51 protein-coding genes and 4 pseudogenes (2 of these 55 only partly in view) are annotated in these 57,671 nt (G+C 64.0%); 18 read left to right on the top strand and 37 right to left on the bottom strand.

The window, feature by feature from the left end:
* A protein-coding gene (locus B586_RS22360; protein ID WP_054879071.1) for a secretion protein EspK crosses the window boundary here: on the top strand, positions 1-1,930 show its 3' portion. Its footprint begins 446 nt before the window's first position; 1,930 of the gene's 2,376 nt are visible here — the last part of the coding sequence; its start codon lies off the left edge, out of view; its stop codon occupies positions 1,928-1,930.
* A gap of 173 nt (positions 1,931-2,103) precedes the next feature.
* Here B586_RS22360 and B586_RS19495 read toward each other — a convergent pair whose 3' ends face one another.
* The 16 genes and pseudogenes from B586_RS19495 to espM form a co-directional block, all read right to left on the bottom strand.
* Positions 2,104-3,054, bottom strand: a complete 951-nt coding sequence (locus tag B586_RS19495; protein ID WP_054879072.1) for a hypothetical protein — start codon at positions 3,052-3,054, stop codon at positions 2,104-2,106.
* A gap of 100 nt (positions 3,055-3,154) precedes the next feature.
* Positions 3,155-4,693: a type VII secretion integral membrane protein EccD gene (gene eccD, locus B586_RS19490; RefSeq protein ID WP_054879073.1), complete on the bottom strand. Its 1,539-nt coding sequence runs from the start codon at positions 4,691-4,693 to the stop codon at positions 3,155-3,157.
* Positions 4,690-6,582, bottom strand: a complete 1,893-nt coding sequence (locus B586_RS19485; protein ID WP_054879074.1) for an ESX-1 associated ATP-binding protein EpsI N-terminal domain-containing protein — start codon at positions 6,580-6,582, stop codon at positions 4,690-4,692. The genes eccD and B586_RS19485 overlap by 4 nt, the downstream gene beginning before the upstream one ends.
* Positions 6,583-6,672: 90 nt before the next feature.
* On the bottom strand, positions 6,673-6,960 hold the full coding sequence (locus B586_RS19480; RefSeq protein WP_054879075.1) for a WXG100 family type VII secretion target: 288 nt from the start codon (positions 6,958-6,960) through the stop codon (positions 6,673-6,675).
* 31 nt (positions 6,961-6,991) lie between these two features.
* Positions 6,992-7,294, bottom strand: a complete 303-nt coding sequence (locus tag B586_RS19475) for a WXG100 family type VII secretion target (protein WP_054879076.1) — start codon at positions 7,292-7,294, stop codon at positions 6,992-6,994.
* A gap of 88 nt (positions 7,295-7,382) precedes the next feature.
* The gene (locus B586_RS19470) at positions 7,383-8,516 is read right to left on the bottom strand and encodes a PPE family protein (protein ID WP_054880801.1); all 1,134 of its coding nucleotides are present in this window, start codon (positions 8,514-8,516) and stop codon (positions 7,383-7,385) included.
* A 202-nt stretch (positions 8,517-8,718) separates the two neighbouring features.
* Entirely contained in the window at positions 8,719-10,497 is a 1,779-nt protein-coding gene (gene eccCb, locus B586_RS19465; RefSeq protein WP_047316823.1) for a type VII secretion protein EccCb, read from the bottom strand.
* A 13-nt stretch (positions 10,498-10,510) separates the two neighbouring features.
* Positions 10,511-10,584 (bottom strand): annotated as a pseudogene (locus B586_RS22875) (hypothetical protein); the annotation flags it as partial.
* Positions 10,585-10,599: 15 nt separating this feature from the next.
* A complete protein-coding gene (gene eccCa, locus B586_RS19460) occupies positions 10,600-12,837 on the bottom strand; it encodes a type VII secretion protein EccCa (protein ID WP_054879077.1) in 2,238 nt (745 codons plus the stop codon).
* The gene (eccB, locus tag B586_RS19455) at positions 12,834-14,279 is read right to left on the bottom strand and encodes a type VII secretion protein EccB (RefSeq protein ID WP_047316821.1); all 1,446 of its coding nucleotides are present in this window, start codon (positions 14,277-14,279) and stop codon (positions 12,834-12,836) included. Before eccB ends, eccCa begins: the two co-directional genes overlap by 4 nt.
* 3 nt (positions 14,280-14,282) lie before the next feature.
* Entirely contained in the window at positions 14,283-16,004 is a 1,722-nt protein-coding gene (gene eccA / locus B586_RS19450) for a type VII secretion AAA-ATPase EccA (protein ID WP_047316820.1), read from the bottom strand.
* Positions 15,997-16,518, bottom strand: coding sequence for a hypothetical protein (locus B586_RS19445; protein ID WP_054879078.1), 522 nt, complete (start codon positions 16,516-16,518; stop codon positions 15,997-15,999). Before B586_RS19445 ends, eccA begins: the two co-directional genes overlap by 8 nt.
* A gap of 46 nt (positions 16,519-16,564) precedes the next feature.
* Positions 16,565-17,404: an ESX secretion-associated protein EspG gene (locus tag B586_RS19440; protein ID WP_054879079.1), complete on the bottom strand. Its 840-nt coding sequence runs from the start codon at positions 17,402-17,404 to the stop codon at positions 16,565-16,567.
* A gap of 2 nt (positions 17,405-17,406) precedes the next feature.
* Complete coding sequence (locus B586_RS19435; protein WP_047316817.1) at positions 17,407-17,721, bottom strand: ESX-1 secretion-associated protein; 315 nt, start codon at positions 17,719-17,721, stop codon at positions 17,407-17,409.
* Between the two features lie 91 nt (positions 17,722-17,812).
* A complete protein-coding gene (locus B586_RS19430; RefSeq protein WP_054879080.1) occupies positions 17,813-19,123 on the bottom strand; it encodes an EspA/EspE family type VII secretion system effector in 1,311 nt (436 codons plus the stop codon).
* Between the two features lie 232 nt (positions 19,124-19,355).
* Positions 19,356-20,525, bottom strand: a complete 1,170-nt coding sequence (espM, locus tag B586_RS22645; protein WP_156166613.1) for an ESX-1 type VII secretion system transcriptional regulator EspM — start codon at positions 20,523-20,525, stop codon at positions 19,356-19,358.
* A gap of 403 nt (positions 20,526-20,928) precedes the next feature.
* Between espM and B586_RS20570 the strand changes: the two genes are divergently transcribed.
* On the top strand, positions 20,929-21,210 hold the full coding sequence (locus B586_RS20570; RefSeq protein WP_082129660.1) for a WhiB family transcriptional regulator: 282 nt from the start codon (positions 20,929-20,931) through the stop codon (positions 21,208-21,210).
* A gap of 146 nt (positions 21,211-21,356) precedes the next feature.
* Here B586_RS20570 and B586_RS20565 read toward each other — a convergent pair whose 3' ends face one another.
* Both B586_RS20565 and B586_RS19420 read right to left on the bottom strand, forming a co-directional pair.
* Complete coding sequence (locus tag B586_RS20565) at positions 21,357-21,797, bottom strand: PNPOx family protein (protein ID WP_047316828.1); 441 nt, start codon at positions 21,795-21,797, stop codon at positions 21,357-21,359.
* A 30-nt stretch (positions 21,798-21,827) separates the two neighbouring features.
* Positions 21,828-22,667, bottom strand: a pseudogene (locus tag B586_RS19420) (NmrA family NAD(P)-binding protein); the annotation flags it as partial.
* Between the two features lie 108 nt (positions 22,668-22,775).
* Here B586_RS19420 and sigI point away from each other — a divergent pair.
* The 4 genes from sigI to B586_RS19400 all read left to right on the top strand — a co-directional run bounded on the left by sigI (position 22,776) and on the right by B586_RS19400 (position 30,778).
* Complete coding sequence (sigI, locus tag B586_RS19415; RefSeq protein WP_054879081.1) at positions 22,776-23,741, top strand: RNA polymerase sigma factor SigI; 966 nt, start codon at positions 22,776-22,778, stop codon at positions 23,739-23,741.
* A 31-nt stretch (positions 23,742-23,772) separates the two neighbouring features.
* The gene (locus B586_RS19410; protein WP_236971335.1) at positions 23,773-24,024 is read left to right on the top strand and encodes an SRPBCC family protein; all 252 of its coding nucleotides are present in this window, start codon (positions 23,773-23,775) and stop codon (positions 24,022-24,024) included.
* A 693-nt stretch (positions 24,025-24,717) separates the two neighbouring features.
* Positions 24,718-29,310, top strand: a complete 4,593-nt coding sequence (gene gltB, locus B586_RS19405) for a glutamate synthase large subunit (RefSeq protein WP_054879082.1) — start codon at positions 24,718-24,720, stop codon at positions 29,308-29,310.
* Positions 29,303-30,778 (top strand): glutamate synthase subunit beta, encoded by a 1,476-nt coding sequence (locus tag B586_RS19400; RefSeq protein ID WP_054879083.1) that lies wholly within the window; start codon positions 29,303-29,305, stop codon positions 30,776-30,778. Before gltB ends, B586_RS19400 begins: the two co-directional genes overlap by 8 nt.
* Before the next feature lie 394 nt (positions 30,779-31,172).
* Here the strand turns inward: B586_RS19400 and B586_RS19395 are convergent, their stop codons facing one another.
* A complete protein-coding gene (locus tag B586_RS19395; protein WP_054879084.1) occupies positions 31,173-32,030 on the bottom strand; it encodes an LLM class F420-dependent oxidoreductase in 858 nt (285 codons plus the stop codon).
* Positions 32,031-32,080: 50 nt separating this feature from the next.
* Here B586_RS19395 and B586_RS19390 point away from each other — a divergent pair, with 50 nt between their 5' ends.
* Entirely contained in the window at positions 32,081-33,091 is a 1,011-nt protein-coding gene (locus B586_RS19390; protein WP_054879085.1) for a PHP domain-containing protein, read from the top strand.
* Positions 33,092-33,152: 61 nt separating this feature from the next.
* Here B586_RS19390 and B586_RS19385 read toward each other — a convergent pair whose 3' ends face one another.
* On the bottom strand, positions 33,153-33,797 hold the full coding sequence (locus B586_RS19385; RefSeq protein WP_047316837.1) for a TetR/AcrR family transcriptional regulator: 645 nt from the start codon (positions 33,795-33,797) through the stop codon (positions 33,153-33,155).
* 77 nt (positions 33,798-33,874) lie between these two features.
* On the opposite strand from B586_RS19385, the gene B586_RS19380 reads away from it, so the two are divergent.
* On the top strand, positions 33,875-35,350 hold the full coding sequence (locus B586_RS19380) for a flavin-containing monooxygenase (protein WP_054879086.1): 1,476 nt from the start codon (positions 33,875-33,877) through the stop codon (positions 35,348-35,350).
* A 135-nt stretch (positions 35,351-35,485) separates the two neighbouring features.
* On the opposite strand, the gene rraA is transcribed toward B586_RS19380, so the two are convergent.
* The 8 genes from rraA to B586_RS19340 form a co-directional block, all read right to left on the bottom strand.
* The gene (rraA, locus tag B586_RS19375) at positions 35,486-35,959 is read right to left on the bottom strand and encodes a ribonuclease E activity regulator RraA (protein ID WP_054880802.1); all 474 of its coding nucleotides are present in this window, start codon (positions 35,957-35,959) and stop codon (positions 35,486-35,488) included.
* Positions 35,960-35,986: 27 nt separating this feature from the next.
* Positions 35,987-36,397: an Rv3852 family protein gene (locus tag B586_RS22495; protein ID WP_047316835.1), complete on the bottom strand. Its 411-nt coding sequence runs from the start codon at positions 36,395-36,397 to the stop codon at positions 35,987-35,989.
* Between the two features lie 101 nt (positions 36,398-36,498).
* On the bottom strand, positions 36,499-36,894 hold the full coding sequence (locus B586_RS22345; protein WP_052915754.1) for a hypothetical protein: 396 nt from the start codon (positions 36,892-36,894) through the stop codon (positions 36,499-36,501).
* A gap of 60 nt (positions 36,895-36,954) precedes the next feature.
* The gene (locus B586_RS19360; protein WP_047316834.1) at positions 36,955-37,611 is read right to left on the bottom strand and encodes a DUF6474 family protein; all 657 of its coding nucleotides are present in this window, start codon (positions 37,609-37,611) and stop codon (positions 36,955-36,957) included.
* 183 nt (positions 37,612-37,794) lie between these two features.
* The gene (locus B586_RS19355) at positions 37,795-38,193 is read right to left on the bottom strand and encodes a secretion protein EspR (RefSeq protein WP_047316842.1); all 399 of its coding nucleotides are present in this window, start codon (positions 38,191-38,193) and stop codon (positions 37,795-37,797) included.
* A gap of 412 nt (positions 38,194-38,605) precedes the next feature.
* Positions 38,606-39,361, bottom strand: a complete 756-nt coding sequence (locus B586_RS19350; RefSeq protein ID WP_054879087.1) for a TMEM165/GDT1 family protein — start codon at positions 39,359-39,361, stop codon at positions 38,606-38,608.
* Between the two features lie 251 nt (positions 39,362-39,612).
* Positions 39,613-40,146: a hypothetical protein gene (locus tag B586_RS19345; RefSeq protein WP_047316832.1), complete on the bottom strand. Its 534-nt coding sequence runs from the start codon at positions 40,144-40,146 to the stop codon at positions 39,613-39,615.
* A gap of 210 nt (positions 40,147-40,356) precedes the next feature.
* Positions 40,357-40,980: a superoxide dismutase gene (locus B586_RS19340; RefSeq protein WP_047314768.1), complete on the bottom strand. Its 624-nt coding sequence runs from the start codon at positions 40,978-40,980 to the stop codon at positions 40,357-40,359.
* A gap of 802 nt (positions 40,981-41,782) precedes the next feature.
* On the opposite strand from B586_RS19340, the gene B586_RS19335 reads away from it, so the two are divergent.
* Positions 41,783-42,829: a DUF4328 domain-containing protein gene (locus B586_RS19335; protein ID WP_054879088.1), complete on the top strand. Its 1,047-nt coding sequence runs from the start codon at positions 41,783-41,785 to the stop codon at positions 42,827-42,829.
* A 5-nt stretch (positions 42,830-42,834) separates the two neighbouring features.
* Positions 42,835-43,647, top strand: coding sequence for a glycerophosphodiester phosphodiesterase (locus tag B586_RS19330; protein WP_047314863.1), 813 nt, complete (start codon positions 42,835-42,837; stop codon positions 43,645-43,647).
* Here the strand turns inward: B586_RS19330 and B586_RS19325 are convergent.
* The 3 genes from B586_RS19325 to B586_RS19315 form a co-directional block, all read right to left on the bottom strand.
* On the bottom strand, positions 43,644-44,198 hold the full coding sequence (locus tag B586_RS19325) for a ferritin (RefSeq protein ID WP_054879089.1): 555 nt from the start codon (positions 44,196-44,198) through the stop codon (positions 43,644-43,646). The genes B586_RS19330 and B586_RS19325 overlap by 4 nt on opposite strands.
* Before the next feature lie 201 nt (positions 44,199-44,399).
* The gene (locus B586_RS19320; protein ID WP_054879090.1) at positions 44,400-45,584 is read right to left on the bottom strand and encodes an LCP family protein; all 1,185 of its coding nucleotides are present in this window, start codon (positions 45,582-45,584) and stop codon (positions 44,400-44,402) included.
* Positions 45,585-45,647: 63 nt separating this feature from the next.
* Positions 45,648-46,445: a DUF2470 domain-containing protein gene (locus tag B586_RS19315; RefSeq protein ID WP_054879091.1), complete on the bottom strand. Its 798-nt coding sequence runs from the start codon at positions 46,443-46,445 to the stop codon at positions 45,648-45,650.
* 88 nt (positions 46,446-46,533) lie between these two features.
* Here B586_RS19315 and pheA point away from each other — a divergent pair, with 88 nt between their 5' ends.
* Positions 46,534-47,493: a prephenate dehydratase gene (gene pheA, locus B586_RS19310; RefSeq protein ID WP_054880803.1), complete on the top strand. Its 960-nt coding sequence runs from the start codon at positions 46,534-46,536 to the stop codon at positions 47,491-47,493.
* A gap of 3 nt (positions 47,494-47,496) precedes the next feature.
* Complete coding sequence (locus B586_RS19305) at positions 47,497-48,192, top strand: histidine phosphatase family protein (protein WP_047314773.1); 696 nt, start codon at positions 47,497-47,499, stop codon at positions 48,190-48,192.
* A 10-nt stretch (positions 48,193-48,202) separates the two neighbouring features.
* On the opposite strand, the gene B586_RS19300 is transcribed toward B586_RS19305, so the two are convergent.
* The 3 genes and pseudogenes from B586_RS19300 to B586_RS19290 form a co-directional block, all read right to left on the bottom strand.
* Positions 48,203-48,406 (bottom strand): hypothetical protein, encoded by a 204-nt coding sequence (locus B586_RS19300; RefSeq protein ID WP_047314774.1) that lies wholly within the window; start codon positions 48,404-48,406, stop codon positions 48,203-48,205.
* A pseudogene (locus B586_RS19295) lies at positions 48,403-48,820 on the bottom strand (metallopeptidase family protein). Before B586_RS19295 ends, B586_RS19300 begins: the two are co-directional and overlap by 4 nt.
* A 4-nt stretch (positions 48,821-48,824) precedes the next feature.
* Positions 48,825-50,183, bottom strand: a complete 1,359-nt coding sequence (locus tag B586_RS19290) for a septum formation family protein (RefSeq protein ID WP_168162563.1) — start codon at positions 50,181-50,183, stop codon at positions 48,825-48,827.
* 119 nt (positions 50,184-50,302) lie between these two features.
* Between B586_RS19290 and serS the strand changes: the two genes are divergently transcribed.
* Both serS and B586_RS22870 read left to right on the top strand, forming a co-directional pair.
* Positions 50,303-51,556, top strand: coding sequence for a serine--tRNA ligase (serS, locus tag B586_RS19285; RefSeq protein ID WP_054880804.1), 1,254 nt, complete (start codon positions 50,303-50,305; stop codon positions 51,554-51,556).
* 22 nt (positions 51,557-51,578) lie between these two features.
* Positions 51,579-51,696: pseudogene (locus B586_RS22870) on the top strand (hypothetical protein); the annotation flags it as partial.
* A gap of 49 nt (positions 51,697-51,745) precedes the next feature.
* Here the strand turns inward: B586_RS22870 and B586_RS19280 are convergent.
* The 3 genes from B586_RS19280 to B586_RS19270 form a co-directional block, all read right to left on the bottom strand.
* On the bottom strand, positions 51,746-52,084 hold the full coding sequence (locus tag B586_RS19280; protein WP_054879092.1) for a hypothetical protein: 339 nt from the start codon (positions 52,082-52,084) through the stop codon (positions 51,746-51,748).
* Complete coding sequence (locus tag B586_RS19275) at positions 52,081-53,631, bottom strand: MBL fold metallo-hydrolase (RefSeq protein WP_054879093.1); 1,551 nt, start codon at positions 53,629-53,631, stop codon at positions 52,081-52,083. Before B586_RS19275 ends, B586_RS19280 begins: the two co-directional genes overlap by 4 nt.
* Positions 53,632-53,713: 82 nt before the next feature.
* Complete coding sequence (locus B586_RS19270) at positions 53,714-54,469, bottom strand: phosphotransferase (RefSeq protein ID WP_054879094.1); 756 nt, start codon at positions 54,467-54,469, stop codon at positions 53,714-53,716.
* Between the two features lie 76 nt (positions 54,470-54,545).
* On the opposite strand from B586_RS19270, the gene B586_RS19265 reads away from it, so the two are divergent.
* The 4 genes in view from B586_RS19265 to B586_RS19250 are tightly spaced (at most 23 nt apart) and all read left to right on the top strand, a layout consistent with a single transcriptional unit that may run on beyond the window.
* Complete coding sequence (locus tag B586_RS19265) at positions 54,546-55,322, top strand: lysophospholipid acyltransferase family protein (RefSeq protein WP_047314781.1); 777 nt, start codon at positions 54,546-54,548, stop codon at positions 55,320-55,322.
* A 6-nt stretch (positions 55,323-55,328) separates the two neighbouring features.
* Entirely contained in the window at positions 55,329-56,084 is a 756-nt protein-coding gene (locus B586_RS19260; protein ID WP_054879095.1) for a lysophospholipid acyltransferase family protein, read from the top strand.
* A gap of 23 nt (positions 56,085-56,107) precedes the next feature.
* Positions 56,108-56,893 carry a lysophospholipid acyltransferase family protein gene (locus tag B586_RS19255; RefSeq protein WP_054879096.1) on the top strand — a complete coding sequence of 262 codons (786 nt, stop codon included), beginning with the start codon at positions 56,108-56,110 and terminating at the stop codon, positions 56,891-56,893.
* Positions 56,890-57,671: the 5' portion of a Cof-type HAD-IIB family hydrolase gene (locus B586_RS19250; protein WP_054879097.1), read on the top strand. The gene runs 64 nt beyond the window's last position; the window shows 782 of its 846 coding nt (coding positions 1-782); the start codon lies at positions 56,890-56,892; the stop codon falls past the right edge of the window. The genes B586_RS19255 and B586_RS19250 overlap by 4 nt, the downstream gene beginning before the upstream one ends.

The following is a 57,671-nucleotide window of genomic DNA, read 5'->3' as shown; positions in this document are numbered from 1 at the left end:
TGTCAGCGTGGTCTCCGACGCCGCTGAGCAGGTCCTGGCGTCTAAGAACTGGAAGCCGCCGAACGATGCCTTGAAAGACCTGCTCGACCAGAAATCGCCACCCCCTCCAGACATACCGACGCTGGTGGTCGAGACCCCGGGCACCGGGCCGAACATCCCGAGACCAACCCCGGCACCTTTCATTCCAATGCCGGTTCCGCCGGTTATCCCGAGCAAGCCCGGTATTCCGGTCACACCAACCCCGGTCCGACCCGTGACACCCACGCCGGTCACTCCAGGAACGCCGGGGAGACCGGTCACCCCGGTGGTGCCCGGCGTACCGACGCCGGGGAAGCCGGTCACACCGGTGCATCCGGTTACGCCGGGGAAGCCGGTCACACCGGTGCATCCGGTTACGCCGGGGAAGCCGACTACACCGGTGCATCCGGTTACGCCGGGGAAGCCGGTTACGCCGGTGCATCCGGTTACGCCGGGGACGCCGGTTACGCCGGGGCATCCGGTTACGCCGACGCCGGCCCCTGTTACACCGTCGCAGCCGCAGCCTGTCACACCCGCGCCGCAGCCAGCTCCCGTGGCACCGCCGCACTCGGCGCCCATCACGCCATCTCCGGCACCTGCGCCCCAGCCAGCCCCAGACGCACCTGCTTCGCCTAATCAGCCCTTAACGCCGGCGGATCCTGGAAAACCCAGTCCCACGACGCCGGACGTCCCGGGGCACGACGCTCCTCATGTGAAACCGGCGGCAGCGACAACGACCGATGCGCCAGCACCGGGTAGGCATGTCGATCATCAACTGCAGCCCGGGGCGCGAGTAGACGACACATCAACTGGAGTGGCGCCCGCCGCAGCCGGTGGCGTAGGTGTACCCGCCGCGCGGTCGGCACCTGCCCCGTCGATGGGTGGTGGTGGCTCGAAACCGGGCGGAGGCTTGAGCGCGGGTCCGGCCACGGCATCGGGCGCGACCCCGCGTGGTGGGGTTGGCCGGGCGCCGTTGGGATCGGTCAAGCCAACGGCAGCGGCGCCGAGCACCGAACACGCATCGACACGTCTCGCTGGTCATGTGGCGTCGACGCACGACACGCGTGACACTGAGCCACCCGATGTGGCGGCGGCGGTGTCGGTCCCGGTTTCGGCGGCGCGGGCCGCGCGCGACGCCGCGACTGCAGCTACCCGCCGCAGCGCGAAGTCTGATCCGTTGGCGTTGGCGCGACGCATAGCGGCTGCGCTAAACGCGTCCGACAGCCCTGGTCTGGGCGACTTCGGATTCTTCTGGATAACCGCGGTGACCACCGACGGAAAGATCGTGGTGGCCAACAGCTACGGGCTGGCCTATATTCCCGACGGGGTGGAGTTACCGAAAGCAGTGCATATGGCTAGCGCTGATGATGCGGTCCCTGCCGAAGAGCGGGCTCGCTCTGCTACCTACCCGATCATGGCCGTCCAGGGCTGGGCGACCCATCACGCAACCAAGCTGCGGGCGGTAATCGGTACCAAGGAGCAGTTGGCCAACTCCGATCCCGGCGCAGCCAAGATTGTGCTGGAGCCGGATGACATCCCCGAGAGCGGCCAGATGGTCGGTCGGTCTCGGCTGGAAGTGGTGGATCCTGAGGCGGCGGCTCGGCTGGCAGATACCAGCGATGTGCGTTTGATTGATCTGTTGCCCCCGGCTCCGGCTGATGCCAATCCGCCAGAAGATGGGCGGACCATGATGTGGTTCGACCTGATGAAGTTCATGACCAGCACCGCCGGCGGCCGCGAGGTCGCACACCTGCGGGCGTTCCACACCTATGCTGCCCACGCCAGAGATATCGCACTGCACCAGGCGTACAATGCGGCCGACGCGCAAGCCCTGCGTCCGGCCGTGGCCGACTGGCTGTATTGGCAATACGTCGCTGGGCTACTTGACAGCGCCATGTCGGACGCGTCCTAGGCCAGGGCGGGCAACAGCCGCGACGATGAATCCGGTTGCCTCGGCCGTCGTGAGAATCGTGGTGGCAGAGGCATATTGGTTACCCGCTATCGCGTTGCGGGCGGCGCGCATGCGTGCTTGGGCGGCTAGGAGCAGCGCGGAGTCCGCTCGAAGATCAAACTATCGCTTGAAGATCAAACTATGGGGGCGTCGGAGCGAGTGTTGGGGCCGGCGGCTGCGCCGGTCTCGGCCCGCTGGTTCCCAGCTTCTTCCGGCGTTGCCTGGCTGACCAGACGCTTTGGCACGGTGCTGCCCGGCGTGCCTCCCCCGGCGCCCTGCGGCGCACTCGGTGACCCGCCCAGCGGGGCGCTCGCCGGGGTGCCACCGGTTGCACCGGCGCCGACTTGGGGCGAAGCGGTCCCTACGCTGTGGACGAGTGTGGCGTCTTCGACGCCGAGCGGGGAGTCAAAGCCGGATTGCTGCTGCGAGTCCTTGTCCTCGCCGTCTTTTCTTGTTTCGCTGACCATTTGCGCCGGCGCTGCGCTGCCCTGGGCGGCGCTCTGAGAGCCCGCTTGCTGCGCGACTTGAGTGACGGTTTGCATCATCATTGGCGACATTTGTTGCGCCATTTGACCGGCCTGCGGGGCCATCTCGGCTAGTTGCGGCACGGTGGCAGCGAGTCGTGGCGCCAGGTCGGATAAGTTCTGTTGAAGCTGACCGCCCATAACCTGGTCGGCCATCTGACCGAGCTCCGGCGAGAATTTTGATAGCAGCGACGAAGCCATCGCTCCCATCCCTCCGCCGAACTGATCCGTCGGGTCTGCTGCCGCACTGGCTCCAAACGCGTCGCCAGCCGAGCCGAAGAGGAATTGCGTCAAACCGTCGCCCAGCGCCTGATCCGCTTTCGTATATACGTCCGCCGCGGTGGATATGTTGGACGCTGTCCTGGTGAGGGCCGCTTTAACCGCAGGTAAGCCGTCGACCGTCAGTGATTCAATCCCGGGCATAGTGGTGTTGATCGCCGACGACAGCGAATCGGTTCCGGTCGCTGTGATCGGCGACGGAGGCACCGGGAAAACAAGGTTGCGGAGCTTGGCCCCTGCTGCAGTCAGGCCGGCAGGATCGACAGCCAATGGTTCAGACATCGCCGGGCCCTTTCTCTAGGCTTCCCATTGAGGAAATTTTACCGGACGTGGCACCCCTGAACTGCGGCAATCTAGCCGGCCCGCACCACTACGGGTGGCGCTAAAAGCGCAGGTTGCGGACCATGTCGTAAACGCCGGCGATCCACAGCAGCAACGGAATGATGGATGCGACCACCGCGCCGTCGATCAATTCCATAATCCGCTTCGTCACCGGTGAAACACGACGAACCCTGACCGTCGCCCCAAATACCACCAGCGCAATAACGGCTGCCGCCAGGTAGCTGGTCAGCAACAGCCAGGCAATCTGCGGGTACCAGACGCACAGCCTGATGGTCAACCCCGTCGGAATGACGACGGCGGCTGCCAGCAACGCCCACGCGCACCACCGCTCCGCGTAGAGCCGCGACCGAAACGCACACACCACCGTCAGCAGAGACGCCACCACCAAGCTGTGCGCGAAGAAGTGTCCGCGCACGACCACCGCGATAGCACCGGCACACAAAATTAGAGTGCCGGATATGACGTAACCGATCAGCAGCAGCTTGGCCAGGGTGCTGCGCTCGGTGAGCCGTGCCGCGGAGTCCGGCACCGACGCGATGATGGCCTGCCAGGTCGGCGTCTCCTCGTTAGTAGCCTCATGCGGAGTGACGACGGGATCAAGCAATTCTTCGTTGTCGACGGTCTCGCCGGGAACGGGTATCGGCGGCAGGGCGATCCGGGCGACGGCGACGGTCAGCTTGGCCGCATTCGTCACGATGAACAGCCCGAAGGCAATCGCGCCGGCCGGCACCCAGCGCTGGTAGCCAAAGCCGCACGCAACGGCGGCCCCGACGATCGCGATCGTGGTGATCACGACAAACGAGGCGTAGTCAGAATGCCGCCGAGCGCCACCCCGGGTCAGCAGGGTCAAAAACAGAACAGCTGCCGCTGCGGCGGCAAGCTGCGGTGGCCCCAACGAGTTGACCCCACTTGGTAGCGGGGTGGCCAACGCCGCGGCGCTGGCGATCAGCGGGTACGACGTCAGCAGCAGGCTCTCGGAAAGATCCAGATTTTTGTAAACCTTGCTTGCGACGATGCTGCCCGTCAGCGCGACGATGCCCAGGATGCCGATCACCAGCGACCAGAACGGGCTGCGCCCGGTTACCCACCATGCCCACACCGCGACGGCAGTGATCGGAATGCTCAAAACGGGGATTGCCACCCCGATGAAACGGTCCACCGCCTTGCGGTTGAACTCTGGCGATTCGTTGAGCACCGCGATCGCGTCGATGACGTCTTCGACCAGCGGCCGATACCGTTCGGTGCGACTCACCGACACCAGGGTCAACAGCGACCCGTCGACAACCCCAGCATCGTCGAGCGACTGGTCCAGCTTCAGTGGCGGCGAACCGGGCCGGGCAAACGTCCACACGCCCTGGGCGGAAAAGTCGAAGCCCGCCAGGACATCCGCCGGTGCGTCTTCAAGTAAATCGGATAGCACCGCGACGGTGTCATCGATGTAGGCCTCGATCGGCACCGCCGAGGGCAGCACCAAGTCGGTCATCCGTTTGCCAGTAAGAATCGTCACTCGGGTGGCGGACGGTCGCGCCGGAGTGACCCCGGCAGTGGTCGGGCTCGCAGTTACAGCAGGCGCACTCAATGGCGTCCAGCCCTCTCAAAATCGTCGGATAGTGCTGCGGCCAGCTCGAGAACCCGACGCCGGTAAAGGGGGTCGAGCTGGTCGAGCCGAATTTCGGTTCCGGCCGCGATGTGCTTGTCCCAGGGCAGTACCACAACCCGGCCGGGTTGAACTTGTTGTTCGAATTGTTGCACTAAATCTTTGCCCGCGATGTTGGGCTCTTCCGGCATGACGTGGTTGATCACCACACAAGCGCGATGCAGTAGGTCTTGGTAGCCGTTATGACGTAACCAGTCCAAAGCGACCGCAGCTTGCCGCGCGGCGTCAATCGACGCGCTGGCGACGATCACCACCCCGGACGCTGTCGAGAGCACACCGCGGGTGACCGGGTCGAACAAACCGACCCCGCAGTCGGCCAACACAACGTTGTAGAACTTCGATACTGCCGCGGCAGCGAAATTCCAGTCCTCTCCGTTCAGCGCGTGTTGGGCGGTGCTGTATTCCGCTGCGGGGAGGACTTCAAGATTGACCGCGTTCACGCTGGTGTGTGTGCGGATATCGTTGTAATGCGTCAGCTCTTTGTCTGCCAGTAGATCGGCGATGGTTGCATCCGAGGAACGGCCCGCCCGGTCGGCGAGGTTTCCGCAGCCGGTATCCGCGTCAACCACCAGGATCCGGTCATTACGCACCCGAGCCAACATCGAGCCCAAGGTGACCGTTACGGTCGTCTTACCGGCTCCGCCTTTGAGGCCCAAGATCCCGATCTGATACGAACCGCGGGGAGCCCGACGTACCCGCGCGCGCAAATCCAGCTCGTATCGCTCGTCTGGCGACAGGCCCAGGTTTATCCGGGTCACGGTGTGGACCCAACGCCGCCAGCCTCGTTTAGCCACCATTTTGCGCGGCTTCCTGGCCCTGGTGTTCCGTCCCGGCCGCACGCCGATTGTGGATGTCGCAGTTGAATCGGGCGGCGCGGCACGGCGACCGGCCATGCCATCGGGTCTGGCAGGAGGTTGCGTCGGAGCCGGCCTGGGCCGGGTCTCCGGCGCGGCCAGGTTCGCCCGGCGCGGTTCCGCTGTCCGCGGGCGCGGCGGGATCGTCGGATCGGTTGCAGATGTCAAGTTGGCCGGTTGGGTTTCGTCGCGATAGCGGTGGCCCCGGCGAGCGCGTCGTGAATGTTGGCCCGCAGCTGGACGCCGCGCTTCGGGCGGAGCCTGCGGGGTTTGCTGCGGCCTGCTCACGGGCATCGGGGGCAAAGGTGGTTTGGGCGGGGGTGGTTTGGGCGGGGCAGGTCGAGGGCCGCCGACGGCGGCTGGGGGGATTGGTGGTCTGGGCGCGGCCGGCGGTGCTACGGGTTCAGCAAACGAAGGTTCAGGAGAGGTGACCGGCGTTCGCTGGAATCCGCCGATGGGCATCGGCGGCATTGGCGGTGCAGGTTTGGCCGGGCCGGGCCCGCTGATCGGCATCGGGGCTGATGGGGGCTCGGTTTCAGGTACCTGATGTCCGGATGCCGCGGGTGGGTATTGCTCAGGCTCGCTGATCGGCATCGGCGGTGCCGCTGGCGTGGGTGGCGGCCCGCTAACTGGCATCGGGGCCCGCGGAGGTTCGGGCGCGCCGGGCGGGGATTGCGGCGAGCCGCCGATGGGCATCGGGGGCACAGGTGGTTTGGGTGGAGCCAAGGGGGGTTCTAGTGGGGCGGCAGACGGCGCAGCAGCCGGGGGTTCCGGCTCGAGCTGCGCTGACCAATCCGGCATTGGGGGCGCAGCCTCACCATTGGGCGTCGGAGAGCTGGTTGGTGTGGTGGGCGGCGGATACGATGGAGCGTCATCGAATGACTGCTCCGCTGCCTCATCTGGTGGAACGTCGGCACCCTCGGCGGGCCGAAAGAGCTTGTCGTAATCGGCCGCCATAAGAACCTTTCAGGTGCGTGGTCCAGTACACACGAGAAAGGGGCGAGATCCCCTGAGGTAGAACCCGCCCCGATCTCGTGCCTGGCCATTCTACCCGCCGAACATACCCGCAACGCCCGTCTCGGTCTGTTGCATCGCCTCAGCCGAGTGACCGATTGCCTGCGACAGATCGTTGAGTGCATTGTTCATGTTCTCGGTGTTCTGGTTGAAACGCTGCTGGACAGCCGCGTAGGACTCGTTACCGGAACCCTGCCACGAGCTCTGTAGCGTGTGGAGCGCCTCCTGGCATTCGTCGTTCAGCCCCTTGATTCTGGTGTAGCTACCCTGCAGGTCGGCGACGGCGGCCTGCATGGCCGGGAAGTTCCATGCTTGTGTCATTGTTTTGCTCCGTTCTTAGTGGTTGTTTGGATCAGAAGTTCATCTTCGAGGACAACGACTGCTGTGCTTCCTCGTCGGACTTGGTGTAGTTGGCGCCGGACCGGTTCAGGTTCTCGACGATGCCGTGCAGCTCGTTGATCTGGGCGTTGATGGCCTCGTCGAAGCGCTGCAGCGCACCAGCGGCTGCCGTGGCGGCCTGGCCCTGCCAGCTGCCCTTGAAGCCATTTCCGACGTTGTCAACGGCGGTCCGCTCTTGGCCGAGCCCCGACGCAATGCTGTCGAACTTCGCGGCCTGCTGGTTGAGGATTGCGGCCTCGGTCCTCATCTCTGCCATGGTGGTCTACTCTCTTTCTTGCTGTTCCTCGCCAGATACTGGCAAGTCTTTCCGGCCCGGGTGCCGGGAAGCCTGTGGTTGTGGGCGTTCACCAGTCGTCCTGGTCGTCGTCCCAGTCCTCTAAGTCGTTTTCGTCGAGTACCTCGGACTGCCGTGCCGGCGCTACCAGAGCCGCCCGGGTCGTCCCGCCGGCTTGGGCGCCGTGACCCAGCGAGCCCGCGCCCACGGGGGCAGCACCACCGGCTGCCGACGTACCGGCACCGGCGCCGGAAGCGGCGGCCGGCGCAACCGGCTTATCGATCAACTCGGCCAGCAGCGGTGTGCGTGCCAAGGACCCCCCCGCGCCGGGCAGCGCTTCGGCGCGCAGCAATCCCGCCCCGGTGGTGGGGCCCGTTCCACCGGCCAACGGGTGGTTAGACAGCGGACTGGCACCAAGCAGGCCGATCTGGGCGCCTTCCGTGTCGCCTAGGTGGCCGCTCGTGCTACCGCCGGTGCTGCCCATCGAGCTAAACAGCGACGTCACCTGCTGCACCGGCTGCGTCAGCTGCTGCATCGGGCCGGCCAGCTCCGCGACCTGCCCAACGGTTTGCTGCACCGCCTCAGTCGAAGGCAGGGCGGAGGAAAAGCCGGATGTCATCTGGGCGAACTGGTTCATCCCGGACGTCATGGCTGATGACAGGGATTGACTGCCTGAGGGATTAAGGATCGCGGCCATTGGCTCCAACTTTTGGAAAGCCGTGTTCAGCAGGGTTGCCGCCTGGTAGGCGTCCATCGCCACGGCGGCCTGGGTCCACATGCGGATGAAATAGTCCGCTTCCGTGAAGGCGATCGGCACCATATTGATGCCGAAGAAGTTGGTGGCGACAAGGACCGCCTCGGTGATGTGGTTCGCCGCGATCTCGATCAGCGTCGGCATGCTTGTCATCGCCTGCGTATACGCCGCGGCCTGCGCCGTTGCCTGTGTTGCACGCATCTTGGCCTGCTCTGACGCGGTTTGCAGCCACGCCACCATGGGCTTGGCAGCATCAATCGCATGCTCACTGCTTCCCCCGGTCCACACCTCGCCGAGGGAGGTCAGGCGCGCCAATAACTCGACCGACTCAGCGTCCATCGCCGCCGACAGGGCCTGCCACGACGCGGCCGCGGCGAGCATCGGGGCTGGCCCAGCCCCGGCCATCAGCCGCGCAACGTTGATCTCAGGTGGTAGTGCGTACCACAGCATCGGCGAAGTCATTTTCAACTCCCTCTGTCTGCGACGTCTTCTCGGGTCAGACTGCTACGCCAAAACGCGGGCGGCGCCGTTGTCGACTCGCGAATACGCATGAGCGACGTGGAGCGCGTCGCCCAAAGCGGCCCAACAGTTTGCCCTGGCCATGGCTCGGTCGTTGAGCTGCGGTCCAGGCTCCGCTGGGACTGAAATTATCCTAACCGCCTGCTGGGGGTGCTGCGAACACTTCTTCTGGAGGATCGACGTAGACCGCCTGGATGACCTCTTTGGCCTCCGGCGAGACCATAAATGCCTGGCCAGGAGGCCGCCGCTTGACCTTGATCTCGGAGGAGGGGAATTCCTGCTTATCGCCGGAAAGGAAGATGGTCGGAGCTCCCGCCCCGAAGGCACTGCCGACGAACTTGTCCATAGTCGCCTTATATGCCTGGCTCATCAGACAGGTGACAATGATGTGCAACCCGATATCCGGGGCCGCTGGCAATAACGGGGCGAGTGGGCCCATGGGCGGCGCACCGCCGGCGGCGCCGACGATCATGTGCCAATCGTCGACCAGCAGCACGACATCAAATCCGCTCCACCACGACCGCGACCGTAACTGCGCGGTGGTCAGGTCGGCCGGTGGCAACCGCTTTTTCAGGTTGGCCGTCAGGGCTTGGATGGCCTCGTCCAAGCTCGCGCTGTTGCGGTTGATCGCGCCGGCGTCGAGCAGGTGGCTGTCCGGCACCGCGTCCAACAGACCCGACCGGTAGTCGGCGAGCATGAACCGCACTTGTTGCGGACTGTTGCGGGCACAGATGGCACGCGCGATCGCATGCGCTGTGCGAGTCTTGCCCGATTTAGAATTACCGAAGATCAATAAGTGCGGATTTGAACTCATGTGAGCGTAGGCCACCGACAGGTCGGTTTCGCGTACTCCGACCGGAATCGTCCAGCGAGTGCGGTAGTCGGAATCCGGTCCGGGCGGGTTCGGGTCGATTTCGTGCAGGTAGACGCGCGATGGTAGAACCCGTACCTTGGGTGCCTGTTCAGTGGTTTGAGCCGCGATCTGCGTCACCCCGGCTGTCATCGCGTCCACCAGGTCGTCGGCGCTGTGTACGCCGTCGAACCTCGGCACCCCCATCATCAGGTGATGCTTCTCGACCGATATTGCCCGGCCCGGACGATTGGCGGGGATATCCCGAGCAATGCGGTCGATCTGGGTGTCGTTGACGTCGCCGAGTCGGAACTCGATTTTGGTGCCCAGATAGTCACGAACGCGTGACTTCAGTTCTGTCCAGCGCGGTGTGGTGATCACCGTGTGGACTCCGAACGAAAGCCCTTGTGCGGCTAGATCCTGGACCGTCCCTTCGAGGTCGGGAAACTCACTGGCAAATGCCGACCAACCGTCGATGATTAGAAATACGTCGCCGAACGGGTCGGCCGCGACGGGATGGTTGCGGTCCGTGCGCAGCTGCCGATACGCCGCCATCGAGCCGACCCGGTTTTCTTTGAAGGTAATTTCTCGTTGCCGCATAACGGCTTGCGCCTCGGCGATCACGCGGTTGACCCGGTCAGGCTCCGATCGGTTCGCTACCCCGCCGACGTGCGGCAGGTTTTCCAGATAGATCAGCCCGCCACCACCGAGATCGATGCAGTAGAACTGGACGTCCCGTGGTGAGTGCGTGGCAGCTGCCGACATCACCATGGTCTGCAGAAGTGTCGTCTTCCCGGTTTGTGGCGCGCCCCCGATGCCGATGTTGCCACCCGCCCCGGAAAGATCGACGCCCCAGATGTCCTGGCGGTGCCGGCGCGGCTCATCCATGATGCCCAACGCAAAGCGCAGCGGATGTCTGTTGCTGTCGCGCTCGATGAGTTCGTTCAGTGGTACCGGATCGAGCAGCGGCGGCAGCCACATCTTGTATGCACGGGATTCACCGGTGCCGAGTTGCTCGAGCACTACCTCGCGAAGCGCTCGTACTTCCGGTTCGGCAGTCATCTGCGCCGCTCCTTCTCATCGCTGCGTTCTGCATCGTCGCCGGCGGGGTTCATCTGCGCCGCTCCTTCTCATCGCTGCGCTCTGCATCGTCGCCGGCGCGGGTCATGACGTCGTCGCCGGTTCGAGGATTGGAGCGGCGGTGAACTCGTGGATATGCACCTTTTTCCGGCTGGCCCGTGGGCTAGACGGACTACCGTCACCGTTGGTTTCCGCTGCCATCGCCGGAATGAATGGGATACCGGTGTACAGGGAACTGAACTTGACGGGGTCTTCCATGCCAACTCGGAGAAACCCGACACCGCTTTCCTTGTTGGTGATGTACTGCGCTTCCGGGGTTCCGATCACCGCCTTGGACTCCGCCGAGCTGGTGGTGCGCAACGCGATGCGGTAGGTGAGGTTGGGCTCTAGTTTGTCGATGCGCACCCCTCCAGTTTGCAGCGACTGGGTGGCCAGCAGCAGATGCACGCGCAGTGACCGCCCGACGCGGCAGATCCGGTCGAACAGTCCGATGAAGTCGGGGTGACTTTGCAGCAACTCGGCGAACTCGTCGACGACGACGAAAAGCGTTGGTAGCGGTGCGAGGTCGGCGCCCCGTTCCCGGTACTTCTCGTATTCGGCTACTCCGGAGAGCGCGCCGGCCGCGCCGACCAGCGTGCCGGCCTGTCGAAGGATGTTCTGGCGGCGGTCGAGTTCGCCGGTCAACACCTCACCCATGCGGCTCACCAGTTCGGCTTCCTCGGCCATGTTGGTGACCACGGCAGCGGTGTGTGGAAGCTTCTCCATTCCCAGGAACGTTGAACCGCCTTTGAAGTCGGTAAGCAAGAGATTCACCTGGTCCGGGTGCGTCATTGCGACCAACGACAAGATCAGGGTCCGAAGGAATTCGGATTTTCCTGACCCCGTGGTCCCGATCAGCATGCCGTGCGGTCCGCCGCCGAACTCGGCGCCTTCCTTGATATCTAGGTACATGATATTGCCGGTCTTGAGTTCGTGACCAAACGGGATCTTGAGGCGGTCCCGGTCAGTGTCGGTGTACATCCGCCAGCGGCTCGGTAGCACCTCTTCGACGGTGTTGGCACCGACCAGCTGGTGCCATTCGGTCGCCACTTTTTTCTGCACGCGCGAGGTTTTATCGAGGATGGTGCCGGTGATCGACCATCCGGCTAACTTCCGAGCGATGCGGATGGCTTCCGCGGTAGAGAGGCGGTCGGTGGTCGAAGTCACTTGACGGAAACTCTGGCCAGGCAGTCGGTCGTCGGCGGTCCCGTTCTCGCCGACCCTGATGCGGTAGGTCGAGCCGCGGTGATTGCCGAGTGTGATTACCGTGACACCGGCCCTGCCGTCGGGCGGGAACCCTGCCTTGCCGCCGGTCAGATCCACGAGGACGACGTAGGGGCCACCGGGCAGCGAGTCGGGTGCATGCGGACCGCGCGACGTCAGATCGGCCAGACCGTCACTGCGGGTGAAGATCAGTCGGGTCGGCCCGGCGGCGTCGGTCTCCGTCGGGTGCTGAACGTGCGGAAGCCATTTCAGCCAGGACCAATCGGGATCGTCGGGGTCCTCGGTGAGAACCCGGATTTGCAGCAGGTCCGGCGGATGAAACACGGCCAGGTGACAGATCATCGCGGTCAGCAATCCGGCTGCCCCAGCCGTGTCTCCGCCGACAGCGATTGTCGGAAATGTGCGCAGCTGCAGCAATTTCGGGCAGTCATGCACCAGCCCGTGGGTCCGCAAAAATTTGACCACCCACATGTGGCTGACCGGTTCCAGGAACGGCTGAGGCGCTGCACCGCTAGCCGCCAGCTCCCCGCCGACAGCCGGCTTCAACAATCGGTCCACGGCGGGCTGGTCGCCGACACCGATGCGGGTAGCTGCGTAGAAGTCGGCGTTCGCCGGCCGTGACCACTGCCGCTGGGTGCCCACGATCGACAGCAGATCTTGGGGATGGGGCGCGTGATAACTGAAGAACGCCACCTGCGAGGCGGCCGAGGAGGTCACCCGGGCGCGTAGTCCGGCCAGATAACGCAGGTACTCCTTGCGGTCGGCGTTGATCTCAGGCACCTTTTTGCCACCGCCACCGCCGCCGGCCATACCACCGACCATCATCATGACCATCATCATCGGCATCATCAGCATGTACGGCGAGAGCTGCTTGGTGCCGCCAACCACCATGATCGCGATCATGCCGACCATGCAGCCGCCCATCACATAGGGAAGGACCTTCTGCATACCCGATGGTGGGATTTCGAGACCGAGGTCATCGGGCGGCGTAAGGCTGATCTCGCCCGGCGTCAATCGCGGGCCGCGGGTGATAGTTGGGGTGAACTTTTTCGTCGTCATGAACTCGCTCCGGGGGTTCCTGCTGGTACTTTCCGGGGGCTTGGGTCAGCGGGCAGTGTGTCGTGCTCGAGCAGAGCCGCGGCTCTGGACAGCACCGGACCCTCCACCAGGAGACGGACGATCTCCCAGGGCGCGGTCTGCGGCGACGCCAGGCCCAGCGCCTTCGCTGCTTCCGCGTCCGCCAGGCCGTAACGCACCCCTTCTGGGTCGACGTAGTACAGGGATTCGCCGTACCGGGGATCTGGAGACTGCAGCGCCACGTATCTGCCGCCATCGATATAAACGGTTGCTGTCCCACGAATCTGCTTGATACCGGTGCCCATGGCCGACGTCAGTAGCGGCAGATGCCGACCAATCAACACGGTTGTCTTCGGCGCCTGATCGCCGGCTCTGCGTTCCCATGCCCAACACAGCGTGGGCTGGTCACCCCGGACCACCATCTTGAGTGGTTCATCGGGCAGCGGTGAGCTGTAGACCCGTTCGGGAATTTGGACGACCACGCTCGGCACGAGTGAAGGAGGCGCTATCAGTCCGTGCGACTGAGTAGCGCGCAACGCGGCAGCGGTGGTGGCATTCACCTGCGCGATGCCGTCGGACAGCACCACGTAGTATTGCGGGCCTTTGTCAGTGTGGATTTGGAACACCGACCCGATCACGAGGTCTGGGGATAACCCCAGCGAGTTGGGTGCTCCGGTGTCAGGAATCGGCGGCAGCTCCCACTTGCCGACATCGGGCAGCGCGTTGAACAGGCCCTCAGAGAGGGGGGTCGGCTTAATGTTTACCGGTATGCCCACGGCCGAGGTGAGGGCCCGGTCGGACAAATCGATGTAATGCCGCCCCTTTAAGTCAACAAGCCACGTTTTGCCCTGGTAGGACGCCAGCAGCGCCTCGCTGGGCTGCAGTGGATCTATCGCAGGGTCGATCTGCAGTGGCCGTACTATCACCGACGTCTGCACCGACGGCGACTCGCTCTCGGCCCTGGTGACGGTGTCGCACAATGTCCAGGTTGACAAGGAATCCCCTGAAACAGGCGTGGCATAGGGCGCACCGGGGATTCCGATGGTCTGGCCCATGGGCAGCTTGGTCAATTCGCTGGACTTCACGGCAGCGGGGTAGGCCGGGTTGCCCAACGCCAGCCGCGCCGAGGTCAAGTTGTAGACGGGATGCAACTGCCCGGACAAGAGCACGTAGAGCTGATTGGTCGCCCGGTCGGTGAGCAGGGTGCTGGCCCCCAGCTTGCCCTGTGGTTTGAAGTATGCCAGCAGCACGGCGCCTATCAGGATCGCAACCGCGACGACGATGCCAAGCGCGATCGAGCGACTGTAGAACTGCAGCGGATCGTCGAACATCCGGGTGTCGCGCCGCACGATGGCATGCTCAACTCGGCGAAGCAGGAAGCGCCAGCCGCTGACCTGAACCTTGGTGGTCAGGCGAAGCCCCATGGTTCACTCTCTCATGTTGAGGTGCGCGTGCACCGTGGCGATCGCCTCGGCCATGTCTGAGCCGTTGATCTCCTGCAGTCGGTCCACGTCCAGTTGCTCGATGTCGAGGCCCTGAGCCAGCCGCATATCACGACACTGTTCAGCGGCTTCCACCAATTGTCGCGCGTAGCGGCCGTTGCCGGCAACGTCGAGGGCAGGTCGGCCGCGCAATGTCCGCTGGGCGAGCTGCTTGGCCGCCTCCAGCAGGTTATCGCTCGCTTCCGCACTCAACGATGAATCGGCAGCAGTTGCAATGACTTTTGCGATCTCGAGAAGCTCTTCAGGGGAATAGGTATCGAATTCGATTCGAGTCGCGAAGCGCGATCGCAGACCTTCATTGGTTTCCAGCAGCCGATCGATATCGGAGCTGTAGCCGGCGATGATCACCACCAGTCGATCGCGGTCGTTTTCCATCCGCGCCAGCAGGGTGTCCAGCGCCTCTTGTCCGAACGGGTCCGTGCGCCCGTCCCGTTCCTGCACCAGCGCGTAGGCCTCGTCGATGAACAGCACGCCGCCGAGGGCAAGATCGATTGTCTTGGCGGTCTTGACCGCCGACTGCCCCTCGTATTCGGCGACGAAATCTTTGCGCGACGTTTCGACAAGCTTTGGTTCCGAGATGACGCCCAATCCGGCCAGGATATTGGCCACCACCCGCGCGATAGTGGTCTTGCCAGTACCGGGTGGCCCGGTGAAAATCATATGTTTGCTCGGTTGCGCGACCTTCATGCCTTTGGCAGCGCGAACCCTCGCCATCATCGTCGCGGCGCGGTACCTCTCGATCTGGGTTTTAACCCTGGTGAGCCCAATCTGCCGGTCCAGCTCGGCCTGCGCCTGGGCGAGCAGTCTCTCTCGATCGGAGTGGTCGGCCACGACACTGCCCGGATCCCAAGGATCCGCGCGGGCGGCTATCTGTTCGGCAGTCGTCGTCTTCAGGCGGTACGACGGATCCTTTAGCGCCGCAGATACTTTGGCGTCCGGGTGGGTGGTCTGCAACCACTCCAGCAGCGCCACCGCGGCGTCTTCATTGCCCTGGCTGCGCCGTGCCATCGCCAGATACCACGCGATGGAGCGGGCACACGCTTCGCCAGCCGGCGAGTCATTCGCCTCGGTGAGTCGACGTTCGGCCTCGGTGAACAAGCCGAGGTTGGCCGCGGCCACCCCATGCGCGACACCAGCGGCGCCAGCCAGGAACTTGTCTGGCCACTTCCCGGCGCCCTTGACTTCGTCGATCACGTCGGTCCATCGTTCGGCTGCGCCGTAGACCACCGCCTTGAGCCACGCCACGAGGTGTTCGGAACCGGTGACCGGAGTGGCATCAATCGCCTCCATGGCGTCGGCGAAGTTACCTTGCGCCGCTTCGCACGCGGCGAAACCCATGGTGATAGCCAGCGGCGACGTAACCGGGTAGGTGATGTCGCCATATAGGCCCCCGATGGGGACCCTGGCGTTGAGGGTGGTCATCGGGATCTGGACGGACCCCGACAACTGCCCGAAGTTCCTGCGCGAATACCAGGCGCGAAACAGTGTCACCCGGTCGGTGTCGCCGCAGCGGATCCGGCCGATCCATGCATCGCAGGCAGCTTCGTCGTAATTCGTGATCTCGGTGAACAGCTCCAACGATCGCGCCTCCGACATCGGCAACATGCCGGCGGCGCTTTCGAAGAGGCTGCCCAGGCGATCAATCATTTTCGCCGAAGTATCGGGTGGCGAACACCTCTTCTTCTTCCGCGGCCGCCTGCTCCGGCGTTGGCAAATTCAGGGTCAGCCCTACGAGTTCACGGATGGCGGCCGTGCTTTCTTCGTCGCCTTCGAGGTTGTCGAGCATGTAGGTGTACTGGGCAGCTCGCGCTTTCTGCCGAGCCAAGCTCGCCAGGACAAAGATCTCTTCCGCGAGTTTCGTTTCGCCCATGCGAGTCGCTTTGTCCGACAGCTTGACTTGGTGGACTCTGCCGTCCATGAGCGCCGATACCGATACCGATTTGGCGGGGTTGGTCACCGTGAATAGGTCGACTTCAATCTCTTCCTCTGGCTCAGTCAGAGATTGGAGAACATCGAGGTCGTCGTCTTCAGTGGCCTCGGGCTCGGTTGGCGCGTAACCATCGAGCGCGTCGAAAGACGACGACTCGTGGCCGCGGTCGGTGCTGTAAAAATCCAGGGCCGACAGGTCGTTGTCGTCGTCGTCATTCCCGGGCAGGTTCACTGTGGCGTCCCTTTCTAAAGTCGTAGCGCGAGGAGTGAGGGGGAAGTTAGCGTCGGAAGGCGGCGTTAGCGCGATCTAACCAGGAACCCGCTGGCAGGAGCTCCATCAAGCTGTCTAAGGCGACCTGTAGATTTTGCTGAGTGCCCGGGAGGAAGCTCCCGTACAGTTCGCCGCCAACGTGGCGGGGCAGCGACACCAACCTGCCCTGTGCCGAGTCGAGGACCCCTGCAGCCGCGTCCGTGTGTGTCGTCGTGCCTCCCGGGTGGCGTTGAGTAGCGATGATCTCCACCCAGCTGGACGGGTTCGCGACGATCTCGGCGTAGATGCGGGCCGAGCTTGGTTCGACACCTTGCCGGACCAGCTGGGCCGCGGTTCTGCACTCGGCCAGTTTGCTGGCGATGCCGGTCAGCGGCTGGACATTTGCGGGTTCTGCGGGGCCCAGCACGGTGGTCACCATGCCCGCCAGGCCGACCTTGGGAGCCACTAGCTGTAACACCAGCATGTCACCGTCGCGCGCTGCGATGACATGGCGGTCGCCCTTGCGGCACACAACAAAGCGCACCATGATGTTGCCAACATTGCGACGCCACCACCGAGCCTCCAACGCCCGGTCCGGGCGGCTAAGCGTATCTAACATCGCCGCGACCGTGGGGTGAGGTTGGCCGTGAGCGTCCAGGATTCCCTGGGCGGTGAGGTCACGTTGCACCTGTTCCCAGACGACGGCTCGTAGTTCCTGTTGAGGAATATTGACCCGTATCCCGAGTGCCGTAGGGAAATCTACGAGATGCAACCGGTCCGCGACCACCAACGCACCGTCGATAGTCATCTCGACGCCGACCACATCATTGACGCGGCCCGCGCGACTGGAAGCCAGCGGACCGGACATAGTCACATATTAACCGTCTTGTTGAGCGTCTGGCCGCCAAATATATCGGTATTCAGGTAGGCGGCAGCGGCCTGCAGCAGACTCGAGCCAAGCGAGCTGGAAACCCCTGCGACGCCGGTGCCTGCCTGGTTGCGGGTGGTCTCTAGCGTGGCCAGCACATTGTTGAATTGTGAAGTGTATGACCCGTGCGTCTGCGAGACTCGTTGGCTGATTCCCGTGACTTTCCCGGTCGCGGTTTTGACATCGCCCGAGATGGTGTTTTGCATCCCGCCCAGTGTCTGCAGCCATGACGGGATGACGCCCAGAATCGTTGTCATGAGTTATCTCCTCCTCTAGGTACGTTTTCTACTTGTTATGGTCTTGGCCCGCTAGGGTTTTTGCCCGTTAGGCGTGAGGTCGCCGACGGCGTCACAGGACGCGTCCACCCGTCTCTCCGGTGGTGCCCCCACCGGTCGCCTGGATCGGAGCGCGCTCCGCACCGGCTGTGCCCGCACCGGCGCCCTCTTCTTCGTCGTCCTTCTTGACGTCGCTGACGAGGGTGCCTTGCTGCTGTCCCCCTTGCGAGGTTTGCGAGACGAGCGAGCCGGCTTGCGAACCGGCCATTGAGCCGGCTGATTGGGCGAGTTGCAAGCCCCCGCCGCTCCCGGTGAGTTGAGTCAACTGACCCAGGGTTGCCGTCAGCTGGCTCATCGCTGGCAGCTGGTTAAGCGGGATCACGTTGGCAAAATTCAACGAGGGCGTGCCGAATATGCCGCCCAAGAAGTCGGGCAACTTGGCGAAATCACCCCATTGGGGCAACTTGCCGATGTTGCCGAACAAGTCGGGCAAGCTCGGCAAGCCAGGGAACAAGTTGGGCAAGCTCGGCATGCCGGGCAAGCTGGGGAAACCGGGAATGATGCCGGGCAAACTGGGGAAACCGGGAATATTGAAGTCTGGGAACTCGAAGTCCGGGAAGCCGGGGAGGTCGGGCCACTTAAAGTCCGGGAATCCGGGGAGGTCAGGCCACTTAAAGTCCGGGAAGCCCGGGAAGCTCGGGAGGTCGGGCCATTTGAAGTCGGGCATCTTGGGGATCCAGTCTGACCAGTCGGGGATGTTGAAGTTTGGCGGCCAGATGCCGGGGATGTTGGGTATCAAGCCACCAATCCAGTCGATCAGCCCGGGAATCAAGTTGAGCAAGTCCTTCGGCAAGCTCGCGATCATGTCGAGCAAGTTGCCCAGCACTCCCTGCAGATTGGTCGTGTTGACCAGGGTCATGATCGTCAAATAGAGCATGGCGCCACCGACGACCGCCATCGCAAGGCCGCAGGCGGGAATGGCGATCGCATACGAAGCCGCATCGCCGACGAGCCATAGATGGTCTTCAAGCCATTTGCACGCCTTGCGCGTTCCCTGAACCATGCTCTTCATGGCGTTCAGGACCTTGCGGGTGTTAGTGACGTATTCGGCCTGATTCGACACAAAGTTGTTGGTCAATCTGTCGACCTGGCTCATCGTCTGCGCGCGAAGCTGGTTGGCGAGATTCTGAGCGGAATAGGCATCCGCGGCCTTGCCGACCCAGTCCATACCGGGAACAGCCTTGCCGATCTCGGTGGCGATTGACGTGAACATAGACGAAGGGGCTTTGAAGACATCGCCTGGGTCGGGGATGCCCTCACCAAGCATTAGCAACAAGCCGGAAATGGTACCAATTGTTCTATCGCAAATTCCGCTTCCCGACATTTAAGCGCTTCCTTACACTCGCTGATCCTGTGCACTGTCACTTTATGTGCACCTTTGCACCGCACATTGAGCTTAGCAGCGCACCCCGGGGGGTTCGTGCACGAATTTCTGGGTTAGACGAGCGATTTCGACAACTAAGCGGGTGGAGAGCACAAAGCGTCGCGACGACATCGACGTCGGCGGCGAACCGTGGGGCTGCACGGCGCTTGGGTGTGGTGTCCCGGAGTCCGCCTCAATTGATCTGGCTCAGCAGCGCTTCGATGGCATCGACGGCGCTGGCGGGTAAAGCTTCCTCAGCTTCTGCGCGGACGATGAGCTCTTCTGCGACGCCGGCTGCTTGTGCAGTCTCGCGGGCCGAAAGGTTGGCCCGCCGCCGGGCCGCATATAGGCGCTGGGCCAGAGTGGCGCCTGGGGCGGTCGCCCCGCGCCGCATCAGCTCGTCGTGGTGACGGCGGACCGCGCCCAGCGCCTTGAGCAATTCCGGGGTAATCCGACTGATGCGGGTTGCGCGGACGGCAATCGCCTCGAGCTGGCGTAAATCAGCAAGGATTGGGGCTGCTCGTTCGGTGAACTGCGGATCATCGGTCGGCGGCAACGCGGCGATCGCCAGGCTGCAGCCGTCTACGGCAGCAGTGACCGCCTGCGCGATCAGCGACGCCGGGCCGTCAGGCGCCGGGGCATCGGAGGTGGGGCCGTCGGGACGCGGCGATGGGGTGCGTGTTTCGCCGGTGGCCGGCTCGCCCTGCCGGATCCGCGCGATCGTCCCGGCGGGCCACTGCAGGACCTCTTCAAGCTTGGCCCGGGTTCGTTCGCGAGGCCAACTGCGGCCCTTTTCAAAGGCGATGAGTGCGCCCGCATTGATGACCCCGTCGGCTGCGAGGCTGCGCTGACTGATGTCGAGTTCACGACGGCGTGCAGCAGCGGCCGCTCCGGCCCGAGCTAAACCTGGATCCTGCTCGTTGGCTGCGGAGTTGCTCATATCGTCCGAGTCCTCAGCGGGCTGGCCATCGTGTGTGGGCGGCTTGACGAGTTCAAACGTCAGCGCCTTGCCGGAAGTGGGGTTCCCGAACCGGACGACGGTCTTGTCGGTGACCGTCACAGACGTCTTCCGTAATCCGTCGACGAACATGCCATTCGGGCTGCTGTCGACGATCCGCCATTGCCCATCGGAAGATTCCGCCCGCAGATGCTCTTGGGAGATGCGTGGATCGTCGATCTGCACACCCGCCTGCGGCTCGCGTCCGATGGTCACGACGCCACGGCCGGGCTCGATCGCGTGCGACGTTTCGCCGCTGTGCACGACCAGCACTGCCGGTTCGGCAGGTGACTTGGCGTTGGCCATCGGCGGTTTTTCCTCGCTGGCGGGTGTGTAGGCGGGGTATAGACGGGTAGTGGCGGGCATCAAAGCGGGCCCTCGGCCATGCCGATTCTAACCGTTGCATTCGCCCGATGGTAAGGCTTCGCTACGTTTGCGCCGTGCGGGTCTGGCACGCCGGCGGTGAGTCGTGTCCCGGAGGAACCACCGCTACCGCTACGGTTCGCGGTTTGGACCCAGACAAATGGAACGGTTTATCGGCGGGGCAGCCGCCGGAACCGTCTCGCTTGGCGCGCCTTCGTGCACCGTGACGAAGCCGCTTTCCAACAGGTCAACCTCGAGAAACTGGACGGTCCCCAGGCACGGTGACGCGGCGCCTGCGAGCCCCCAGGACCGGCATTCCACATAACTGTTGCACTGCGACGGTTCGTGCTATAGCCTACCGAGCAGTAGGACGCAGAACTGCAATGCTTTCTGGAGGAACGTAGCGATGACCGCAACAGCTCTCTACAACATCCCGCTGGGCGTTTGCACGCAGGACCCTGACCGCTGGACAACGACTCCTGATGATGAGGCCAAAGCGTTGTGTCGTGCTTGCCCCCGTCGCTGGCTGTGTGCTCGGGACGCGTGCGAGCTGTCGGGTGCGGAAGGGCTGTGGGCGGGGGTCGTGATTCCTGAAGCCGGCCGGGCACGGGCGTTTGCGTTGGGCCAACTGCGATCTCTGGCCGAGCGCCACGGATACCCAGTGCGCGAATCCGCGAAATCGGCATAGCCAGCTAGCCTCCGGGCCGCCGATTCGAGGGGTCAGCGGTGGGGGTAGTGATCGATGGGCCTGGCTGGTGTCGAAACAGCGCGAGAAATCAATTGATTTCTCGCGCTGTTATATGTTTGGCGTTTTCTTTTACGGCGGATTAGCACTTAACTCGGTTCGAATCGGAATACGGCAACCCGGCCCGCTAGAGCCTCGAATTCATCCGGGGTCCCATCGCGCACCATTCCCGAACGTTTAGCGAATCCCACGCCAACCGGAACTTTGATCGGAAACGCCCGCAGCACCGGGCGCGCTTCCTCGGGGGTGAGTTCGGTGATCCTGACCCGCCGGGATCGGCGCCCGCGGGCCAATGTTCCAGAGCCCGCAACCCTGGCATTTGCCGCCCAGTCGGCGCCGGGATAACCAGCCACCACGTACAGACCGCCGGCAAATTCGAACGGGGTCATCGGGGTGCTGCGCGGCCGGCCCGACGTACGGCCGGGCACCGTCAGCACCATTGCCGGGCCAGTTGCTATCCCGAGTTTCTGCACCGCCATCATCACCTTGTTCATGGGTTTGAGGTAGCGCGGCGGACGTGGATTGGACATGTCACGGTGCCTCTCTGTCTCGATCTGTTTGCTGAACAGGCCGCGGTGCTGGGACACCCACTGTGTGAAGGTGCGGGCCGACCGGCCGAGGATCTTTTCCACGTCGCGGGTGACCAGGGCGGGTTTGTCGAGCGTGTCGGCGAGCAGGGCTAGGTAGGCGTCGGCGAATTCGGCAGTAAAACCCAAGGCGATGAACTGCTGCCGTACAACGCCTGGAGGTAGCTCTCGGTATGCCAGCGGGCGATTCACGACGCCGCCGATAACCTCCACCGACTCTGTGTTAGTGAACGTCTGCGGACCAGTCAGCGGGATCTGCTGACCGACGAACTCCTCGGACAACAGTGCGCGCGCCGCGATCGCTGAGATGTCGCTATCGATGATTGGCACGCTGGACGCCCGGGCGTATGGCCCGGCCACCACATCACCGGCACGGATCTGCGTGGACCACAACCCGGCGAAGTTGGTGGCGAAAACCGCGGGCCGCAAGCTCACCCATGCCAGGCCCGAGTCGATGGCCAACTGTTCGACTTCCTTGTTGCGATCCCCACGAAATCGGGACGGCTGCCGCGAGAAGTCGTCGTCGGCGTTGATAGCCGACAGCGCAACCAGCTTGGTGACCCCGGCGCGCACCGATTGGGCCACCATGTTGGGCAGGGCGTCGATTTCTGGGCCTAGCGCGCGGGAATTGAGGAAGACCGCCGCCGCTCCCGGTAACGCGTCGTTCGCCGAGCCCAACACCTCCACGCCATCGGGAAACCCCGCGGTCTGTGGTGTTCGGGTGACGGCGCGCACGTGGGTGCCTGCGGCGCACAGTTTGGCGACGAGGGGGCGGCCCACATTGCCGGTCGCACCGGTTACCACGATCGTCATGGTCGGGCTCCTCTGTGTGCTTAAGCTCTAAACCTAGGACGGGCCAAAGGGTGGGAAAGTTACGGTTGGCAGAGGTAACTTTTCTCCGCGCCAGATCGTCGATGATTCATGGACCAATCGCAGGCACGTAGTGACCAAATCGGTGATGCTTGGCGCCGTCATCGTCCGTATCTGGTCAATCTCGGCTACCAAATGCTCGGTGATGTGGGTGGCGCGGAAGATGTTGCGCAAGAGGCCTTTCTGCGGCTCGCGCGGGTTGACCCGAACGAGATAGACGATATCCGCGGCTGGCTGACGGTGGTCACGAGCCGACTGTGTCTCGATCAGGTGCGCTCGGCGCGAACCCGCTATGAACGCCCGGGAGATTTCGGCCAGGAGGCCATGTTTGACGACTTGCGGTCACTGGACCCAGCCGACCAGGTCACGCTCGACGACGAGATTCGCACCGCGCTACTAGAAGTCCTACGCAGGCTCAGTCCCGCTGAACGAGTGGCCTTCGTGCTGCACGACGTGTTTGGGGTCCCGTTCGACAGCATCGCCGAAACCGTGGGCCGCCCCGTTGGGACCTGCCGCCAGCTGGCCCGGCGCGCGCGGGCCAAGTTCACTGAGGCACAGCCGAAGGCGCAACCGAAGCCGAGCGAGGTGGCCTCTGCCGAGCATCAGCTCGTCACCGAGAAGTTCATCACCGCATGCGCCAACGGCGATCTCGCGGCGTTGACCGCTGTCTTGGATCCGACGGTCTGGGGAGTGGGCACAGTTCTCGCGGACCCGGCACCGCCTCCGCAGGTTAACCACGGGCCGCATGCCGTGGCTACCAACCTGCTGCGCTATCTGGGGCCAGGAGTGACACTGGTCAACAGCCCGGTCGGGCTGGGGGCACGCCCCCGCGAGCGGGATGTACCCCTACCCGCTTGCGGGGGACCGGCGATGCTGGCCTTCGCGGAGCGGCGGCTGTTCGCTGTCATTGTGCTGACGGTCCGCGACTACCTCGTCTGCAAGATCGAGGCGACCGCCGACCCGGCAGCGCGGGCCGCGGCGGTCCCGGAGACTCGTGGGGGGCTCGCCCACGGTTAATGCGAAGATGCCGGTGCCGCGGTGAACGGAGGTGACGCATGCGCTTGCGCTGCGTGCTGCAAGAAAACGTGCACGCGCCCCCGCTCAGGTGTGGCAGTTGTTGGTTGATGTGGCGGGCTGGCCGGCCTGGACGGAGTTGATGCGTGAGATAAAGCGCCTGGAAGACGGTCCATTGACGGTGGGCAGCCGATCTCGCGTGATTCAGCCGAAGGGTCGATCGATGGTGTGGACGGTCACCGAACTCGAGCCGCTGCGGGTGTTCACTTTGGTTCCTGATCGATAAGCCCCACCGACCAGCCACCAACGCCGGATGCGCAACCAGTGTCTGTCCAGTATCGTTCACCGGCCGGTTCGCTGCGCGATGGTGCGCCACTAAAGCCGCCTTAGCAGCCGCCTTTAGACTCTTATTAGTATTGTGCAAACTCAGCGGCGGCGCACCGGGGCGCCGCCGCAACTTCTTCGCCATGTCTTGCGCGCGGGTGTGGGTGATTCCGGTGGCATTTCTGCCACGCTTTATCCCGGGTTGGCCCGCCGGCGTGGTGGAGGTCTGGGACCTCGACGGTCGTGGTGGCGGACGCTCAATCGGAGTCTCAGCAAACTTGTTTAAGCGGATGATGTGGCCAGCGGTCGGGCGCGATTCGGGCGGCCACGGGCAGATCGCCGGCCGCTGCGCGGCATGTCGCAATGGGGTTGATCGCCTGTCGCGACGAATTTACGCTGCCGTCCGTCGGCAGGTTAGTATTAGGAAAGTTGGCATGTCAGGCGGTTTTTGTCATATCGTTTTACGACTTGTCGAGACCGGTCACAGGGCCACCGTTCAGCGTTGCACGGACGGATAGCCAATCGGATTATCTCCGCCTGACGGGCAGCCTATCGACAAGGCGGAAGGAGTCGGGCCCGCAACTTCCGGGCGGGGCTCCGTCGGAGCCGCTGATGAGGGCCGCGCAGAACGTTCTGGTGAAGGGTTAGGTAGGGAATGACGGCCAAGCGCTCGGGCTCCCAAGGGCTGTATAACCCCGCGTTCGAGCACGATTCGTGCGGAGTAGCCATGGTCGTCGACATGCATGGCCGCCGTACCCGCGACATTGTGGACAAGGCGATCACCGCGCTGCTCAACCTTGAACATCGTGGTGCGCAGGGCGCCGAGCCGCGCAGTGGTGACGGCGCAGGCATCCTTATTCAGGTCCCGGACGCATTCCTGCGGGCGGTCGTGGATTTTGAGCTGCCCGCCACGGGCAGCTACGCCACCGGCATCGCGTTTTTGCCGCAGTCATCCAAAGACGCCGCGGCTGCCTGCGCCGCGGTGGAGAAGATCGCAGAGGCTGAGGGGCTGCATGTCCTGGGCTGGCGAAATGTGCCCACCGACGATTCGTCGCTAGGTGCGTTATCCCGCGATGCGATGCCCACCTTCCGGCAGGTGTTCATGGCGGGGGCCACCGGCCTGACGCTAGAACGCCGCGCCTACGTGATCCGCAAACGTGCCGAGCACGAACTCGGCACCAAAGGCCCCGGCCAGGACGGGCCGGGCCGCGAAACCGTCTACTTCCCAAGTCTGTCGAGCCAGACGTTCGTCTACAAGGGCATGCTCACCACCCCGCAGCTCAAGGCGTTCTACCTGGACCTGCAAGATGAGCGGCTGACCAGTGCACTGGGCATCGTGCACTCCCGGTTCTCCACCAATACCTTCCCGTCCTGGCCGCTCGCGCATCCTTTCCGGCGCATCGCCCACAACGGTGAGATCAACACCGTCACGGGCAACGAGAACTGGATGCGGGCCCGTGAGGCGTTGATGAAGACCGACATCTTCGGGTCGAAAGCTGACATGGAGAAGCTGTTCCCGATCTGCACCCCAGGCGCCTCCGATACTGCGCGCTTTGATGAGGCGCTCGAGCTGCTGCACCTGGGCGGGCGCAGCCTGGCCCACGCGGTGCTGATGATGATCCCCGAGGCTTGGGAACGCCACGCGTCGATGGACCCCGCGCGACGGGCGTTTTACCAGTACCACGCCTCGTTGATGGAGCCATGGGACGGCCCGGCCTCGATGACATTCACCGACGGCGTTGTGGTGGGCGCCGTGCTCGACCGCAACGGTTTGCGCCCGTCGCGGATCTGGATCACCGACGACGGCTTGGTGGTGATGGCTTCGGAGGCCGGCGTGTTGGATCTGGACCCGTCGAGGGTGGTCCGCCGGATGCGGCTGCAGCCGGGCCGGATGTTTCTGGTGGACACCGCGCAGGGCCGCATCGTCTCTGACGAGGAGATCAAGGCGGAGCTGGCGGCCGAGCACCCTTACCAGGAATGGCTCGACAAGTGGCTGGTCCCGATCGAGAAGTTGCCGGCGGGAAAATCCATGCGGATGCCTCATGATCGACTTGTCATGCGGCAGTTGGCTTTTGGCTATACCTACGAAGAACTCAACCTGCTGGTGGCTCCGATGGTCCGCACCGGCGCCGAGCCGATCGGATCGATGGGCACCGATACCCCGGTGGCCGTGCTGTCGCAGCGTCCGCGGATGCTTTACGACTACTTCCACCAGCTGTTCGCTCAGGTGACCAACCCGCCGTTGGACGCCATTCGCGAGGAGGTGGTGACCAGCCTGCAGGGCACCACGGGCGGAGAGCGTGACCTGCTCTCCCCGGACGAGTACTCGTGCCACCAGATCGTGCTACAACAGCCGATTCTGCGGAACTATGAGCTGGCCAAGCTGATCCATCTCGACCCCGCCGCCTTGGTCAATGGGCGTCCGCACGGCATGCGGTCCAAGGTGATTCGCTGTCTGTACCCGGTTGCTGAGGGCGGTGCCGGGCTGGCCGCTGCCCTGGAGGAGGTACGCGCGCAGGCCTCAGCGGCCATCGCCGACGGTGCACGGATGATCATCTTGTCCGACCGCGATTCCAGCGAAGAGATGGCGCCGATACCGTCGCTGCTCGCTGTTGCGGGGGTGCACCACCATTTGGTGCGTGACCGCACCCGCACCCATGTGGGTCTAGTGGTGGAATCCGGTGACGCCCGCGAGGTCCACCACATGGCAGCGTTGATCGGCTTCGGCGCGGCGGCGGTCAACCCCTACCTGGTGTTCGAGTCGATCGAGGATATGCTCGACAGGGGTGTCATCGATGGGATAGACCGCAAGACGGCGTTGAACAACTACATCAAGGCCGCTGGCAAAGGTGTGCTGAAAGTAATGTCCAAGATGGGCATTTCGACACTGGCCTCCTACACTGGTGCGCAACTGTTCCAGGCGGTCGGCATCTGTCAGGACGTGCTGGACGAATACTTCAGCGGGCTGAGCTGCCCAACCGGTGGAATCACCCTCGAGGACATCGCTGCTGACGTCGCAGTCCGCCACCGGCTGGCCTACCTGGACCGGCCGGACGAACGCGCGCATCGCGAACTCGAAGTCGGCGGGGAATACCAGTGGCGCCGGGAAGGCGAATACCACCTGTTCAACCCGGAGACTGTCTTTAAGCTGCAGCACGCCACGCGCAGCGGGCAGTACAAGATCTTCAAGGAGTACACCCGCCTCGTTGATGACCAGAGCGAGCGGATGGCTTCGCTGCGTGGACTACTCAAATTCCGCGCGGGTGTGCGCCCCCCGATTCCGCTGGATGAAGTCGAGCCCGCCAGTGAAATCGTTAAACGCTTCTCGACGGGGGCGATGAGCTACGGCTCGATTTCCGCTGAGGCGCACGAGACCCTTGCCATTGCAATGAACCGCCTGGGCGGCCGATCAAACAGCGGTGAAGGCGGCGAGGACGGCAACCGATTTGAGCCCGATCCCAACGGGGATTGGCGACGTAGCGCTATCAAACAGGTCGCCTCTGCGCGGTTCGGGGTGACCTCGCACTACTTGACGAACTGCACCGACATCCAGATCAAGATGGCGCAAGGCGCGAAACCCGGTGAAGGGGGCCAACTTCCCGGGCACAAGGTGTACCCGTGGGTTGCTAAGGTCCGGCACTCCACCCCCGGTGTCGGCCTGATCTCACCCCCACCGCACCACGACATTTACTCCATCGAAGATCTGGCGCAGCTGATCCACGATCTGAAAAACGCGAACCCGTCGGCGAGGGTGCACGTCAAGCTCGTCTCCGAGAACGGGGTGGGCACGGTGGCTGCGGGGGTATCCAAGGCGCACGCTGACGTGGTCCTGATCTCGGGGCACGACGGCGGTACCGGAGCGACCCCGCTGACATCGATGAAACACGCGGGTGCGCCATGGGAGCTAGGACTGGCCGAGACCCAACAGACATTGCTGCTCAACGGATTACGCGACCGAATCGTGGTCCAGGTAGACGGTCAACTCAAGACAGGTCGCGACGTGATGATCGCGGCGCTGCTCGGCGCCGAGGAATTCGGCTTCGCCACGGCCCCACTGGTGGTCGCTGGCTGCATCATGATGCGGGTATGCCACCTAGACACCTGCCCGGTTGGCGTGGCCACTCAGAATCCGGTGTTGCGCGAGCGGTTCACCGGCAAGCCGGAGTTCGTCGAGAACTTCTTCATGTTCATCGCCGAAGAAGTCCGGGAATACATGGCGCAGCTAGGCTTCCGCACGTTCAATGAGGCGGTCGGCCAGGTGGGCGCGCTGGATGCGACGCTGGCGCGGGCGCATTGGAAGGCGCACAGGCTCGATCTGACACCGGTGTTGCACGAGCCGGAGTCGGCGTTCATGAACCAGGACCTGTACTGCAGCTCGCGCCAGGACCATGGTCTGGACAAGGCGCTCGATCAGCAGTTGATCGTGATGAGCAGGGAAGCGCTGGATTCCGGCAAGCCGGTTAGGTTCTCCACGACCATCGGCAACGTCAACCGCACGGTAGGCACCATGCTCGGCCATGAGCTAACGAAAGCTTATGGTGACCAAGGCCTTCCGGACGGAACCATCGACATCACATTCGAGGGATCCGCGGGCAACAGCTTTGGCGCCTTCGTGCCCAAAGGGATTACGTTGCGTGTCTATGGCGATGCCAACGACTATGTCGGCAAGGGCCTATCCGGTGGCCGAATTGTGGTGCGGCCGTCTGACAATGCGCCGTCGGACTACGTTGCCGAGGACAACATCATCGGCGGCAACGTGATTCTGTTCGGTGCCACCAGTGGGGAAGTTTACTTGCGCGGGGTGGTCGGCGAGCGGTTCGCGGTTCGCAACTCCGGGGCCCATGCGGTGGTCGAGGGCGTTGGTGATCACGGTTGTGAATACATGACCGGCGGCAAGGCGGTCATTCTTGGCCACACCGGCCGTAACTTCGCGGCCGGCATGTCCGGCGGTGCGGCTTATGTCTACGACCCCGACGGCGAACTACCGGCCAACTTGAACTTCGAAATGGTCGAACTCGAGACCCTTGACTCCGATGACGCGGACTGGCTGCATGGCACCATCCAGGCGCATGTCGACGCTACTGATTCCGCTGTCGGCCAGCGGATCCTGACCAACTGGTCCGAGCAGCAACGACACTTCGTCAAGGTGATGCCGAAGGACTACAAGCGGGTGTTGCAGGCGATCGCGTTAGCCGAACGCGACGGTGTGGATGTCGACAAGGCGATCATGGCGGCGGCACATGGCTGATCCGACTGGCTTTTTGAAATACACGCAGCGAAAATTGCCGAAGCGACGGCCCGTCCCGCTACGGCTGCGCGATTGGAACGAGGTCTACGAGGACTTCGATAAAGAGACCTTGCGGCATCAGGCGACCCGTTGCATGGACTGCGGTATTCCGTTCTGTCACAACGGGTGTCCGCTGGGCAACTTGATCCCGGAATGGAACGACTTGGTGCGTCGGGGCCGTTGGCGCGACGCGATTGAACGGCTACACGCCACAAACAACTTTCCCGACTTCACCGGCCGGCTATGTCCGGCGCCGTGCGAGCCGGCGTGTGTGCTCGGCATCAATCAGGATCCGGTGACGATCAAGCAGATCGAGCTGGAGATCATCGACAAGGCCTTCGACGAAGGGTGGGTGCAACCACTGCCGCCACAGCAGCTGACCGGTAAGACGGTCGCCGTGGTGGGTTCGGGGCCAGCTGGACTTGCTGCTGCCCAACAACTCACCCGTGCGGGTCATCGCGTGACGGTCTTTGAACGCGACGACCGCATCGGTGGGCTGCTGCGGTACGGAATCCCGGAATTCAAGATGGAAAAGCGCCACCTCGACCGGCGGCTAGACCAGATGCGGGCTGAGGGCACCGAATTTCGGCCCGGCGTCAACGTCGGAGTTGACATCACCGCCGAGCAGCTGTGTGCTGATTTCGATGCGGTGGTGTTGGCCGGCGGTGCGACCGCCTGGCGCGAGCTGTCCATCCCGGGACGCGAGTTGGACGGCGTCCACCAGGCGATGGAGTTCCTGCCGTGGGCCAACCGGGTAGCAGCGGGGGACCTGGACGACACTGTCCTCGGCGACGACGGGGAGCCGCCGATCACCGCCAAGGGCAAGAAGGTGGTCATCATCGGCGGCGGCGACACCGGGGCGGACTGCTTGGGCACGGTGCACCGGCAAGGTGCGATCAAGGTGCATCAGTTCGAGATCATGCCGCGTCCGCCGGATACCCGCGCCGCATCCACGCCGTGGCCAACTTACCCACTGGTGTACCGGGTATCGGCGGCGCACGAAGAGGGCGGCGAGCGAGTGTTCTCGGTTAACACCGAGGAGTTCGTCGGCAAGGACGGGCGGGTGTGCGCGCTCAAGGCTCATGAAGTGACCATGCAAGACGGCAAGTTCGTCAAGGTTGAGAACTCCGATTTCGAGCTCGAGGCCGATCTGGTGTTGCTCGCGATGGGATTCGTTGGCCCGGAAAAGCCGGGCCTGCTCACCGACCTCGGGGTGAAGTTCACCGACCGCGGCAACGTCGCCCGCGGCGCCGACTTCGATACTTCGGTTCCCGGCGTCTTCGTTGCGGGCGACATGGGACGCGGCCAGTCGTTGATCGTTTGGGCGATAGCCGAGGGCCGGGCTGCCGCGGCGGGCGTCGACCGGTTTTTGATGGGCGCAACCGCGTTGCCGGCACCCGTCAAGCCGACGGCCGCACCGCTTCAGTAGCCACATCAGTCACACGAGAAACAGGCGTATAATCTCTCGGCGGGTCTTCCGCCGTTTGCCAGATAACGGGTGTCTAATCGTCTATTGTGGGCTTCGTCACACAATAGGTCACGGTGGAGTCCGCCTGAACGGACCGATCGCAGGAGTGATCACTGTGCATATCAAACCAGTACCTCGGTCACGGGTGGGGCGAATTGCCTGGTCATGGCTTCGTCACCCGGTGAAGAGTCGTGAGTTTCCGGCCAAACACGAGCGTCTGGTAACCGCTGAAGAGCTACAGCTCCTCGGCGTATGACCATCCGCGTGCTGCCCCTGCACGTGTACAAAATGTTTGCTCAGCTTTATCGAGTTGTTATCTGGGCGATACCACCGCGGATCGCATCGCTATGGGCGACTACGGTGCGGGTCGCCACAGCCCCGAATCGCGGATCGCCTCTGCCAGCGGTTCCAAGATGGCGGGGTCGTGCGGCGGGGCGATGTAGACGATGCCGAGGTCCAGACCTTCGGCCGCCAGCGCGGCCGCGCTCTCGACGATCTGCCCGTAGTTGCGTTCTGGTTCCAGTCGAAGGTGGGCTGACAACGTGATCTCTTTCGGGTCACGTCCGATGTCTGCGCAGTGGGCGGCCAGTACGTCTCGCTTGTGCGCGAACACCTCGGGTGGGCCGCCGACAAAGTTCCAGTGCTGGGCATAGCGCGCGGTGATCCGCAAGGTGCGTTTCTCTCCGCTGCCGCCGATGCAGATTGGTGGGTGCGGGCGCTGCGGGCCTTTGGGCTCGTTGCGGGCCGCGTTGAGCTGGTAGTACTTGCCGTCGAAGTTGGTTTCTTCTTGGCTCAGCAGGCTGGTCAATACCTGGCAAGCTTCCTCGAACCGGTCGAAGCGGTCCTTGATGGTGCCCAACTCGATGCCGTATGCGTCGGATTCCTGTTCGTTCCAGCCGGCGCCGATCCCCAGCTCGAGTCGTCCGTTGGAAATGACGTCTAGCGCGGCGGCCATATTGGCCAGCACTGCGGGGTGGCGGTAATGAATTCCAGTGACCAGTGTGCCCAGGCGCAGCCGAGTGGTGGCCTGCGCGAGCGCGGTCAGCGTGGTCCAGCCCTCCAGGCACGGCCCATCGCTGTCGGTGAAGATCGGATAGAAGTGGTCGAAGGTCCACCCGGACTCGAATACTTCGATGTCGTCTGCTGCCCGCCAGACGGCCAGCATCTGGGCCCAGGTGGTGTGTTGCGGCGAGGTCTTAAAGGCGAAGCGCATGTGTCCGACGGTAGTCGTCGACATCGCGTATTGGACGGCACACTGATGTTATGGATCCGGTAATCGCACTGCGGCAGATTGCCTACTACAAGGACCGGAGCCGCCACGACCCCAGACGCGTGATGGCCTATCGCAACGCCGCCGACATCGTCGAGCGCCTTGACGACGCCGCACGCGAGCGTCACGGCCAGGCCAACAGCTGGCAGACGCTGCCGGGCATCGGACCCAAGACCGCGAAGGTCATCGCCCAAGCCTGGGCCGGCCGCGAACCCGACCTTTTGATCGAATTGCGTTCTACTGCAGACGACCTCGGTGGTGGTGATATCCGGGTTGCGTTGCGTGGGGATTTGCATCTGCATTCGAACTGGTCGGACGGGTCGGCACCGATCGAGGAGATGTTGGCCACCGCGTCAGCGCTGGGCCATGAGTACTGTGCGTTGACCGACCACTCGCCGCGGCTCACCGTCGCCAACGGGTTGTCGGCGGAGCGGTTGCGTAGACAGCTCGACGTAATCGACGGTCTGCGTGACAAGTTCGCGCCGATGCAGATTCTCGCCGGCATCGAGGTCGACATCCTCGACGACGGCAGCCTAGACCAGGAACCTGAGCTGCTGGAGCGCCTCGATGTCGTGGTGGCCAGCGTGCATTCGAAGCTGTCCATGGAATCGGCCTCGATGACCCGCCGCATGGTGCGCGCCGTCTGCAACGGCCACGTCGACGTGCTGGGACACTGCACCGGCCGACTGGTCGCTGGTGACCGCGGTATCCGGCCCGAATCGAAGTTCGACGCCGAGGCGGTATTCACCGCATGCCGTGATCACGGCACCGCGGTGGAAATCAACTCCCGTCCCGAGCGTCGCGACCCGCCCACCCGGCTGCTGAAGTTGGCGCTGGACATCGGATGCGTGTTCAGCATCGATACTGATGCGCACGCGCCCGGACAGCTGGATTTCCTTGGTTATGGCGCCCAGCGCGCGGTGGATATGGGCGTTCCCGCCGACCGGATCGTCAACACCTGGCCGGCTGAGCGGCTGCTGGAGTGGACGGGATCAGTCGGGTAGATGCGGCATCTCGAGAAAGTCACCCGAGGCCAGCCGGCTATCGTGGTGTGACGGATGGCTGCTAGCGGGCTTCGCCGTAGATACTGCAGACCCAGATGTGCACCAGGGTGTCGAGCACCCGGGACTCCGGGACGTAAGGCTGTTCGGCGGTGAACGAGGCAAACAGCGCCCGCTCGTTCATCAGGTTGAGCGCGGTGGCCAATTCCGTGGCGGGCAGGGTGTCTGGCGCCGCGCCGCGTTCGCGTTCGGCCTCGATCACGGCGGCGGTGTAGGCGATCCATTTCTGCATGAACGTCGACCACAATTCCCGGACCTCGGCATTGTCTCTGGCGACTTGGCCCGCGCGGGTCACTGCCTTGTGGGACCCGAAGGTTTCGAAGAACACGTTGATCCCGGTGCGCCACCTATTGTCGCGTTCGGCATCTGGATTCTCGATGAGGGTTTCGAGGGCAGCGTCCGCCTCGTTGAACACCCGGTCCAGCAGTGTCAGCAGCACAGCTTCCTTGGAAGCGAAATAGAAGTAGAACGTCGGCCGCGAGATCCCGGCGCCTTTGGCCAAATCATCGACCGAGATGTCGGTCAGCGGTCGGTCCTTGAGAAGTTGCTCAGCGGTGGCGAGGATCGCCAGTTCACGGTCGTCGCCGGACGGGCGTGTGCTGCGCCGACCCCGGCTCTGCGAAGTCTGGCCGGCAGTGGATGTGGTCACGACAGGTAGCTTACTCTAAGTCGAGAATCTCGACGTAATGTTGACGACTTCGACGCAGCGTTGATAGCCTGGCTGTCATGACTGAGATCGAGTACCTGGATGTCGTCATCGTGGGCGCCGGTATCTCCGGCGTGAGCGCGGCCTGGCACCTGCAGGATCGGTGTCCGACCAAGAGCTATGCCATCCTGGAAAAGCGCGACGCCATGGGCGGCACCTGGGACTTGTTTCGGTACCCCGGCATTCGTTCCGACTCCGACATGTACACGCTGGGTTTCCGCTTTCGCCCCTGGACTGAGTGCCAAGCGATTGCCGACGGCAAGCCCATCCTCGAATACGTCAAGAGCACCGCGGCCATGCACGGCATCGACCAGCACATCCGGCTTAACCACAAAGTCACCAGCGCCGACTGGTCGAGCGTGGAGAACCGCTGGACCGTGCAGGTTGAAAGCAACGGCACGCCAAGCACGATCTCCTGTTCATTCCTGTTTTTGTGCAGCGGTTACTACAACTACGAGCAGGGCTATGCGCCGACCTTCCGTGGCTCGGAGGACTTCACTGGCCCGATCATCCATCCGCAGCACTGGCCGGAGGATCTCGATTACGCCGACAAGAACATCGTCGTGATCGGAAGCGGCGCCACTGCAGTCACTTTGGTTCCGGCGCTTGCGAATTCGGGCGCTAAGCACGTCACAATGCTGCAGCGCTCACCCACCTACATCGTCTCTCAACCGGCCAAAGACAAGATTGCCGCCAGGCTCAATCGGTGGCTACCCGACCAGTACGCGTACACCGCGGCCCGCTGGAAGAACATCCTGCGGCAATCGGCGCTGTACGGGGCCTGTCAGAAATGGCCGCAGCGGATGCGAAACATCCTGTTGGGCTACGTGGCGCGCCAGCTTCCCGAGGGCTATGACGTGCAGAAGCACTTCGGTCCGCACTACAACCCGTGGGAGCAGCGGCTGTGCTTGGTACCTAACGGTGACTTGTTCCGAGCCATTCGCAAGGGGAAGGCCGATGTGGTCACCGATACCATTGACCGGTTTACCCCGACCGGCATCCGGCTCAAGTCGGGGATCGAGTTGCCGGCTGACATCATCATCACCGCAACCGGATTGAACCTGCAGCTGTTTGGTGGCGCAACCGCAACCGTCGACGGACAGCCGGTGGATCTCACCAAGACGATGGCGTACAAGGGCATGATGCTGTCGGGCTTGCCCAATATGGCTTATACGGTGGGATACACCAATGCGTCGTGGACGCTGAAGGCAGACCTGGTGTCGGAATTCGTCTGTCGGCTGTTAAATTACATGGACGCCAACGGTTTTGACACCGTGGTGGTCGAGCATCCGGGTTCCGACGTCGAAGAGCGGCCGTTCATGGATTTCACTCCCGGTTACGTGCTGCGCTCACTCGACGAGTTGCCCAAGCAAGGCTCCCGCACGCCGTGGCGGTTAAACCAGAACTACCTGCGTGACATCCGCCTGATCCGGCGCGGCAAGATCGCCGACGAAGGTCTCCGGTTCACGAAAAAGCCTGCCCCCGTTGCGGTGTAGTGGCGATCGCGAGTGCGGTGGAGCCGGATGAAGCGGGTCGCCACCATGTGGTGTAGTGGCGATCGCGAGTGCGGTGGAGCCGGATGAAGCGGGTCGCCACCATCCAGCCGTAGTAGCGGAGCGGGGTCACTACAGCTAGACGACGACAATGCCGTCGTCGTCGCTGTAGGCGACTTCTCCCGGCACAAACGTCACACCACCCAGGCTGACTTCGACGTCGCGTTCCCCGGCGCCGGTCTTGGTGCTCTTGCGAGGGTTGGTGCCCAGCGCTTTGATGCCGATGTCGATGCCGCGCAGCGTGGCCGCGTCTCGCACCGCGCCATTGACGACCAGGCCGGCCCAACCGTTGGAGCGGGCCAATTCGGCGATCACGTCACCGACCAAGGCGGTGTGCAGGGAACCAGCGCCGTCGATCACCAGCACCCCGCCCGCACCCGGCTGGGAGAGCACCGATTTGAGTAACGCATTGTCCTGGAAACAACGGACGGTACTGATCGGGCCGGCGAACTCCGAGCGGCCGCCGAACTGGCGGAACTGAAGGTCGCAGCTGCGCACGTCGGCCCCGATGCTGTCGACGAGGTCGGCGGTTGGCCGAAATGACACGGTCACTTCTGACATGCTGGTCTGTGGTAGCGGTCAGCGACGTCGCAGTTGGCGGATCAGCAGCAGGGCCAGCAGGCAGAGCGCCAGCGCGATCACCAGGGGCACCGGCGAATTGCTCGCTTCCGGCCTCTCGGCGCCGTTGGCGACTGGGTTGCTGGCGCCCTCTACGGCTGACTTCGCTTGTGCCGCAGCGTTCTTAGCAGCATCAAGTTGCCCGTTGGTTTCGATCCGCTGTTGCAGACCGAGCGGCTGGTCGGCCGCCTGCGGTGGCGTGGGGCCAGGGCCTTTAGGTGGCGCTTTTTTGGCGGGTGCCTTTTTGGCCGGCGCTTTTTTCGCGGGTGCCTTTTGGGCAGGCGGTTTAGCGGCCTTGGCGGGTGCTTTCTTGGCCGGCGGTGTCGACGTTCCGTCGGGTTCGCTGTTAGGTGGATCTTGCGGGTCTGCCATGCGGCCGCTCCTCTACAGCTTTCTCGTCACATATCAAGGTCGCAGAATGCTCGGGTCCCATCATGCCAGCAAATGCTCGGGCGTATCGGCTATCAGGCCCGTCACGGCCTGCGCCGCACCGCCCACAGTGCCCCTGCAGCGACGAGCGCCACGGTCACCACCCCAAACACCCAGTCCGGGATATCGCTGCCAGCATCGGTTGCCGCGGCTGTGGGTCCGGGTGTGCCGGTGCCGGGTGTCGTCCGTCGAAATGACCACGACCCGGAAACCACCGGGCCATCGGCGGATCTCACCCGGTAGTGCGCCGGGCAACTGCTGGTCGGCCCCTGCGGTCGCACACTGACGCTGGTGACCACGCCCGGCACGGTCGGCTCGCCGGTAGACCGCACGTTGCCATCGGGCCTGACGACCGTCATCTGGGCAATCAGGGACGTGGTCAACGCCAGGGCGGCCAGCAACAGGCCGACCCACGTCGTGATACGTACCAAGGGGGACATGTCAGGTCGCTGCTTCCCGGGTCGAGCGCGTTATGGACCGGCGGTCAGCTGTGGCCGCGGTCAGGTCAACCCCAGCCGTGCCATCAGGTCCGCCTCGATGCCGTCGAGTTGCGATGAGATCGCGGAGTGCGCCGCCCGGCGACGCGTGGCCGGCATATTCTCCGCGGCGGCGACAGCCGCCGAAAGATCAGTGAGCCGTTCGGTGATCGCGGAGACGAACTGCTTGGTCTCGGCGTCTTTCGGTTTTTTCTCTTGCACCACCAGCAACGATTGCTCGGACCCGGCGATGCGCGCCGACAGCCGCGCGCCGGGTCCGGAGAACTGGCCGATCTGAGCTAGCGGAATGCCGAGCTGATCCGCCCGACGCTGGTCGATCAGCGCGCGGGCGGCCATGGCTGCGCGGTATATCAACGGCGTCAGGATCGGGGCCAGCAGCCGAGACACCGTCAGCACCCGGCGGATTCGAGTCGGCGATAGCAACGTGCCCTCCTTGGCGGCCTTGAGCTCTGTCTCGGCGACTTTTAGCGCCGCGCGGTCGCTGTCCCGCTGGGCTTTCAGTTGGGCCTTGAGGGCCTTGTCGGTAGCGCGCTGGGCGTTCCTCAGACGGCGAGCCTCGTTTTTGGCGGCCAGCCGGGCCTCAAGTTTGGCGCGGGCCTTGATCGCACGGGCTTCGGCGCGACGCGTCGCGCGACTCTTTCGCTTGCGGAACAGGCCCATTCCCGCACCGCCTCTCGGTATCTCGTGGACTATCGCTGTGCGTGTGCGCGAGCGGTCAGCCAACCCTAATCGGAATGAGCCGACGGCAGATCGCCAGGTCGCGCTGGAACGCAGGACAGCACGCAACGACAGCCCGGTCGGTGAGCTCCCGGGGGTGAGCGCCGCGCCGTCCGCTCAGCTGACCTAAACGTCAAGATGCTCGGCGCGCCGTAGCTCGTCGACCCGATCCACGATGTCCTGCTGGGCTTGAGCGGACAACCCGACGGTCCGCATCGCGATCCGGCGCACGCCTTCGTCGCGCATGGTGGTCAGCCACGCCAATTCTTGGTCGAGTTTTTCGTAGTACTCGTCGTCGGTGAAATAGGCCGATTTGATGCGGAAGAAGTTGGCCAGGGCGGCCATCGTTGCTGACGACGGGTTCGTGCGGTTGCCGGAGCGTAGCTGTGACAGGTAAGGAGCCGACATGGTGATGCCTTCCGCCTTGAGCGCCGCGATTACCTCGGCGGAGGTGTGCGGCCCGCGCCCGGGTGGATACACCGTGTCGAACAGGCGGTTTAGGCGGGCAGCGAATGTCGTGCTCATCGATATGACCTCCACCGAGCTGAAAGAACGACCGGTCGTCAATAAGTATTTGCTGATCATGGTAGCTACAGTTCTGTTCCCAACCAAGTGCAAACCTAAATGGATTCCATAATGGTGTTTCAAGTGGGCAGCGACACAACCCCTGCAGAGCATGCAACTGAGACGCTGAGATGTCCACAAGGTGAACAGAATTCACAGGTTATCCGCAGAAATGACCTCGAGAACTTGCGCGGTAGTTACTCTCCCTCTTGATCGGTGCGGGCTGCGGGCAGACCGTGGGGAGCGAATATACTTGACACCCGGCAATCAACAGCCAACAAGAGTTTGCTAAGAATTGCCTTTGCTGCCTGGCCTCAGCCAGTCGGCTTCGAACTGGCTGGAGATGGGCTTAGCAGACCTGGCCACCGCTGCGTTACTCCCGGCGGGGACGGTCAGACGCGGCAGGGAGATTGGCTGGGGTGCCGACGGCATCGCTGATGGCGCCCCGTGGTCGCCCAGCGATTGCTGCCCTTGTTCGGCGCCGACGCAGAGTTTGCGACGTCCCCACAATTGCCGCCGCCAGCGCCACCGCCGCGGTCACGCCGATCGCCACCGGCCGCCATCCCAGCGCGCTGTCCAGCAGCATCCACAAGCCGAACAATAGGAACAGCAGGCTCGCCAGCACGTGCAGCAACTGCTCGGGCAGCCGCTGGTGCAGCAGTATCCCCACACCGATCGCCAGGCCGTCAGCCATAACCATGCCTACGGTGGTGCCGATCCACACGCCGGCCCAGTTGTGGTCGCTGGCCAATGTCACCGTCGCCAACGTCGTCTTGTCGCTCATCTCGGCGAGCACGAATGACGACACCACGGTGAGCAGCGCGAATCGCGGTTCTCGGGTAGTCAACACGCCGCCTTGGTTGGCTGCGCCCTCCCGCCAGGCCCACACCGCAAAAACAAAGAAAGCGGCCGCAGACAAAAAGGCCATCGGGCGTGCCGGCAGCGTTGCGCCCAGGAAATGGCCGATCGACACCGATACCCCGTGCACCATGAACGCGGCGATCGCCACCCCGGTCAACACCACCCACCATCGGTAGCGCAGCGCGTAGGTCAGGGCGATCAGCTGAGATCTGTCACCGAGTTCGGCAAGAAAGACCACCCCGAGACTGAGTAGCGTGGCGGCGAGCATGGAAAACGACCTTTCGACGCGTCGTCGACAACCATTCAGTCATCGAACATCGGTCGAAGGTCTCGCCCACCGGATTTGACCGGTTCGCCGGCCGGGCTGTCTGCCAGTATGTCGACTCGACGATTCGGGGCTACTCCCCTTCGCTAACGCCCTCAGGCTAGCGGCCAAATCCGGTGGGCGCTAGCAAGGCGATGAAGTTCGGGCACCCGTATTCCGTGATTCGGTGCCCGAACCATTTCGTTTGAATTTCCTTATGCGGCAAGCAACATTGCCAGAATCGCGGTGTCGGGATGGCTGATCGGATCGACGCCGACGCGGCTCACCATCGAGGTGATGGTGCCGTCGGCTTCTGCCTCCACCCAAGCCGCCCGGTGCTCCAATCCCAGATACGGCAAGCCCGGCAGCAGTACGCATCCCGACGCTGCCCCCGTGCATTCCGGCAATGACGGCATCGTTTCTGAGGGCGGATGCAGCATCAGCAATGCGGGCGGCTGGTGCTCTGCGAAATATCCTGGCTGGATCGCTGATTCGCCAAAGACTGTGCCCTCGGCCAGCACCAGGCCGACGGTGCCCGGTTCGGGTTCGTCAGGCAACTCTTCGCGGGCACCAAAGACAGTTGTGGTGGACAGCAGTCCCGGTAATGACGCGACCCGTACCGCGACCATCAACAGCTGCGCCCACTCTTTCGTCGAATCAGGCCAACGCCCTGAGATCACAAACCCTTTCAGGGCACCACGCGAATGGAAGGGGGCAACCCCTATAGGCAGATCTGACCCTGTTTCCATCTTGCCCTCCGCCGGACCTTCTCAATCCTCCGTCCGAGTAACCACACTGGTTCGAGTAATTCAGCATGCCTTCGGTTTCGGCGGCGTGCAACTCGACACTGCCACCGTGCTCGCGTTTACCAAGTATCCGAATTAAACGGTGGATAAAAGCAAGGGCGCCGCGCGGTTCGCGCGACGCCCCTGCTGGGGTGAAGCCCCGGATAGATTGAGTCAGCCGAATATCAACCCCTGTGTCTTAGACGTTGCGGCCGCGTAACGCGACTGCACATCCGCCCAGTTGACGACATTCCAGAACGCCTTGACGTAATCCGCCTTGACGTTCTTGTACTGCAGGTAGAAAGCGTGTTCCCACATGTCGACCTGCAACAGGGGAATGATGCCGAGTGGGACATTGGCCTGTTGGTCATACAGCTGGAACGTCAGCAGCTTGCCGCCGAGCGTGTCGTAGCCCAGTACCGCCCAACCCGACCCCTGCAGGCCATTGGCGGCTGCGCTGAATTGAGCGCGGAATTTGTCGAACGACCCAAACGTCTCATCAATGGCCGCGGCTAGCTCGCCAGTCGGTTTGTCGCCACCGTTGGGAGAGAGGTTCTTCCACCAAATGGAGTGGTTGACGTGGCCACCCAGATGAAAGGCCAGGTTCTTCTCGTTCAGGAAGATCGCGGAGTGATCGTCTTTGGCGCGTGCCTCGTCAAGTTTGGCAAGCGCGTCGTTGACCCCTTTGACGTAGGCGGCGTGGTGCTTGGTGTGGTGGATCTCATTGATCTGACCAGAGATATGTGGTTCCAGCGCTGCGTAGTCCCAGTCCAAATCGGGCAGGGTGTATTCAGCCACGGCGTTCCTTCCTTTGATGGTCGTTGGTGATGATCGTTGGTGATCGTCTGACGCTCACTCGCACGGTTGGGCCGCGCGGCGACCTAGCGTAGTCAACCCTGCTCCATGACCGCGCGCGCCGCAAGAACGACCGCTATGGGTAGATACTTCGGATACCGGGTGGGGCCGAATTCAAGACAAAACGATGAGGGCGAGGACCGCCAGCAGTGCCAGTGCAATGAGCCCGGCTCGTAGTGCGGCGACGCTGTAGGAGTGGTTCCAAGCAGGCGAGCCAGAATACGAATTCGACGGGGCCGTCGAACCCGGACCGAACGAAGATGTGGCCATCAAGCGCCCTTCACCAGCACACTCACCGCTGCGCAGTGAGATGAGTCACAACCAACTGTGGTGATCGCGATCATAATGCCTTCGGGGCGGCTTGAAAAACCAGACCGGAAATCCATCCACCGCGAGGCAGTTGAGCTGCGGATTCTCGGTGGACCCGGCGCGGTCGGCGGCCATGCGATGGTGCCGTGTTGGGCGTATCGCCGGGTCATCGGGGGAGTGTCGGCGGGCGGTTAGGGCGGCAAGTCATTTCGCTTCATTTCGCTCGAGTATCGGCTGGGCTGTTAATCGGCATGGTCCCGCGACGGTCGTGTTATCCACAGCTGAAGCGCAGCATGCCGGTGAGAGCGTGTTTAGTGGCGCGGCCCGTTGTGGATAGCCTGTGGAAACTGTGGATGACCGTAGCCAACTGAGGCTGGGGTGGGTCGTGCGCTCCTCAACGGGCGTGGCCCGCATCGATTCCCATTAGGCTGGTCCGGTGATCCAGGTGTGCTCCCAGTGCGGCACTCGGTGGAACGTTCGCGAACGGCGACGCGAATGGTGTCCTCGTTGTCGTGGAGCCCTGATGGCGCCTCAGGTGGAGCTGCCGGCGGCCGCGCCGCGGTGGAGTGCGCAAAGTGGGCTGCCGGCAGGTCATCCGCCGGGGGCTCCCGGGTGGCAGCGCACCGCGCCGCGCCTGCCGCCGGGCTTCCGGTGGATAGCGGTGCGCCCCGGCGCGGCACCGCCGGACCGACGCCGGCAACGGCACTTCGGCCCGACCCCGCGGTACGCCGTGATGCCGCGTTGGGGCCTCGCGGATCGCGTCGACCAGGTCCCCACCTCGGTGCAAGCACCCGTGAAACCGGGGCCGTCGTCAGCGACGGTGCGCACTACCCTGTTCGTGGGTGTGCTGGTGTTTGCCATTGCGGCATTGGTGTACGTCGTGCGGTATGTGCTGCTGGTCATCAACCGGAACACGTTGCTGAACTCCTGGGTGGCGGCCGCCGCGGGCTGGCTTGGGGTGGCCGCCAGTTTGGCCGCGATCGCCGCGGCGCTGGCGTGTGTTGTGGTGTTGAGTCGGTGGCTGATCGCGCGGCGGGCCGCCGCATCTGCACATCACGCCGTACCGGAACAGCGTTCTGCCTGGGAGTTGCGGGCGGGGTGTCTGCTGCCGCTGGCCAATCTGCTGTGGGCTCCGGTGTACGTCATCGAACTGGCCCTGATGGAAAATCACTACCCGCGGCTCCAGAAGCCGATCGTCGTGTGGTGGATCGTGTGGGTTTTCAGCTACGCGATTTCGGTCGTCGCTATCGTTACCAGCTGGGCCAAGGATGCTCAGGGCATCGCCAACAACACCGTCGCGATGGTGTTTGCGTATCTGTTTGCTGCAGCCTCGGTGGCCGCCGTTGCCCGGGTCTTTGAAGGGTTCGAGCGCAAACCGGTCAAACGGCCCGCACATCGCTGGGTGGTGGTAAGCCCAGATCGCCCTGTCGTGCGCGCATCGGCAGACCCAGTTGAGTTGGAGGGGCAGGAACCGGCAGCATAGTGGTCATGATGTGGGCCGACGAGGTGCTCGCCGGGCACCCATTTGTGGTCGCCCACCGCGGTGCGTCGGCCGCGCTCCCGGAACATACCCTGGCTGCCTATGACCTCGCGCTCAAAGAGGGCGCTGACGGCGTGGAGTGCGATGTGCGGCTGACCCGCGACGGCCATTTGGTTTGTGTGCATGACCGCCGCCTGGACCGAACCTCGACGGGCGATGGTTTGGTCAGCACGATGACGCTGGCCCAGTTGCGTGAGCTGGAGTATGGTGCGTGGCACGACAGCTGGCGTCCGGACGGTACTCACGGCGATACCAGTCTGCTGACCCTCGATGCCCTTGTTTCGCTGGTTCTGGACTGGCACCGACCGGTGAAGATCTTCGTCGAGACCAAGCACCCCGTCCGGTATGGCGCGCTGGTGGAAAACAAGCTGCTGGCACTCCTGCACCGCTTCGGCATCGCCGCGCCCGCGTCCGCCGACCGATCCCGGGCGGTTGTGATGTCGTTTTCGGCGGCCGCGGTCTGGCGGATCCGGCGAGCCGCACCGCTGCTGCCCACGGTGCTCCTCGGCCGAACCGGCCGTTACCTGACCAGCAGCGCGGCTACCGCCGTCGGGGCTACTGCCGTCGGGCCTTCGCTGCCAACGTTGAAGGAGTATCCGCAACTCGTGGACCGCGCTGGCGCCCAGGGCCGGGCGGTGTACTGCTGGAATGTTGACGATTACGACGACATCGACTTCTGCCGCGATATCGGTGTGGCCTGGATTGCCACTCACCACCCAGGTCGCACGAAGGCGTGGTTGCAGAACGGGCGCACCGGTTAGTTCGGCGACAGGTGGCCACCGGCGGCGTTCGGCGCGCCTACGGTGGCCGGCGCCGAACCCACTTCGCGGGCGACGAAGTTCTCGAGGTCGAACAGGTTGGCCCCGGCGCGATCGGCGACCCGTACCAGCGTGGTCATCAGGGCGACCTCTTCGATCTGCTCTTGGAGGAACCACTGTATGAACTGCTCGCCCACGTAGTCGGCCTCGTCGCGCGCCACGGCAGCGAGCCGGCTCACCTGCTCGGTGACGGCACGTTCCTGATCGAGCGCCAGCGCTAGTGCGTCGCGCGGTGTGTCGAATCGATTGCGCACCGTGTCCACTCCGGGGATCTCGACGTGGACGTCACGGTCGAGCAGATATTGCACCAGCATCATCGCATGATTGCGTTCCTCGACCGCTTGGCCATAAAAGTGCTTCGCTAATTGCGGCAAGTCGGCGCCATCGAAATAAACCGCGATTGCTAGGTATTGCTGCACGCCGGTGAATTCGTTGTAAATCTGTTCTTGCAGTAATTCGTGAAATTTAGTCGTTGGTCCGCCATAATCGCTCATGAGCAGCAGAATAACGCAGGTAGAACACGGTGTGCAACGAAGGTATCACTTACTCAGGAAAGGTTTTCCTAACCGCACCCATACTGCCCAAAAATTTCCAAGGCCAGGTTTTCCTAAGTAAAGGAAGGCTACGTTTAAATATGCGAATTTATTGGGCCTGGTATTGAGGTGGTAGCCAACATCGGCGCGGATCGCCGGCCGCTATTGTGGCCCGTCGACCGCGGACGCCGGCACCGGGATATCGGAAGCCAGCGTGTCGAACAACTCGCGGGCCGCGTCATGGTTCCACACCACCACCGAGCCGGCGTCGTTTGTGGTGAACTCGCCGATCGGCACGGTCAACGTCGTAGGGGATCCGCCTAGCGCCCAGCCGAGTCGGGCCAGATCCCACACATGATCGCCCTGGTCAACGGTGAGTGCGTCGGCAGCCGCCTGCGGCACCGAGTACCAGCGCCACGGGTTGAGCCACACCGCCGGGCTGGTGGCGCGGTGCAGCAGCGCCGACATGAACTGTCGTTGGTTGACCATCCGGTCCAGATCTGCCCGCGGTGTAGCCCGAGTTCTGACGTAGCCCAGTGCGTTACGGCCGTCTAGCTGCTGGCAGCCGGCTGGCAGGTCGAGGCCGGCCAATGGATCGGTGACTGGCTCGGCCGGGCACACGGTCACCCCTCCGAGCGCGTCGACAAGGCCGGCGAATCCGCTGAAGCCGATCTCGGCGTAGTGGTCCAGGTGCAGCCCGGTGGCCTGCTCTAGCGCCTGGGTCAGCAGGGGTCCCCCGCCCATCGCAAATGCGGCGTTGATTTTGTCGTGGCCGTGGCCGGGGATCGGCACATACGAGTCGCGCGGTATCGACACCATCGTCACTGGCCTGCTCGAGCCCAGCCTCGGCAGGTGTACCAGCAGAATCGTGTCGGTGCGGCCGCTGCCGATGTCGCCGCCGGTGGCCAGATCTTGTTGTTGCTCGGCGGTCAGGCCTTGGCGGCTGTCCGAACCGACGAGCAGCCAGTTGGTGCCGCGGCCAGCGGCTGGCCGGTGAGGGTAGTCCGTCAGTATCGGCTCACGGTGCAGTGACGTGTCAAACCAAAGAGCTCTGGCGACAACGCCGCCGGAGACGAGCGGCGGACCGATCAGCAGCATGAGCGCGACGACCCGGCTCCAGCGGCGGATGCGGCGCTTGCGGCGTGTTTTCGGGGCGACCGGTCGTGGCGGGGGCGTCGGCAGCCTTGATTGACTCGACGGGCAACGGGGCCGGCGCAGCGGCATGGTCTGATCGGCTGCCGGTGGACCGGTGTCGCGGCGAATCACCTGCGAGGGCTCCGGACCGGGTTCCGGCGGCGGGATCGGTCTTCGAAGCCGTCCAAGATCCGGTGATCGGTTGCCGTTCACCTGGATAACTTACGTGTTTTGGACCCGCCATCCGGCCGCGGCTGACAACTGGTCAAGCACCAGTCACCGCTGGGCGCGCAGCCCGTTGCGAAACGGGCAACCCAGCAACACCCGGATGGCCTGGTTCAGCCCGGTCATGTCGTCGACTGGCTTATGGAAGGGCAGCCGGACATCGCGGTCACCGGCGTTACCTTCGACGCGGAATCGCACGCCGTAACGGTCGAGGCCCAGTGGGCGCACCTGGCCGCGTCGCAGCGACGCCGGAAGCCTGGCTATCAGCCGCGCGACCACGTCGTTGTGGGCGGTGGCCAGGTGCCAGAGCAAGGATGATTCGATTTCGCAGAACGGATCGGGACGAGCTTGCAGCAGGGCCTCGACGCTGACGGCCTCGGCGCCGGTGGCGTCGGTGACCACCACGGACGCGATCTCTAACTGCATCAGCGTGTAACGAGTTTCCTCCCCGTCATAGCGATCGGATATCGGGGTATCCACTTGCAGCAGCGCCGGATTCGGGTGTTCAGCGGCGATCAGGTCGAGCATCCCGGTCACGGCGGCCGACGGGACGTGCTGGAGGCGACCGCGGACCCACACCAGTGATCGGACCGGTTCACGCACGGGGAGCGGCGCGTAGTCGGTCAGTTCCAGCAGTGCCTGACCTTCGGACGCCCCGTCCCGCGGCCGGGCCGGGTCGACGGGAACTGCTACCGCGAAGGATCCGTCGTGCAGCAAGTGGTGGACCGGGGTGGCTATCGGGTCGTCGTTCGCCTCGTTCTCGAGGGCCAATAGTGCGCCACCGGCCCGAGCGCAGGTGCTGCGAATACGCTCGGCCGTCGTCGGTGCCGGGCTGGTCACCAGTGCCACCTCCTGTGTTTAGGTTAGCCTAAGTTAACTTAGGCTATGGGGCGGCACAAGGGTGGATGGTCGATTCGGCGCCACTAGGGTTGTGGGCGTGGCCCGCATCGCTTACCTCGGTCCTGAAGGAACCTTCACCGAGGCAGCGCTGCTCCGGATGACGGCCGCCGGCCTGGTTCCCGGCGGCGGGCCAGATGGCTTCCGGCGGTTGCCGATCGAGAGCACGCCCGCTGCGCTCGACGCTGTCCGTGGCGGCGCTGCCGATTACGCGTGCGTGCCCATCGAGAACTCCATCGACGGGTCGGTGGTGCCCACCTTGGACAGCTTGGCCATCGGTTCGCCGCTGCAAGTGTTCGCTGAGACAACGCTGGATGTGGCGTTCAGCATCGTCGTCAAACCCGGCATCAACGCCGCCGCCGTTCGCACGTTGGCGGCCTTCCCGGTGGCGGCGGCGCAGGTGCGGCAATGGCTCGCTGCCCATCTGGCCGGCGCTGAACTGCGGCCGGCGTATTCCAACGCCGACGCGGCCCGGCAGGTTGCCGACGGCCAGGTCGACGCCGCGGTGACGTCGCCGCTGGCCGCCATCCACTGGGGGTTGGCGGCTCTCGCCGACGGCATCGTCGACGAACCCAACGCCCGGACCCGCTTCGTCCTGGTTGGCCTGCCGGGGCCGCCGCCGGCCCGCACCGGAACCGATCGCACGTCGGCGGTGCTGCGCATCGACAACGCGCCTGGCGCGTTGGTGGCCGCGCTGGCCGAATTTGGCATCCGCGGCATCGACCTCACCCGAATCGAATCCCGGCCGACCCGCACCGAACTTGGCACCTACTTGTTTTTCGTGGACTGCGTCGGACACATCGATGATGGTGCCGTCGCCGAGGCACTCAAGGCGCTACACCGTCGTTGTGCGGATGTGCGTTATCTCGGTTCCTGGCCGACGGGCCCGGCTCCCGGCCCCGGGGTGTCAGCGCCGCCGCCGGCGGACGAAGCTTCGCGCTGGTTGGCCGGGCTGCGGGCAGGCAAACCCGATCAGGCTGCCGAGCTAAGAGGAGGGTGAGCCATGAGCGGTCGTTTGGTGCTGCTGCGGCATGGCCAGTCCTACGGCAATGTCGAGCGCAGGTTAGACACCCGCCCGCCGGGGGCGGCGCTGACGCCGTTGGGTCGTGATCAGGCCCGGGTGTTCGCCCAGGCTGCTGGGCGGCCGGCATTGCTCGCGCACTCGGTGGCCATCCGGGCCTCGGAGACGGCCGCGGTGATCGGCGCCGAATTCGATGTGCCAACCCGCGAGGTTGCTGGCATTCACGAAGTTCAGGTCGGGGAACTCGAAGACCGCAACGATGACGACGCGATCGCCGAATTTAATGCCATCTACGACCGTTGGCATCGCGGTGAGCTCGATGTGCCATTGCCTGGTGGCGAGACCGCCAACGACGTGTTGGACCGCTATCTGCCAGTACTTCTCGACTTACGCATGCGCTATCTCGACAACGACGACTGGACCGGGGACATCGTCGTCGTCAGCCATGGCGCAGCGATCCGGCTTGCCTCCGCAGTGCTGGCCGGGGTGGACGGCAACTTTGCGCTGGACAACCATGTGAATAACGCTGAGGCGGTGGTGCTGGCACCCATCACCGACGGTCGGTGGAGCTGCGTGCGGTGGGGAGCCCTGACGCCCCCGTTCTACCCTCACCAGCCCCGACCCGATGGCACCTTGGTTGCCGACGCTGTGCCGTCGGGAAGGGACCCGCTGGGCTGACCGGACCAGCTCACACCGCAAGCGCGACCAACTCAGCGCAGCCACAGCCGACCGCATCGCAGTCGACGACGAAGCCGTGTGGCAACAGCTCAGGGCTGACGCAGCCCGCCTCGGTGCATTCCGATTGGCCCAGTAGCCCGCCGATTGAATGGCGAATGATGGTGCCGTGGCAGTGACCCAAGCCTGCCCGGCAGTCGCGGCAGTCGTCGCTCATAGGCCGTTCATAGCACCAGGCCCCGACAACTCCGGGACGCCGCGCCCATGCGAAGGAGCGTGATCAGGCCCAGCCCAGTTGGTCCAGCCGATCATCATCGATGCCGAAGTGGTGGGCGATTTCATGAATCACCGTGATCGCTACCTGGTCGACGACTTCATCGTCGGAATCACAGGCATCCAGCAGCGCCTCACGGTAGATCGTGATGGCGTCGGGCAGTGCCCCGGCGTAGTCGGAGTCCCGCTCAGTCAATGCCACCCCTTCGTACAATCCGAGCAGGTCGGCATCCTGCGGGTGGCGATCGGCGACCAGCACAACCACGTTGTCCATCGCAGCCGTCAGCTTGGGCGGAATCAGGTCCAGTGCCTCGGAGACCAGCTCGTCAAACCGCCGCGGGTCCATCCGCACGCTCACCCGGTTAGCCTCCCGGAGCTGGCTCGGCCGGCCCGGGGGCAGGGCCCACCGGTTCGTGGTCAGACGGCCGCGGCGCTCCGCCATCTGCCGGAGGTGGGGCCTCCGGCGCCTGCGTAGCCGGCGACGGTGAGGCGGCGGGCGCCTGCGATGCCGGTGATCGCGGGACCGTCACAACCGGCTGTTGCTGGGGGAGATGCTGACTGCCCGGCGGGATCGGGTTTGCTGGGAGGTTGGGCTGGTTTGTTGGCAGCTGAAGTTGCAGGGGTATCGGCGGCAGGCTGAGCCGCTCCTCGGGGATGTCGGGCGGCGGTATCGGTGGCTGACCGTTGATCAGCAGGGGCCCGGTAGCGCTATTCACTAGCGTGGCCCAGCCACCGTTGCCCAGCGTCGCGCCAATGCTGCACGCGACCTCACGACTGCCCGCCGCCCAACTGGACAGCGACAGGGTGGGGTAGATCAGCGTCAAGGTCGTGGTCCGCAGCTGGATCGCTGCCAGATAGCTATCGGTCAGCCGGGTGCATGCGTCCTTGATGAATGCGTCCTGCTCGGGTTCGGCCGGCAAGGCATTCGGGAACCTCTCGGCCAGATTGACCGTGCCGGTGACCTCCATTGCGTGCGGCGCCGCGCAGTCAACCGGAACGTCGATCGGTTGGTTGGTCGTGAGGTCGATGCTTAAGCAGGTGCCGGCCGGCCAGACCTTGGACTGGTCGATGTTGGCGACCTTGCCCTTGAAGGCGACCTGCTGGTTGTTCGCGCCGGGCAGCTGCAGGCCGCACAGCATGCGGCGCTCGCCGCCCTGGCGCCACGCCCGGTCACCGGACCACAGCATACTGACGGTGTATTTGCTGTTCGGATCGAACTTGGTGCCGAGGTAGCGGCGGACGGCCGCGTCGCACTGTTCCTCACTGATCTGTTGAATGCGAGCCGGTGACGGTGGAGCGGCGTTGGGCCCGTACTCCGAACCGGGGAAAGTCCGCATATCGATGGACTCGGCGACTTCAAACCGGTGATCGTCGGCGCAGTTGACGATCCTCGCGGCGTCCGGCGTGCTATCCGGCCACATCAGGCAATCACCGCTGGTGGCGCGGTTGAACGCGGCATTGCTCTTGGCGCCGGTGCTGGGCACCGGATTGCTGTCGATATAGGTGGCGAGCCGCCCAGGCCCGGTCCCAACGGTGGGAATCGCGGTGACCAGTCCGCCGATCAGCAGGCCGCCAAGAGCGGTCAGTAGCAGCCCTCGCCGGGTGGCCCTGGCCTGCACCGCCTGCACAGCACTGGGCCACGGGAACTCGACAGGCGGCGGTTCGGCCTCGCCGGTCAGGTCGTCGGCGAGTGCGGGTTCCTCTTCGGGCGCATCCAACATCTCATCCATTCTGGCAGGGCCGACAAAGTTTGTGACAAACGTTGCAGATGTGGCATCGCCGGCCCGGTCGCGCGGGTGCTCCGGTACGTGCGCGCGGCACCAAAAGTAGTCTTCAGGCCGTGATCGACCTGAAGTTGCTCCGGGAAGACCCCGACGCGGTACGCCGTTCCCAACTTAGCCGTGGCGAAGACCCGGCCCTAGTGGATGCCCTGCTGAGGGCCGACGCCGCCCGTCGGGCCGCGATTTCGGCCGCAGACGCGCTGCGCGCCGAACAGAAAACCGCCAGCAAAAGCGTGGGCTCCGCATCAGCCGAAGAGCGTCCGGCGTTATTACAACGCGCCAAGAACCTTGCCGAGCAGGTGAAAGCCGCTGAAACCGCCCAGGCTGAGGCCGCGACAGCGTTCACTGCGGCGTACATGGCAATCTCGAACGTCGTTCTGGATGGGGTCCCCGCCGGCGGGGAGGACGACTACGCGGTACTCGATATCGTTGGCGATCCACCGCCGTTGACCAATCCAAAGGACCACCTGGAACTCGGCGAATCGCTGGGTCTGATCGATATGCAGCGTGGTGCCAAGGTGTCCGGCTCGCGGTTCTACTTCCTCACCGGTCGGGGCGCGCTGTTACAGCTGGGCCTGTTGCAGCTCGCGTTGCGGCTGGCCGTCGAAAACCACTTCATCCCGATGATCCCGCCGGTGCTGGTACGCCCCGAGGTGATGGCCGGTACCGGATTTCTGGGCGCCCATGCCGAGGAGGTGTATCGGGTGGACGATCTTTACCTGGTGGGCACCTCCGAAGTGCCGCTGGCCGGCTACCACTCCGACGAGATCCTGGACTTGTCCGGCGGGCCGCTACGGTATGCGGGCTGGTCGTCGTGTTTCCGGCGCGAGGCTGGCAGCCATGGCAAGGACACCCGCGGCATCATCCGGGTGCACCAATTCGACAAGGTGGAGGGCTTCGTCTACTGCGCACCCACCGACGCCGAGGCCGAACACCAACGGCTGCTGGGCTGGCAGCGCGAGATGCTGGCGCGCATTGAGGTGCCGTATCGAGTAATCGACGTGGCCGCAGGCGATCTCGGGTCGTCGGCGGCCCGCAAGTTCGACTGCGAAGCGTGGGTCCCGACCCAGGGGACCTACCGCGAGTTGACCTCGACATCGAACTGCACGACCTTTCAAGCGCGCCGGCTCGCCACACGCTACCGAGATGCCAACGGCAAGCCGCAGATCGCGGCCACGCTCAACGGCACGCTCGGCACCACCCGATGGCTGGTCGCGATCCTGGAAAACCACCAGCGGCCCGACGGCAGCGTGCGGGTGCCCGACGCGCTGGTTCCGTTCGTGGGGACTCAGCTGCTAGAGCCGACCTCCTGAGGTGCGACGAGCGAGGAGTTGCCTGGGTAGTGCGGGATGCCATGGCGGCCCCCGGGATCACATTCATTCCCAGTTGCAACGCCGGTCATGCGGCGCTGGCCGACCTGGGTTGGCTCCTTAGTTGTACCGCGAAAGTGTAACTACCGAACTGTTTTTCGAGAAGCGACGTCGGTAGTTGCACTCTCGCGGTTAGTTATTTAGCAGCTCATTCAACAGTGCGAGGAACTCGTCGGGGCGCGCCGGCGTAAACGCCGGGCTCGGCCGTATCCCGGGCACGTCCAAGGTGATTAAGGTCGACCTGAATGGTCGGCGTACGTCAAGTGGTAGCCAGCGGCGGAAGTCCGAGGTGCCCCAAATGCGGAACCGCTGAACGAATAGGCCCAACGTCTCGGATTTGTACCCGCGGATTGCGTCCAGCGCGATCACCTTCGACGTACCAGAAGGAAAGTGATAGCGGTGCAATGTGATTGCCGCATGATCTAGCTGGACAAGGCCGTCGTCATAAGTTTCCTGCGGAGCCGAGGTCATTTTCTCCGAACCCGCAACTGATGGCCCCGTGAGGTGAGGCAACGGCCGTCATCCAGTCGCCACTGCCATCCGTGCAGATTGCAGGTCAGTGTGTTGCCCTCCACCACGCCGAACTTCGATAGGTCGGCTTTGAGGTGGGGGCAGCGACGCTGAATCTCCCAGCCGTCCAGGGTGATCGATGCGGAATCATCGTGGGTCTCGGCGAACCAACCGTCAGCATAGGCGATGCGCTCATCAGTCAGACACTTGAAGAACGTGTACAGATATTCGTTGTAGCCGCCGACCCGCCAAGCCTTAAAGCGCGTGGACAAGAAGATGGTGTTGACCCAGTCCGGCTCGTGATCGCGCACTACGGTACGTACCAGCTCCGGCGCTATCTCGAACCCGTAGCGCACCTTTTCATCAGGAATACGTTCGCGCACAACACGTTTCGGAAAGTCCAAAACCACAGTTTCGGGCCCGATCACCAATTCGACGGGGTAGCCGATTCCGTCGCAGATCTCATTGCTTTGCAACATGATCGGCTCGAACAACGCGCGTAACTGCTCTAGCAACGGTTCGCCTTCGGCCGACGCCCAGCTGGCCCGCTCGGCATTCAGGACAGACGCCATCCGTTCGGCATAGTCGGCGATGTACGCTGCCTTGCCGGTGCTGAAGATCGCCTCAACCTGATCGGTAGGGAGCGGATGGCTCAGCGAATTCAGGGTTCTGCCAGTGAAGTCCGCGATCGACCCGGGAATCATCAGCAAGCCACGGTCATGCCCGTGCCTGCGCATCTGATCCAGGAACACCATTTGGTCGGGAAAGATATTGTCCACTTCCCCGCGGTCGTCGTTGAGGTGGCGTAACTCGGGGTCCAAAAAGCATGGCGGCCCCGCCGACGGCACCACCCAGGTGGCCCCCACCTGAGCGATGTATTGGCGGGCGCGGTCCATCTGCCGTTGGCGTTTCTGGGTGGCGAACGCCTCCTTGGCGCGCGCAGGCATGTCGTAGACCATCGGGTACCAGATCGCGCCGGAGTACTGCAGTAGATGCACATCGACGTGGCCGAACTCAGATGGCAACAACTCCAAATCGACCGGCCGAGCATCGTTCATGTTGAAAACCGTTGTGGTACCGTCCGAAACCACCAGCGCCGAGTCGCCGATCGGGCCGTCGGCGGGGGCCCGCAGGGCGATGATCATGATGTCGAGCTTGCCCTTGGGTCCGGTCAGGCAGTGCTTGACTGAGTTGGTGGTCTCGAAAAATCGGTGAAACCCTAGCTTCTGCAGTTCATTTCGCAGGTCGGGCACTGGATAGTCGGGCAGCAGCACCACTGCGTCCTTATTGACATGGGCGTGCAGGTGCTTGGCGTCGAAGTGGTCCTTGTGTAGATGCGAGACATACAAGTAGTCGCAATCGCCCAGGGTGTCCCAATCCAGCGCGCTGTTGTCGGGGAAGGGGAACCAGGATGCGAAGTAGGCCGGATTGACCCAGGGGTCGCACAGAATGCTGCCCGCGTGGGTCTCGATCAGAAAGCCGGCGTGGCCTACGCTGGTGACCTGCACAACTACCTTCCGGTTGCCTTCGTATGCCCGTTTCGCCGGTGCGATCGGCGGGCACGCGCCGCCTCGAGCTTAGCCTGAGGTGTCAATCTTCGGCCTGCCACAGCCGCCGGTAGTAATCAATGCGCGGCGGGTCTGGCTCGATGCCGTAGGCAGCGAAAAACTCCGCGTCCCACACCCGACCGGGGTAGTTCCAGCTCAACGAGAGCGTCGCTACCGCCAGGTCGGCCCACCGGTCGGCCACACCGAGACTGCCGAAATCGACGTGTCCACAGCAGCGGCCGTCGTCGTCGATCAGGGTGTTGGGTGAGCAGGCATCACCGTGACAGACCACCAGCTGGTCCACCGGCGGCGGCTCGCCCAGGCCTGCTCGAGCCGCCGGCTGGGGGTACCGCCCGCTTGCGGGGGACAGCGTCGCCAGCCGGCTGGCCACAGACCAGTCAAACGGGCATAACTGCACCGGTAGTTGGTCGTGCAGCCTGCGCAGCCCCGCACCGATCGCTCGCACCGCCACATCCGGGGCTGCGACCCAGCGCGGGTGCACCGCGGACCGGCCGGGTAGTGCGCGAGTACGCAGCCATGCCCAGTCGCCGTCTCGGCCCACGCCCAGCACCCGCGGTGCCGTAACGTAGCGCGCCGCCCAGCGCAGGCGGCGCGCTTCATCGGCGAAGTCGACGGCCCCTGCCTTCGCTACCTTGATGAACTCGCTGTCGCAGCTGGTGGAGTTCACCCGAAAGGTGACACCGCCGAGCCCGTTGACCCAGACCGCATGTACGGACCTGCCGGCAGCAAATCGGTCGACGACGGCAGGGACCTGCGGCGGGGATATCGGGAAGGACAACGTTTCCTCCTTTCGGCGTTTCCTCTTTGTCGGCGGTTGCGGCGGCGCACCGTCAGGAGCACTAGGCTAATTGGCTGTGGAACCGGCATACGGGACTGTTATTCAGCTTGCCCGCCTGGTCTGGCGGATTCAGGGTCTGAAGATCAGTGTCTTGGGCATAGAGAACTTACCGACCAGCGGTGGCGCCGTCATCGCGATCAACCACACCAGCTACCTCGACTTCACCTTTGCGGGTTTGCCCGCCTACCAGCAGGGCCTCGGGCGCAAGGTGCGGTTCATGGCCAAGCAAGAGGTATTCGATGGCAAGATCACCGGGCCGATTATGCGCAGCCTGCGGCACATCCCGGTGGACCGGCAAGACGGGGCCGCGTCCTACGAAGCCGCCGTCAGGAATCTCAAAGATGGTGAGCTCGTCGGCGTCTACCCCGAGGCCACGATCAGCCGAAGCTTTGAGATCAAGGAATTCAAAGGGGGAGCGGCCCGGATGTCGGTGGAGGCCGGGGTGCCGATCATTCCGCACATCGTCTGGGGTGCCCAGCGGATCTGGACCAAAGACCACCCCAAGAAGCTCTTTCGCCCGAAGGTGCCGATCGTGGTGCTCGTCGGCGAACCGATTGAACCGACGCTGGGCGTAGCGGAATTGAAGGGTTTGTTGCACTCACGGATGCAGCATTTGCTGGAGCGAGCGCAAGAGCTGTACGGACCGCACCCAGCCGGGGAGTTTTGGGTGCCGCATCGGCTGGGTGGGGGTGCCCCGTCGTTAGCCGAGGCGGCCCGCCTCGACGCTGAGGAGGCGGCCGAGAGGGCGGCGCGGCGCGCCCAGCGTGCCAAACGGGCCGGGGCGGCGGAGTAGTTATCAATGGCGGAGCCGACCTTCCGCACCCTCGAGATCCTGGCTCAGCTGGTTGTTTTGGCCAGTGGAAGCCGGATCACCTACGTGGGCGAGGAGAATATCCCCGACCACGGTGGCGCCGTGATCGCCATCAACCACACCAGCTATGTCGACTGGCTGCCAGCCGCGCTGGCGATGACGCGCCGGCGGCGTCGGCTTCGATTCATGATCAAGGCCGAGATGCAACAGGTGAAGGTGGTCAATTTTTTGATCAAGCACACCGGCTCCATTCCGGTGGACCGGGACGCCGGGGCGGGTGCCTTTGCCGTGGCCGTGCAGCGGCTACGCGAGGGGGAGCTGGTCGGGGTCTATCCGGAGGCCACCATCAGCCGCAGCTTCGAGCTCAAGGAATTCAAGACCGGTGCCGCGCGGCTGGCTATCCAAGCTGATGTCCCGATCGTGCCCGTGATTGTCTGGGGTGCGCAACGGGTCTGGACCAAGGACCATCCCAAGCACATCGGTCGCAACAAGGTCCCAATCACTGTGTACGTGGGTGCGCCGTTGCATGCCGCCGACGACATCAGGTTGACCGATACCGCGCTGCGCGGATCGATGACTACGCTGCTGCACCAGGTGCAGGAGAGTTATCCGCACCCGGCTGGGGCCTACTGGGTGCCGCGCCGGCTAGGTGGCGGAGCACCGACCTTGGCCGAGGCGGCTGCGCTGGATGCCGAGGAGGCGGCGGCGCGAGCCGCGGCCCGTGCCGCGCGCGAGTCGCGATAGTGCAGTAAGGAGTCAGGTAGCACATGGCAGAGCCGTTTTTCCGGCTGATGGAGATGGTCGTTCCGCGCGTCGTTGCGGCGAACGGAACCAAACTCACCTTCGATGGCCTGGAGAACATTCCGGAACAAGGCGGTGCGTTGGTCGCCCTGAACCACACCAGCTACCTTGACTGGCTCCCAGCGTCGGTCGCCGCATATCAACGGAAGAGGCGGCTGCGCTTCATGATCAAGGCCGAAATGGGCGATGTGCGGGCGGTGAACTACGTGATCAAGCACGCCCAGCTCATTCCGGTGGACCGCAGGGAGGGGCGCGATGCTTACGCGGTGGCGGTGCAGCGGCTGCGCGAGGGTGAACTCGTGGGGCTGCATCCCGAGGCCACCATCAGCCGCAGTTTAGAACTCAGGGAATTCAAAACCGGGGCGGCCCGGATGGCGGTGGAGGCGCAGGTACCGATAATTCCCCTGATTGTCTGGGGTGCGCATCGGCTTTGGCCGAAAGATCATCCAAAGAATGTGTTCCGCAACAAAATCCCGATCACCGTGGCCGCCGGCGCGCCACTGCCGCCGCGGGGCGACGCAGCGCAGCTCAACGCCGCGCTGCGCCAAGCGATGACGTCGTTGCTGTACCAGGTGCAGGAACACTATCCGCATCCCGCGGGCGAGCATTGGGTGCCGCGGCGGCTGGGGGGCAGCGCGCCGACCCAGGAAGACTCTCAGGCGATCCGTTTGGCTGAATTGCAAGACCGGGTTCGAAAGTACGGGACCGACGGTGTGACACCGCCGGGTCATAACCAAAGCGGCTCACGCTGACCGATCCGACTAGGCCGACCCTAAGGCCGAACCAGCCAGCGCTCATCGCCTGCGACGTCGACGGCACGTTGCTTGATGAGGACGAAACCGTAACCCCGCGTACCCGCGACGCGGTGCGTGCCGCCGTCGCCGGAGGCGCGCACTTCGTGCTGGCCACTGGCCGCCCGCCGCGTTGGGTGCGGCCGGTTGTCGATGCGCTCGGTTTCCCGCCGATGGCGGTATGTGCCAACGGTGCCGTGATCTACGACCCTGCGACCGATCGGGTGGTATCGGCGCGCACGCTGGCCGTCGACGTCCTGGGTGAGCTGGTTGAGGTCGCAACGCGCGTTATCCCTGGCGCGGGTCTAGCCGTCGAGCGTGTCGGTGATCGCGCCCACGACAGCGCGACCCCACAGTTCGTCAGCTCGGTGGGTTACGAGCATGCGTGGCTCAACCCGGACAACACTGAGGTGTCGATCGAGGACCTGCTCAGCGCTCCGGCTATCAAGCTGCTGATTCGCAAGGCCGGCGCCCGCAGCGCGGATATGGCCGCCGAACTGGCCAAGCATGTTGGGATCGCGGGTGATATCACCTATTCCACCAACAACGGACTAGTGGAGATCTTGCCGCTGGGCATCAGCAAGGCCACCGGTGTCGACGAGGTCGCCCGGCCGCTAGGAATCGCCGACGGTGGCGTGGCGGCTTTCGGCGACATGCCCAACGACGTTCCGATGCTGCTGCGGGCGGGTCACGGCGTGGCGATGGGTAACGCGCATCCCGATGTGCTGGCTGCCGCCGA

This window comes from Mycobacterium haemophilum DSM 44634, from assembly GCF_000340435.2.
Taxonomy (GTDB): domain Bacteria; phylum Actinomycetota; class Actinomycetes; order Mycobacteriales; family Mycobacteriaceae; genus Mycobacterium; species Mycobacterium haemophilum.
Note: the sequence above shows the minus strand (reverse complement) of the source record. Positions and strands in the feature narration are given on the sequence as shown.

Bases quoted from the DNA above. Each gene is read 5' to 3' on its own strand.
- B586_RS19495 (WP_054879072.1), bottom strand. From the start codon at position 3,054: ATGTCTGAACCATTGGCTGTCGATCCTGCCGGCCTGACTGCAGCAGGG.
- B586_RS19485 (WP_054879074.1), bottom strand. From the start codon at position 6,582: ATGGCGGCCGATTACGACAAGCTCTTTCGGCCCGCCGAGGGTGCCGAC.
- B586_RS19480 (WP_054879075.1), bottom strand. From the start codon at position 6,960: ATGACACAAGCATGGAACTTCCCGGCCATGCAGGCCGCCGTCGCCGAC.
- B586_RS19475 (WP_054879076.1), bottom strand. From the start codon at position 7,294: ATGGCAGAGATGAGGACCGAGGCCGCAATCCTCAACCAGCAGGCCGCG.
- B586_RS19470 (WP_054880801.1), bottom strand. From the start codon at position 8,516: ATGCTGTGGTACGCACTACCACCTGAGATCAACGTTGCGCGGCTGATG.
- eccCb (WP_047316823.1), bottom strand. From the start codon at position 10,497: ATGACTGCCGAACCGGAAGTACGAGCGCTTCGCGAGGTAGTGCTCGAG.
- eccCa (WP_054879077.1), bottom strand. From the start codon at position 12,837: ATGACGACGAAAAAGTTCACCCCAACTATCACCCGCGGCCCGCGATTG.
- eccB (WP_047316821.1), bottom strand. From the start codon at position 14,279: ATGGGGCTTCGCCTGACCACCAAGGTTCAGGTCAGCGGCTGGCGCTTC.
- eccA (WP_047316820.1), bottom strand. From the start codon at position 16,004: ATGATTGATCGCCTGGGCAGCCTCTTCGAAAGCGCCGCCGGCATGTTG.
- B586_RS19440 (WP_054879079.1), bottom strand. From the start codon at position 17,404: ATGTCCGGTCCGCTGGCTTCCAGTCGCGCGGGCCGCGTCAATGATGTG.
- B586_RS19435 (WP_047316817.1), bottom strand. From the start codon at position 17,721: ATGACAACGATTCTGGGCGTCATCCCGTCATGGCTGCAGACACTGGGC.
- B586_RS19430 (WP_054879080.1), bottom strand. From the start codon at position 19,123: ATGTCGGGAAGCGGAATTTGCGATAGAACAATTGGTACCATTTCCGGC.
- espM (WP_156166613.1), bottom strand. From the start codon at position 20,525: ATGCCCGCCACTACCCGTCTATACCCCGCCTACACACCCGCCAGCGAG.
- B586_RS20570 (WP_082129660.1), top strand. From the start codon at position 20,929: ATGACCGCAACAGCTCTCTACAACATCCCGCTGGGCGTTTGCACGCAG.
- B586_RS20565 (WP_047316828.1), bottom strand. From the start codon at position 21,797: ATGTCCAATCCACGTCCGCCGCGCTACCTCAAACCCATGAACAAGGTG.
- sigI (WP_054879081.1), top strand. From the start codon at position 22,776: ATGGACCAATCGCAGGCACGTAGTGACCAAATCGGTGATGCTTGGCGC.
- gltB (WP_054879082.1), top strand. From the start codon at position 24,718: ATGACGGCCAAGCGCTCGGGCTCCCAAGGGCTGTATAACCCCGCGTTC.
- B586_RS19400 (WP_054879083.1), top strand. From the start codon at position 29,303: ATGGCTGATCCGACTGGCTTTTTGAAATACACGCAGCGAAAATTGCCG.
- B586_RS19395 (WP_054879084.1), bottom strand. From the start codon at position 32,030: ATGCGCTTCGCCTTTAAGACCTCGCCGCAACACACCACCTGGGCCCAG.
- B586_RS19390 (WP_054879085.1), top strand. From the start codon at position 32,081: ATGGATCCGGTAATCGCACTGCGGCAGATTGCCTACTACAAGGACCGG.
- B586_RS19380 (WP_054879086.1), top strand. From the start codon at position 33,875: ATGACTGAGATCGAGTACCTGGATGTCGTCATCGTGGGCGCCGGTATC.
- B586_RS22495 (WP_047316835.1), bottom strand. From the start codon at position 36,397: ATGGCAGACCCGCAAGATCCACCTAACAGCGAACCCGACGGAACGTCG.
- B586_RS22345 (WP_052915754.1), bottom strand. From the start codon at position 36,894: ATGTCCCCCTTGGTACGTATCACGACGTGGGTCGGCCTGTTGCTGGCC.
- B586_RS19360 (WP_047316834.1), bottom strand. From the start codon at position 37,611: ATGGGCCTGTTCCGCAAGCGAAAGAGTCGCGCGACGCGTCGCGCCGAA.
- B586_RS19355 (WP_047316842.1), bottom strand. From the start codon at position 38,193: ATGAGCACGACATTCGCTGCCCGCCTAAACCGCCTGTTCGACACGGTG.
- B586_RS19350 (WP_054879087.1), bottom strand. From the start codon at position 39,361: ATGCTCGCCGCCACGCTACTCAGTCTCGGGGTGGTCTTTCTTGCCGAA.
- B586_RS19345 (WP_047316832.1), bottom strand. From the start codon at position 40,146: ATGGAAACAGGGTCAGATCTGCCTATAGGGGTTGCCCCCTTCCATTCG.
- B586_RS19330 (WP_047314863.1), top strand. From the start codon at position 42,835: ATGATGTGGGCCGACGAGGTGCTCGCCGGGCACCCATTTGTGGTCGCC.
- B586_RS19325 (WP_054879089.1), bottom strand. From the start codon at position 44,198: ATGAGCGATTATGGCGGACCAACGACTAAATTTCACGAATTACTGCAA.
- B586_RS19305 (WP_047314773.1), top strand. From the start codon at position 47,497: ATGAGCGGTCGTTTGGTGCTGCTGCGGCATGGCCAGTCCTACGGCAAT.
- B586_RS19300 (WP_047314774.1), bottom strand. From the start codon at position 48,406: ATGAGCGACGACTGCCGCGACTGCCGGGCAGGCTTGGGTCACTGCCAC.
- B586_RS19290 (WP_168162563.1), bottom strand. From the start codon at position 50,183: ATGTTGGATGCGCCCGAAGAGGAACCCGCACTCGCCGACGACCTGACC.
- B586_RS19280 (WP_054879092.1), bottom strand. From the start codon at position 52,084: ATGACCTCGGCTCCGCAGGAAACTTATGACGACGGCCTTGTCCAGCTA.
- B586_RS19260 (WP_054879095.1), top strand. From the start codon at position 55,329: ATGGCGGAGCCGACCTTCCGCACCCTCGAGATCCTGGCTCAGCTGGTT.
- B586_RS19255 (WP_054879096.1), top strand. From the start codon at position 56,108: ATGGCAGAGCCGTTTTTCCGGCTGATGGAGATGGTCGTTCCGCGCGTC.